Source organism: Acinetobacter sp. GW821-FHT01C12 (genome assembly GCF_059422625.1).
Map to the genome: position 1 here is coordinate 5,690 of NZ_JBWKXD010000012.1, position 57,671 is coordinate 63,360.

The 57,671-nt window shown below is 38.9% G+C and carries 54 protein-coding genes, 3 tRNA genes and 2 pseudogenes (1 of these 59 cut by a window edge); 30 read left to right on the plus strand and 29 right to left on the minus strand.

The genetic code is table 11. The features are described from left to right. From AC07WY_RS18760 to AC07WY_RS18780, 5 genes are all read right to left on the minus strand, one after another. Window positions 1-72 (minus strand) — tRNA-Lys (locus AC07WY_RS18760). Between the two features lie 92 nt (window positions 73-164). Next, a tRNA-Lys gene (locus AC07WY_RS18765) sits at window positions 165-240 on the minus strand. A 92-nt stretch (window positions 241-332) separates the two neighbouring features. Further along, a tRNA-Lys gene (locus tag AC07WY_RS18770) sits at window positions 333-408 on the minus strand. 195 nt (window positions 409-603) lie between these two features. Further along, window positions 604-2,445 carry a long-chain-acyl-CoA synthetase gene (locus tag AC07WY_RS18775; RefSeq protein ID WP_209828139.1) on the minus strand — a complete coding sequence of 614 codons (1,842 nt, stop codon included), beginning with the start codon at window positions 2,443-2,445 and terminating at the stop codon, window positions 604-606. Window positions 2,446-2,652: 207 nt separating this feature from the next. Further along, on the minus strand, window positions 2,653-6,066 hold the full coding sequence (locus tag AC07WY_RS18780) for an Rne/Rng family ribonuclease (RefSeq protein WP_494736910.1): 3,414 nt from the start codon (window positions 6,064-6,066) through the stop codon (window positions 2,653-2,655). Between the two features lie 769 nt (window positions 6,067-6,835). Between AC07WY_RS18780 and AC07WY_RS18785 the strand changes: the two genes are divergently transcribed. The 4 genes from AC07WY_RS18785 (at window position 6,836) to AC07WY_RS18800 (ending at window position 10,041) form a co-directional block, all read left to right on the plus strand. Next, window positions 6,836-7,774 (plus strand): RluA family pseudouridine synthase, encoded by a 939-nt coding sequence (locus AC07WY_RS18785; protein WP_494736911.1) that lies wholly within the window; start codon window positions 6,836-6,838, stop codon window positions 7,772-7,774. Between the two features lie 153 nt (window positions 7,775-7,927). Beyond that, a complete protein-coding gene (locus AC07WY_RS18790; protein WP_419335522.1) occupies window positions 7,928-8,596 on the plus strand; it encodes an HAD-IA family hydrolase in 669 nt (222 codons plus the stop codon). A gap of 80 nt (window positions 8,597-8,676) precedes the next feature. Further along, entirely contained in the window at window positions 8,677-9,378 is a 702-nt protein-coding gene (locus AC07WY_RS18795) for a helix-turn-helix transcriptional regulator (protein ID WP_004818745.1), read from the plus strand. 57 nt (window positions 9,379-9,435) lie between these two features. Next, complete coding sequence (locus AC07WY_RS18800; RefSeq protein WP_262084932.1) at window positions 9,436-10,041, plus strand: glutathione S-transferase family protein; 606 nt, start codon at window positions 9,436-9,438, stop codon at window positions 10,039-10,041. 138 nt (window positions 10,042-10,179) lie between these two features. Here AC07WY_RS18800 and AC07WY_RS18805 read toward each other — a convergent pair whose 3' ends face one another. From AC07WY_RS18805 to AC07WY_RS18815, 3 genes are all read right to left on the minus strand, one after another. Continuing rightward, window positions 10,180-10,851 carry a DUF1345 domain-containing protein gene (locus AC07WY_RS18805; RefSeq protein WP_494736912.1) on the minus strand — a complete coding sequence of 224 codons (672 nt, stop codon included), beginning with the start codon at window positions 10,849-10,851 and terminating at the stop codon, window positions 10,180-10,182. A 123-nt stretch (window positions 10,852-10,974) separates the two neighbouring features. Continuing rightward, window positions 10,975-11,883, minus strand: a complete 909-nt coding sequence (hcaR, locus tag AC07WY_RS18810; RefSeq protein ID WP_034611600.1) for a DNA-binding transcriptional regulator HcaR — start codon at window positions 11,881-11,883, stop codon at window positions 10,975-10,977. Window positions 11,884-12,429: 546 nt separating this feature from the next. After that, window positions 12,430-12,888 (minus strand): GNAT family N-acetyltransferase, encoded by a 459-nt coding sequence (locus AC07WY_RS18815; protein ID WP_262084934.1) that lies wholly within the window; start codon window positions 12,886-12,888, stop codon window positions 12,430-12,432. A 127-nt stretch (window positions 12,889-13,015) separates the two neighbouring features. On the opposite strand from AC07WY_RS18815, the gene AC07WY_RS18820 reads away from it, so the two are divergent. From AC07WY_RS18820 to AC07WY_RS18835, 4 genes are all read left to right on the plus strand, one after another. Further along, on the plus strand, window positions 13,016-13,954 hold the full coding sequence (locus AC07WY_RS18820; RefSeq protein ID WP_004818752.1) for a cation diffusion facilitator family transporter: 939 nt from the start codon (window positions 13,016-13,018) through the stop codon (window positions 13,952-13,954). A 2-nt stretch (window positions 13,955-13,956) separates the two neighbouring features. Next, complete coding sequence (locus tag AC07WY_RS18825; RefSeq protein WP_004718147.1) at window positions 13,957-15,087, plus strand: MBL fold metallo-hydrolase; 1,131 nt, start codon at window positions 13,957-13,959, stop codon at window positions 15,085-15,087. 56 nt (window positions 15,088-15,143) lie between these two features. Then, the gene (locus AC07WY_RS18830) at window positions 15,144-15,668 is read left to right on the plus strand and encodes a hypothetical protein (protein ID WP_494736913.1); all 525 of its coding nucleotides are present in this window, start codon (window positions 15,144-15,146) and stop codon (window positions 15,666-15,668) included. A 64-nt stretch (window positions 15,669-15,732) separates the two neighbouring features. After that, window positions 15,733-16,383: a hypothetical protein gene (locus tag AC07WY_RS18835; protein WP_494736914.1), complete on the plus strand. Its 651-nt coding sequence runs from the start codon at window positions 15,733-15,735 to the stop codon at window positions 16,381-16,383. 2 nt (window positions 16,384-16,385) lie between these two features. Here the strand turns inward: AC07WY_RS18835 and AC07WY_RS18840 are convergent, their stop codons facing one another. From AC07WY_RS18840 to AC07WY_RS18850, 3 genes are all read right to left on the minus strand, one after another. Continuing rightward, window positions 16,386-16,784, minus strand: a complete 399-nt coding sequence (locus AC07WY_RS18840) for a DoxX-like family protein (protein WP_494736915.1) — start codon at window positions 16,782-16,784, stop codon at window positions 16,386-16,388. Next, entirely contained in the window at window positions 16,771-17,217 is a 447-nt protein-coding gene (locus AC07WY_RS18845) for a thiol-disulfide oxidoreductase DCC family protein (RefSeq protein WP_494736916.1), read from the minus strand. The genes AC07WY_RS18840 and AC07WY_RS18845 overlap by 14 nt, the downstream gene beginning before the upstream one ends. 102 nt (window positions 17,218-17,319) lie before the next feature. Further along, a complete protein-coding gene (locus AC07WY_RS18850; RefSeq protein ID WP_239046537.1) occupies window positions 17,320-18,840 on the minus strand; it encodes a catalase in 1,521 nt (506 codons plus the stop codon). A 681-nt stretch (window positions 18,841-19,521) separates the two neighbouring features. Between AC07WY_RS18850 and AC07WY_RS18855 the strand changes: the two genes are divergently transcribed. The 4 genes and pseudogenes from AC07WY_RS18855 to AC07WY_RS18870 all read left to right on the plus strand — a co-directional run bounded on the left by AC07WY_RS18855 (window position 19,522) and on the right by AC07WY_RS18870 (window position 21,781). Further along, a complete protein-coding gene (locus AC07WY_RS18855) occupies window positions 19,522-19,953 on the plus strand; it encodes a PAAR domain-containing protein (RefSeq protein ID WP_262084942.1) in 432 nt (143 codons plus the stop codon). Between the two features lie 18 nt (window positions 19,954-19,971). Beyond that, a pseudogene (locus tag AC07WY_RS18860) lies at window positions 19,972-20,295 on the plus strand (PAAR domain-containing protein); the annotation flags it as partial. Window positions 20,296-20,373: 78 nt separating this feature from the next. Beyond that, window positions 20,374-21,171 (plus strand): lysozyme, encoded by a 798-nt coding sequence (locus AC07WY_RS18865; protein WP_410004173.1) that lies wholly within the window; start codon window positions 20,374-20,376, stop codon window positions 21,169-21,171. 28 nt (window positions 21,172-21,199) lie between these two features. Beyond that, window positions 21,200-21,781, plus strand: coding sequence for a hypothetical protein (locus tag AC07WY_RS18870; protein WP_494736917.1), 582 nt, complete (start codon window positions 21,200-21,202; stop codon window positions 21,779-21,781). Window positions 21,782-22,385: 604 nt separating this feature from the next. Here the strand turns inward: AC07WY_RS18870 and AC07WY_RS18875 are convergent. Next, window positions 22,386-23,000, minus strand: a complete 615-nt coding sequence (locus AC07WY_RS18875) for a TetR/AcrR family transcriptional regulator (protein WP_419335529.1) — start codon at window positions 22,998-23,000, stop codon at window positions 22,386-22,388. Between the two features lie 80 nt (window positions 23,001-23,080). On the opposite strand from AC07WY_RS18875, the gene AC07WY_RS18880 reads away from it, so the two are divergent. Next, the gene (locus AC07WY_RS18880; RefSeq protein ID WP_419335530.1) at window positions 23,081-24,739 is read left to right on the plus strand and encodes an acyl-CoA dehydrogenase family protein; all 1,659 of its coding nucleotides are present in this window, start codon (window positions 23,081-23,083) and stop codon (window positions 24,737-24,739) included. Between the two features lie 213 nt (window positions 24,740-24,952). On the opposite strand, the gene AC07WY_RS18885 is transcribed toward AC07WY_RS18880, so the two are convergent. Together AC07WY_RS18885 and AC07WY_RS18890 are read right to left on the minus strand one after the other, a co-directional pair. After that, complete coding sequence (locus AC07WY_RS18885) at window positions 24,953-25,147, minus strand: hypothetical protein (protein ID WP_004718119.1); 195 nt, start codon at window positions 25,145-25,147, stop codon at window positions 24,953-24,955. A gap of 431 nt (window positions 25,148-25,578) precedes the next feature. Continuing rightward, window positions 25,579-26,604 (minus strand): OmpA family protein, encoded by a 1,026-nt coding sequence (locus AC07WY_RS18890; RefSeq protein WP_494736918.1) that lies wholly within the window; start codon window positions 26,602-26,604, stop codon window positions 25,579-25,581. A 327-nt stretch (window positions 26,605-26,931) separates the two neighbouring features. Here AC07WY_RS18890 and AC07WY_RS18895 point away from each other — a divergent pair, with 327 nt between their 5' ends. Next, entirely contained in the window at window positions 26,932-27,120 is a 189-nt protein-coding gene (locus AC07WY_RS18895) for a DUF7230 family protein (RefSeq protein WP_004718115.1), read from the plus strand. 31 nt (window positions 27,121-27,151) lie between these two features. Here the strand turns inward: AC07WY_RS18895 and ptsP are convergent, their stop codons facing one another. Further along, window positions 27,152-29,446: a phosphoenolpyruvate--protein phosphotransferase gene (gene ptsP / locus AC07WY_RS18900; RefSeq protein ID WP_004718112.1), complete on the minus strand. Its 2,295-nt coding sequence runs from the start codon at window positions 29,444-29,446 to the stop codon at window positions 27,152-27,154. A 77-nt stretch (window positions 29,447-29,523) separates the two neighbouring features. Continuing rightward, window positions 29,524-30,027, minus strand: a complete 504-nt coding sequence (locus AC07WY_RS18905; protein WP_004718109.1) for an RNA pyrophosphohydrolase — start codon at window positions 30,025-30,027, stop codon at window positions 29,524-29,526. A gap of 184 nt (window positions 30,028-30,211) precedes the next feature. On the opposite strand from AC07WY_RS18905, the gene AC07WY_RS18910 reads away from it, so the two are divergent. Both AC07WY_RS18910 and AC07WY_RS18915 read left to right on the plus strand, forming a co-directional pair. Beyond that, a complete protein-coding gene (locus AC07WY_RS18910; protein WP_096732890.1) occupies window positions 30,212-30,862 on the plus strand; it encodes an HAD family hydrolase in 651 nt (216 codons plus the stop codon). Window positions 30,863-31,040: 178 nt separating this feature from the next. Then, window positions 31,041-31,283 (plus strand): DUF2789 domain-containing protein, encoded by a 243-nt coding sequence (locus tag AC07WY_RS18915; RefSeq protein WP_004718105.1) that lies wholly within the window; start codon window positions 31,041-31,043, stop codon window positions 31,281-31,283. A 118-nt stretch (window positions 31,284-31,401) separates the two neighbouring features. Here the strand turns inward: AC07WY_RS18915 and AC07WY_RS18920 are convergent, their stop codons facing one another. Continuing rightward, a complete protein-coding gene (locus AC07WY_RS18920) occupies window positions 31,402-32,259 on the minus strand; it encodes a LysR family transcriptional regulator (protein ID WP_004718104.1) in 858 nt (285 codons plus the stop codon). A 430-nt stretch (window positions 32,260-32,689) separates the two neighbouring features. Between AC07WY_RS18920 and AC07WY_RS18925 the strand changes: the two genes are divergently transcribed. Further along, on the plus strand, window positions 32,690-33,319 hold the full coding sequence (locus AC07WY_RS18925) for a UCP032817 domain-containing protein (protein ID WP_494736934.1): 630 nt from the start codon (window positions 32,690-32,692) through the stop codon (window positions 33,317-33,319). A 29-nt stretch (window positions 33,320-33,348) separates the two neighbouring features. Here the strand turns inward: AC07WY_RS18925 and AC07WY_RS18930 are convergent, their stop codons facing one another. Further along, the gene (locus AC07WY_RS18930) at window positions 33,349-33,597 is read right to left on the minus strand and encodes a DUF2061 domain-containing protein (protein ID WP_171066891.1); all 249 of its coding nucleotides are present in this window, start codon (window positions 33,595-33,597) and stop codon (window positions 33,349-33,351) included. 424 nt (window positions 33,598-34,021) lie between these two features. Here AC07WY_RS18930 and leuC point away from each other — a divergent pair, with 424 nt between their 5' ends. From leuC to leuB, 4 genes are all read left to right on the plus strand, one after another. After that, window positions 34,022-35,470, plus strand: coding sequence for a 3-isopropylmalate dehydratase large subunit (gene leuC, locus AC07WY_RS18935; RefSeq protein WP_004718099.1), 1,449 nt, complete (start codon window positions 34,022-34,024; stop codon window positions 35,468-35,470). Window positions 35,471-35,491: 21 nt separating this feature from the next. Continuing rightward, window positions 35,492-36,142 (plus strand): 3-isopropylmalate dehydratase small subunit, encoded by a 651-nt coding sequence (gene leuD / locus AC07WY_RS18940; protein WP_004718096.1) that lies wholly within the window; start codon window positions 35,492-35,494, stop codon window positions 36,140-36,142. A gap of 105 nt (window positions 36,143-36,247) precedes the next feature. Then, complete coding sequence (locus AC07WY_RS18945; RefSeq protein ID WP_262084951.1) at window positions 36,248-36,817, plus strand: hypothetical protein; 570 nt, start codon at window positions 36,248-36,250, stop codon at window positions 36,815-36,817. 42 nt (window positions 36,818-36,859) lie between these two features. Beyond that, window positions 36,860-37,939: a 3-isopropylmalate dehydrogenase gene (gene leuB, locus AC07WY_RS18950; protein ID WP_004718091.1), complete on the plus strand. Its 1,080-nt coding sequence runs from the start codon at window positions 36,860-36,862 to the stop codon at window positions 37,937-37,939. 144 nt (window positions 37,940-38,083) lie between these two features. Here the strand turns inward: leuB and AC07WY_RS18955 are convergent, their stop codons facing one another. Together AC07WY_RS18955 and infA are read right to left on the minus strand one after the other, a co-directional pair. Beyond that, window positions 38,084-38,485 (minus strand): hypothetical protein, encoded by a 402-nt coding sequence (locus tag AC07WY_RS18955; protein ID WP_262084952.1) that lies wholly within the window; start codon window positions 38,483-38,485, stop codon window positions 38,084-38,086. Window positions 38,486-38,845: 360 nt separating this feature from the next. Continuing rightward, window positions 38,846-39,067, minus strand: coding sequence for a translation initiation factor IF-1 (gene infA / locus AC07WY_RS18960; protein ID WP_004718087.1), 222 nt, complete (start codon window positions 39,065-39,067; stop codon window positions 38,846-38,848). A gap of 228 nt (window positions 39,068-39,295) precedes the next feature. Between infA and AC07WY_RS18965 the strand changes: the two genes are divergently transcribed. Beyond that, window positions 39,296-40,306, plus strand: a complete 1,011-nt coding sequence (locus AC07WY_RS18965) for an AraC family transcriptional regulator (protein ID WP_004818793.1) — start codon at window positions 39,296-39,298, stop codon at window positions 40,304-40,306. An 87-nt stretch (window positions 40,307-40,393) separates the two neighbouring features. On the opposite strand, the gene truA is transcribed toward AC07WY_RS18965, so the two are convergent. From truA to asd, 5 genes are all read right to left on the minus strand, one after another. Further along, entirely contained in the window at window positions 40,394-41,191 is a 798-nt protein-coding gene (gene truA, locus AC07WY_RS18970; protein WP_004718082.1) for a tRNA pseudouridine(38-40) synthase TruA, read from the minus strand. A gap of 8 nt (window positions 41,192-41,199) precedes the next feature. Then, a complete protein-coding gene (locus AC07WY_RS18975) occupies window positions 41,200-42,174 on the minus strand; it encodes an asparaginase domain-containing protein (protein ID WP_262084954.1) in 975 nt (324 codons plus the stop codon). A 48-nt stretch (window positions 42,175-42,222) separates the two neighbouring features. Further along, entirely contained in the window at window positions 42,223-43,521 is a 1,299-nt protein-coding gene (gene fimV, locus AC07WY_RS18980) for a T4P machinery localization factor FimV (RefSeq protein WP_262084956.1), read from the minus strand. A gap of 46 nt (window positions 43,522-43,567) precedes the next feature. Next, window positions 43,568-45,073, minus strand: coding sequence for a FimV/HubP-related protein (locus AC07WY_RS18985; protein WP_494736919.1), 1,506 nt, complete (start codon window positions 45,071-45,073; stop codon window positions 43,568-43,570). Window positions 45,074-45,235: 162 nt separating this feature from the next. Further along, window positions 45,236-46,354 carry an aspartate-semialdehyde dehydrogenase gene (gene asd, locus AC07WY_RS18990; protein WP_004718072.1) on the minus strand — a complete coding sequence of 373 codons (1,119 nt, stop codon included), beginning with the start codon at window positions 46,352-46,354 and terminating at the stop codon, window positions 45,236-45,238. Window positions 46,355-46,539: 185 nt separating this feature from the next. Here asd and AC07WY_RS18995 point away from each other — a divergent pair, with 185 nt between their 5' ends. Together AC07WY_RS18995 and AC07WY_RS19000 are read left to right on the plus strand one after the other, a co-directional pair. Continuing rightward, complete coding sequence (locus AC07WY_RS18995; protein ID WP_419335541.1) at window positions 46,540-47,658, plus strand: endonuclease/exonuclease/phosphatase family protein; 1,119 nt, start codon at window positions 46,540-46,542, stop codon at window positions 47,656-47,658. A 331-nt stretch (window positions 47,659-47,989) separates the two neighbouring features. Beyond that, window positions 47,990-48,307, plus strand: coding sequence for a hypothetical protein (locus AC07WY_RS19000; RefSeq protein WP_209828099.1), 318 nt, complete (start codon window positions 47,990-47,992; stop codon window positions 48,305-48,307). Between the two features lie 38 nt (window positions 48,308-48,345). Here the strand turns inward: AC07WY_RS19000 and AC07WY_RS19005 are convergent, their stop codons facing one another. After that, window positions 48,346-48,909, minus strand: coding sequence for a PM1805 family lipoprotein (locus AC07WY_RS19005; protein ID WP_419335543.1), 564 nt, complete (start codon window positions 48,907-48,909; stop codon window positions 48,346-48,348). Window positions 48,910-49,095: 186 nt separating this feature from the next. Continuing rightward, window positions 49,096-50,031 (minus strand): LpxL/LpxP family acyltransferase, encoded by a 936-nt coding sequence (locus AC07WY_RS19010; protein WP_209828095.1) that lies wholly within the window; start codon window positions 50,029-50,031, stop codon window positions 49,096-49,098. A gap of 117 nt (window positions 50,032-50,148) precedes the next feature. Between AC07WY_RS19010 and AC07WY_RS19015 the strand changes: the two genes are divergently transcribed. After that, the gene (locus AC07WY_RS19015; RefSeq protein WP_262084961.1) at window positions 50,149-50,700 is read left to right on the plus strand and encodes an O-acetyl-ADP-ribose deacetylase; all 552 of its coding nucleotides are present in this window, start codon (window positions 50,149-50,151) and stop codon (window positions 50,698-50,700) included. 37 nt (window positions 50,701-50,737) lie between these two features. After that, the gene (locus AC07WY_RS19020) at window positions 50,738-51,715 is read left to right on the plus strand and encodes an acyltransferase family protein (RefSeq protein WP_494736920.1); all 978 of its coding nucleotides are present in this window, start codon (window positions 50,738-50,740) and stop codon (window positions 51,713-51,715) included. 126 nt (window positions 51,716-51,841) lie between these two features. On the opposite strand, the gene AC07WY_RS19025 is transcribed toward AC07WY_RS19020, so the two are convergent. Beyond that, complete coding sequence (locus AC07WY_RS19025; protein ID WP_224964682.1) at window positions 51,842-52,057, minus strand: hypothetical protein; 216 nt, start codon at window positions 52,055-52,057, stop codon at window positions 51,842-51,844. A 365-nt stretch (window positions 52,058-52,422) separates the two neighbouring features. On the opposite strand from AC07WY_RS19025, the gene AC07WY_RS19030 reads away from it, so the two are divergent. Then, window positions 52,423-52,872 (plus strand): GNAT family N-acetyltransferase, encoded by a 450-nt coding sequence (locus tag AC07WY_RS19030; protein WP_494736921.1) that lies wholly within the window; start codon window positions 52,423-52,425, stop codon window positions 52,870-52,872. 121 nt (window positions 52,873-52,993) lie between these two features. Here AC07WY_RS19030 and AC07WY_RS19035 read toward each other — a convergent pair whose 3' ends face one another. Further along, window positions 52,994-54,904, minus strand: a complete 1,911-nt coding sequence (locus AC07WY_RS19035) for an ATP-binding cassette domain-containing protein (protein ID WP_056516899.1) — start codon at window positions 54,902-54,904, stop codon at window positions 52,994-52,996. A gap of 35 nt (window positions 54,905-54,939) precedes the next feature. On the opposite strand from AC07WY_RS19035, the gene AC07WY_RS19040 reads away from it, so the two are divergent. The 3 genes and pseudogenes from AC07WY_RS19040 to AC07WY_RS19050 form a co-directional block, all read left to right on the plus strand. Continuing rightward, window positions 54,940-55,185, plus strand: coding sequence for a SlyX family protein (locus AC07WY_RS19040; RefSeq protein ID WP_004718047.1), 246 nt, complete (start codon window positions 54,940-54,942; stop codon window positions 55,183-55,185). Between the two features lie 123 nt (window positions 55,186-55,308). Continuing rightward, window positions 55,309-56,217 (plus strand): LysR family transcriptional regulator MumR, encoded by a 909-nt coding sequence (gene mumR / locus AC07WY_RS19045; protein ID WP_419335550.1) that lies wholly within the window; start codon window positions 55,309-55,311, stop codon window positions 56,215-56,217. A gap of 331 nt (window positions 56,218-56,548) precedes the next feature. Beyond that, window positions 56,549-57,671 (plus strand): annotated as a pseudogene (locus tag AC07WY_RS19050) (NRAMP family divalent metal transporter) (it continues 129 nt past the right edge of the window).

Sequence of the window (57,671 nt, forward strand, 5' to 3'; positions counted from 1 at the left end):
GGGTCGTCCGCGATTCGAACGCGGGACCAACGGATTAAAAGTCCGCTGCTCTACCAGCTGAGCTAACGACCCTGAGCAAGGATGTGTAAAGCGATGCTTTACTCGATATTTGTGAAAATTGAGAATTTTCTATCACTATCCATTTACAGGTCAAAACAATTAAGTGGTGGGTCGTCCGCGATTCGAACGCGGGACCAACGGATTAAAAGTCCGCTGCTCTACCAGCTGAGCTAACGACCCTGAGCAAGGATGTGTAAAGCGATGCTTTACTCGATATTTGTGAAAATTGAGAATTTTCTATCACTATCCATTTACAGGTCAAAACAATTAAGTGGTGGGTCGTCCGCGATTCGAACGCGGGACCAACGGATTAAAAGTCCGCTGCTCTACCAGCTGAGCTAACGACCCTGAACCTTCATCCAAGCTAGGCTTGAATGTGTAGTGCAAGAAAACTAAAAAGTTTTTAAACACCACTTTGTTTTGATGGAGCGTATTTTAGCAAGATATTGATAGAGCGCAAGTAAAAATTAAGAAAGTTTGCAACGTTCGGTTATAAATAACACAAAATGGACAAAAAAAGCCCTGAAATCAGGGCTTTTAGCTTTAGAAGCGGTATTTATAAGCTTCAATATTGGCAAAAACTTCCGCAGTGACATCACAATAGGCATTGGCACTTGGCAGTAAAACCAATAAACGATCAGAGGTTTTTTCAGGATTAAAGGCTTGTTCCTTTAATTTATTTTTCTGATATTTAAATGTACCCGTCGTTTCTACAATTTGTTGGATACGTAAAAATACCGGAACAGCATAGGCTGGCAAGTTCTTTTTAAACTCGGCTGCAAGCTGGCTTAGATCTTGTTCAGTCAGTTCTTCACCGTCATGTAAAGTAATGGCAGCCATACCTGCTCGACCATTGGTATTTGGAATTTCAACGCCGTAAACCACAGCTTCTGTGATTTTAGGGTATTCACTACAAATATTTTCAACTTCGGTGGTTGAAACATTTTCACCTTTCCAGCGGAAAGTATCACCAAGGCGATCGACAAATTGCGCGTGTCGGAAGCCAATATCACGAACCAAGTCACCAGTAATAAAGTAAGAATCGCCCTTTTTAAAGACATCTTTCATGATCACTGACTTGTTCTTTTCTGGGTCCGTATAGCCATCAAAAGGGGAGCGCTTGGTGATTTTACCAATCAATAAGCCCACTTCACCTTTTTTGACCTTTTGACATGCACCATGACTGTCACGGATTGCTTCATTTTTTTCTTTATCGAACTGGACGATGGCGTAAGGTGTAGGTGAGAAGCCAACAGTATTGTTAAAATTAAAAACATTACTGAAGCCTACATTTCCTTCACTAGAGGCGTAAAGTTCTAAAATTTCTTCGATACCAAAGCGTTCTTTAAACTTGCCCCAAATATTTGGGCGCATACCATTACCGATCATTTTGGTGACACGGTGCGTATGATCAAGTTCTGAGGCAGGTGCATCCATAAGGTAGCGGCAAAGTTCACCAACATATCCAATCGCTGACGCATTAAACTTTTTGACATCAGACCAGAATGCAGAGGTAGAGAATTTACGACGGATTGCCAAGGCTGAACCACCTGCAATAGCACCACACCAGCACACCACCATACCTGTTGCATGGTAAAGCGGTAAAGTGCAGTACATCACATCATCTTCACCTAAGTTTAAGACATGACCATATGTTCCATATGCCAAGGTCCAACGACTGTTGGTAAAGACCACAGCTTTAGGTAAACCGGTTGTGCCAGAGGTATAGATATAAAACAAGCCATCTTTCCCTTTGACACTTTGTGTGGTCGAAGGATTGAATTTTGGAAATTGTTGAATTTTTTCAGCAAGATTGATAAAGCCTTGAGGTGCTGTACCCGGGTCTTGCGTTGTATTTTGATCTGCAAACCAATGGATGCGGTCTTGAGCAATGTTTAAGTCTTGACGAATTTCATCTACCGCAGCACGGCATTCTTCACCGACGATCACCGCAACAGGATTGACCAAATTGATACTATGCGTCAGGACTTTACCTGTCTGTGAGGTATTGACTAAAGCTGTTGTTACGCCAATTTTTGCCAGTGCAATCACGGTCGCAATCAACTCAGGACGATTTTCGATCATCACGGTGATCGCATCGCCTTTTTTTATGCCAATAGAAAGATAAAAGTGTGCAATTTGATTGGCCCAGTTATTCAGTTCTTTATAACTATAGCGTTGATCTTCAAATAGTAACGCATCACCATAAGGATTGCGTTTTACAGCACGTTCAAAAGCAAGACCTAGCCCAGCAGGCGTATTGGGTGTTCTGATATAAGCTTGTTTAAGTCCAGTCAGGATATTGGGAAGCTTATTAATGAGCTGTGGTAAGCGCTCTGCGACATCAGTAAATCCGATGAGATCGGCCTGTGTTGTTTGACTCATATCAATCCTATTTATTTTTCGTAATCCAATACAATTTTTAGAGTGTCATTGACTCACATTACATTTGTCTTTTTAATCGTATAAGACTAGTGCAATCAACCTAATCTGACAAATGTCCTGATAATCTCTTCAAAATAGCAAAAAAACCTAGCCATCGAAATGACTAGGTTCTCTTTAATCGCTACATTTTAAGCAAATTTTTAAAAATTACTCATCCGCTGGCGGTGTCGCTTTTTTTGGCGGGCGGCCACGAGGGCGACGAGGGCGGGCAGGTTTTTCATCTGTTGCCACATTGTCTGCCTTTTGTGCATCTTCATCTACGCCAGCTTCAGCAGTCGTATCTAAAGCAAGCGATTGTTGTGGCTTTTTCGCCTTTTCAGTTGCAACAACTGCTTTCTCAGCTGACTTAGCAGGGGCTGCTTTAACCACTTGAACTTCCGCAGGTGCTGTTTCAACTGTCGTTTCTACAGGTGTTTCAGCTTGCACTTCTTCTGCTTGAGTAACCACAGGTGCTGCTTCAACTGGACTTGCTGGAGTCTCAATTTTCACTTCTTCTGGTTGTTGCTCAAGTTCAGCTTGATGCTCTTGCTTTGCTTGTACAGCCGCTTGTTTTGCTAAACGACGACGTTCACGAGGATCATTCGCTACACGGCGATCATTCTCAGGCTTCGGTGGCGTTAAGTCTAAAACATCAGCAGGTTGTGCTTCTGGCGCTGCTTTAGAGATAGCAACATCACGTGTTACAGGCTGCTTGCTTTGTACATCAGTCTTTTCTACCACAGTTAAGGTCGCTGAATATTCTTCAGTAAACTTAACCAAAGCACGATTGAATGTTGGAATTAATCCAAACTGTTCAATCAATACCGCACAGTCATCACCATAGACATGACGAATCAACGTTCCCACTGTGTACTGATTTAATGTCGGTACCTGAGATGGTGCAATTTTAGGTGTTGCCGCTTTTGCTTGAGCAGCGTCACGTTGTTGACGGCGTTTTTGGCGCGGGTCATTGCTGGCACGTTGCACAGGCTGTTCTGCTTGAACCTCTGTTGCTGCAGGTGCTTTTGCTTCAGTCGTTACAGCCTGACTTTCTACAGCCGGTGCAGTAGCTGGTTGAGCGTCTACAGTGCGAGGTGCTTTAGCAACAGTTTCAGCTTTTTCATTGCGATCATGACGCTTCGGCTTGTTGCTTGCTGGCGCAGCAACTTGTTGCGGGTTTAATGCCACAATTTCACTTTGAGCTTGATCAAGGTTAACCACTAAAGCTGTTTCAAGTGCTGCATGCTTCGGTGTGTCAATGAGTTCAACCTTAGGTTGTTTCTCTTGAGTTTGATTCTGCTCTACAGGCGCATTGTTGTTTGGCGCTTGTTGTTGCTCATCATTAAACACGCTGCTATCGCGATGACGATTTGGGCGGTTTGGACGTTGCTGATGGTTACGATCACGACGTGGAACAGCTTGTTCAGCATGGTTCGTGTCAGCATTTTGATCATGCTGTTGACGTGGCTGCTTTTGATGACGACGTTGTTCCTGACGCTGTTCTTGGCGTTGCTCTTGACGAGGCACCTGAACCACTTCTTCAATCACTTGATGTTGATCGGTGTTTTGTTCACGTGACTCTTTGTGCTTGTTGCGATTTTTATTTTTATTGTTGTTGTTACGCGGAGCTCGTTCTTCTTTCTCGCCCTGTTTTTCATATTCACGCGGTTCTTGTTTTTGAACAGGTGCATGTGAAAGATAAGCATTGGTTTCAGCAACAACTTGAGCTTCAATTGCAGCTGGCGCGCTATTGCTATTCACTTGGCCAAATTGACCACGGCTTACAGCACCACCGTTAATCATTTGTTCAATGGCTGCAGCTGCATTGTTTGCAGTACGTGATTGGTCAACAGTTGCTGCTTGTTTTTGTACAAACAGATTTTCTAACCAAGCACATGGGCTAGAAGCTGGTTGAGCAACTTGTGCTTGAACCGCTTGCTGAGCTTTTTGAGCTTGAGCAGGTTGTTGCTTTCTGTTTTGCTTATTGTTCTGTGCTTGAGCTGGTGCAGCATTGTGTTGCGTTTGCTCTTCTTCTAAATGCCACTCAGATGACTCATAGCCCAATTCTTTTTCGCTTGAACGGGTAGCTTCAGTACGTTCATAGCTAGTTGGCGCAAAACCTTCTGGGTTATATGAGATTTCGTAATGTGGTGTTTCTAAATGTGGATGTGGCAGTACAGTAACACGCACATTTGACGTTTGTTCTAAGTAAACCAAACTGTGGCGCTTTTCATTCAATAAGAATGCTGCAATTTCAACAGGCACTTCAACTTGAACTTCACCTTGACGTTCACGTAATGCAATCTCTTCAACTTTACGCATAATTGAAAGAGAAAGAGAACGTAGATCACGTACCATACCTGTGCCATGACAGCGAGGGCATACATAACCTGTAGCTTCTTCAAGAGATGGGCGTAAGCGTTGACGGCTCATTTCCATTAAACCAAAACGTGACAATTGACCGAACTGGATACGGGCACGATCACTTTGTGTCGCTTCACGAAGTTTAGCTTCAACCATACGTTGGTTGCGTTCTTTGGTCATATCAATAAAGTCGATCACCACCAAACCACCAATATCACGTAAACGTAATTGGCGAGCAATTTCTTCAGCTGCTTCTAAGTTAGTGCTGAGCGCAGTTTCTTCTACATCATGTCCGCGTGTTGATTTCGCCGAGTTGATGTCGATTGAAACCAGTGCTTCAGTTTGGTCGATTACAATTGAACCGCCTGATGGAAGTTTAACTTCACGTTCATAAGCTGTTTGAATTTGACTTTCAATACCAAAATGCGCGAATAACGGTTCATTTAACGTATAGGTTTTTAACTTATCCAATTGATTTGGCATTACCGCTTTAACAAAGTTATAGGCTTCGTTATAGGCTTGCTCTGAGTCAATTAAAATTTCTGCAACATCATCACGTAAATAGTCACGGATAGCACGCGTCACCACACCAGCTTCTTGATGAACAAGCATTGGTGATGGACCAGAGTTTGCTGTACCTTGGATTTGTGCCCATAGGTCTAACAAATGTTGAAGATCAAGTTGCAGTTCTTCTTGTGAGCGGCCAATCCCTGCTGTACGAACGATTACGCTCATACCACGTGGGGTATTTAATGACGCCAACATTTCTTTAAGTTCTTCACGTACTGAACCCGAAATTTGACGACTAATACCACCACCTTTTGGGTTGTTCGGCATCAAGACTAAATAGCGACCAGCAAGGGAAATATAGGTTGAAAGTGCTGCGCCTTTGTTGCCACGCTCTTCTTTTTCAACTTGAACCAAAAGTTCAGTGCCTTCAGTGATGAGTTCACGAATATTTGATGTTTGGCGAGGGTCTGCCTTGTAGTAAGTATTGGCAATTTCGCGCATCGACAAGAAACCTTGACGACCCGCACCATACTCTACAAATACAGCTTCTAAAGAAGGCTCTACGCGAGTGACATGGCCTTTATAGATATTGGCTTTCTTTTGTTCACGTGTACGGTTTTCTAAATCGAAATCGTAAAGACGGTGACCAGTGATGAGTGCAACGCGAACTTCTTCGGCATGTGTTGCATTAATCAACATACGTTTCATGGGTGTAACACCTAATAGTGATTCACACCAACAACTCGCTATCTTTTTTAAGTGAAGCGAACATCTAAAATATTGGATCAATGCTCAAATCACGGATACATCCAATATGATCTGAGTAATTTACCCACTTGTTTTGAGCAAGGTTGGGTTTGATGCCTGTATTGATGCTGCAATACTTCTTTAATCTTTGCACGATTAAAGTTTCGAGCTCTTCACTGGCACTTAAGTGGTGCATTGGATGACTGATTTGATTCGTCTTTCACTATCACATTGCTCGAAGAGCATCTCAACTTTTGTGAGAGCGTCTTGATACGGAATTATCATCGTACCTTTACAAATTGTGCAGTTCCAATGCCTCAAACACTTATGTCCTGAATAACACTCTACAGCGACTTGCCTGATGTGTATCAGTTTATGTTTAAAAACCAACGTCTGGGTTGGCGACATATATTTTTAAACAAACTGATTTCTGTACTTTAAGTACAATTAAACGCAACAGTTTGTCTTTTTGCCGATATAATAAAGCCTTCGGCGTCGGCATATTCTTTTGGGACCTTTCCGCATCTGTCGTGAATTTTATCGTTTGTGTCACGCTTTCATTTTTAAAAAAGGGTGGCACTAAATTTCACTTACGGTGGTATCCGTGCGCTGACTATAGCAAACCTTGAATCATCTGCCTATGGGCTATATGCTTATTTTGTATGAAAAGCATAGTCTAAATGATCAGTTTTTAATCAAATTTTAGTTTTTTATTGGATCACCTAACTGTATGAATTCTACGCAACAATGGCAAAATGTAACTTGGTTTGAAGTAGACGAGCATCAAGAAGGCCAGCGCATCGATAATTTCTTATTTACTCGCCTGAAAGGTGTGCCGAAAAGCCGTATTTATCGTTTAATTCGTGAAGGTCAAGTGCGCGTCAATAAAAAGCGTATAAAAGCAGAAACTAAGCTAGCGATTGGCGATCAAATCCGTGTTGCACCTATTCGCTTTGAGCAAAAAGACGAAACTGATGCACCTGTATCTGATAAGGTTGCACAAAGCTTACTCAGCCGTGTGGTGTATGAGGATGAAGGTTTATTGGTAGTCAATAAGCCGTCTGGAATTGCCGTACATGGTGGAAGCGGTGTGGCGTATGGCTTAATTGAAGGCTTACGTGCGGCAACAGGTAAAAAATATTTGGAATTGATTCATCGTATTGACCGCGATACTTCGGGTCTGGTGATGGTGAGTAAGAAACGCAGCACATTGAAGGCGCTACAAGACATGTTGCGTGAGCATAAAATTAAAAAAACCTATGCTGCGATTGTTAAAGGTCAAGTGAGTTTAGATCAACAGTTGATTAATCAACCTTTATTGCGCTATGAGCTGTCCAATGGTGAACGTCGTGTACGTGTCTCAGAAGAAGGTAAAGAATCTAAGACACAATGGAAAGTTGTCGAGCGCTTTATGCATGCGACACTGGTCTATGCTTCTCCACTGTCAGGCCGTACCCATCAAATTCGTGTGCATGGTTTAAGTATTGGTCATCCTTTAGTGGGCGACGATAAGTATGGTCATGAAACAGAGTATCGTGGACCAAAAGCTCGTCGATTGAGCCTACATGCAATGCGCCTTGAAATTCCTGGTTATCCTGTGATCGAAGCGCCTTTACCTGAAGATATGCAAAGCTTGGTTGCGCAGTTAAGAGCACAAAAGAAAGATTGATTCGATCTTGCTGCTCACTTTATCTTTTACACAAAGGGAACTTGTTTTATGAAAAGTTCCCTTTGTGTTTAAAAATGCGTTAGCTTGTCATGTAAAGGGCATAAGATCTAAACATTAGTCATGCGTAAACTGAGCAAATATTGGAAATAATTCATGCAAAAACCTGTAGAACTTATCATTTTTGATTGGGATGGCACTTTATTTGATTCAGTTGGGCAAATTGTGGCAAGTTTATTGGTTGCTGCAAAAACCTTTGACCAACCGTTAACAGCTGATGCTGCGAAAAGTATTATTGGTTTAGGGTTGCCTGAAGTTGCTCAAGTGTTATTTCCACAGGTCCCTGAGTTACACACTGAAATTTTGAAATGTTATGGCGATCATTATGTTGAGCATTCCAAAGATGATTTGTGGTTCGCTGGTGTCTCTGAAATGTTGCATGATTTAAAAAGTCAAAATATCAAATTGGCAGTTGCAACAGGGAAAAGCCGTCGTGGTTTAGATCGTGTTTTGGCTCAGACCCAGAGTCAGGATTTATTTGAGATCACCCGTGCAGCGAGCGAAACCAAATCCAAACCAGATCCATTGATGTTGGCTGAAATTTTAGATTACACTGGAATTTCGGCGGAGCAAGCCATTATGGTGGGCGATACATCTTATGACTTAGAAATGGCACAGAACATTGCCATGCCACGTGTTGGGGTGAGCTATGGGGTACATGCGATTGATGTATTACAGCGTTTTAATCCGCTGACGATCGCGAATAACGTTGATCATTTACATCAATTTTTAACTCAACAGCTTAAGGCCAGTGAAGTTGCTTAGATGCTGTTTTTACGCTGTTTGCAGATTGCCCTCAGCGTAAACTTAGATAAAACCAAAGAGATATAATAAGAAAATTGACCATGAGCCGTTCTATTCGATTACTCACTTTATTACAACTTTTACGTGAACAGCGTTATCCCATTACCGCGCAATGCTTAGCAGAACATTTGGAAATTAGTGTCCGAAGTGTTTATCGGGATATTGAAAGTTTACGTGACCAAGGTGTCAATATTGAGGGCAGTGCGGGCTTAGGATTTCAGCTGAAAGAAAACTTTTTACTGCCTCCGATGAGTTTGGATGAAACGGAAGTCGAAGCAGTGTTCTTGGCATTGCATTGGTTAAGGTCAGTGCCAGATCCAGCATTAAAAAATGCTGCACATTCAGTTTTGGCCAAACTCAATGCGGTATTGCCCAAGAATAAACAAGAACTGATTGATGAAACCATGCTTCGGTCTATCAACCATTGGCTTGTGGTTGATGAAAAAGTTGTCGAACAAGTACGTCTAGCAATTCGTTATCAGGTCAAGATTGAAGTGCATTATTTGGATGAAAAACAAAATATCTCTAGCCGTATGCTTTGGCCTTTTGTCTTAGGGTATTTCAATGACAAAATGTTGTTGGCTGCATGGTGTGAATTACGTGAGGATTTTCGAAATTTTCGTTTAGATCGGATTCAAAAATTAACTGTAACCGAAATCATTTACCCAGAGTTTAAGCGCCATCTTTTTCAGGCATGGTGGCAAAAAGAGTTGCAAAAAAAATCCATGCTGAAAAGCTCCTGACAAAAACTGACACAGCCGCCCTTTATATTCAATACACCACTATAAAGGAATGGAAAAATGGGCTTAAAACTATATAGCAACGCGCAGTCTAGAGGTCTTGTTATTGAATGGCTACTGATTGAACTGGGTGCTGAATTTGAAAAAATTGAGTTGGCTTATCACACTGAAATGAAGTCGGAATCTTATCTAAAGATTAACCCATTTGGCAAAGTACCCACCTTAGTCGATGGCGATGTGGTGATTTACGAAATGCCTGCAATTTGTGCCTATTTGGCAGATAAATTTTTTGATCAAGGACTTGCACCAGCACTGGATGATCCAAAACGTGGCTTGTATTTCCGTTGGTTATTCTTTGCTGCTGGACCGTGGGATGCAGCCACGACGGATCGCGCATTAAAGGTTGAGATTACCGACGAGCAAAAAATGCATATTGGCTATGGAAACTTTCAGGACACCTATACCGCTTTAATTCAGGGCTTGGAGCAGGCTCAACCTTATCTATGTGGTGAGCAATTTACGGTAGCCGATGTGTTTGTTGGTTCCATGCTATTTTGGCAATTGAAGATGGCAGAGCTTGAAAGCCATCCTGCAATTGAAAAATATCTTAATTCAATCAAAAGCCGAAAAAACTTAAGAAATAATCAAGCACTTTTTAGCGACTAAATCATCAAGACGATGCAAACTTAGCATGATCTCGTGCTGGGTTTGCATTGAGGTTTTTTAGTCACATTCAAGCGCAGAAAAATGATAAAAAACTTTGGAGATTGGCTTTTGGTGTTAATCCCTCTATTTTTACTTCAGTTAAATAAAACCTGCGGCAACATTAATACAGATCGCCAAAATCGTCGTGTTAAATCCATACGCCAAAAGGATATGGAGAATATTTAAAACGCGCATCGAACGAGATGTAATCGATACATCTGCTGTTTGTGCAGAAGTACCAATGACATAACTAAAATACAAAAACTCAGGGTAGGTTGGTTTAGGTGTTTTTGGAAAGTCCAATCCACCATCCTGATGATTCTCCACTGCCAAATAAAAGTCATGTGCATAGTGAATAGCAAAAATAGTATGCATAAATAACCATGCAAAAATGATGGTGAAAATTGCTAAGGCGATATGTCCTGCTTTAACTCCAGTCACATCGGGCAAATGTGCCAATTCAATAATAATGGCAATAAAACACATGATGAGTGAGAGCACAACCAACAGTAAAATGATCCATTTGCTGGCATCCTGTTGCTGAGCACGCTTTAAAATATGCGCTTGATTGGTTGCCCAGAGCATTTTTATGGTCAGGATTAAGTAGACCAGGATGGCAATATTCCAGCTGAATAACAAATTGGTTGGCCACTGCCAATCTGTGCTCAAAGACATCCCCATATACACAACTGCTGTAAGGAGAAAACTAATAAAGAAATATGGACGAGACAGAATACCTGATCGAAGTTGGTGAAATGCACGTCCTATCATGATGAACACCGCCTGAATTAAAAAATGATGGATATTTAAGCAAATAAAATGAGTATTAAATTCGATTGGTTTAAGTCGTCATATTAAAAATAAGTTTACGCTCTATGTCTTGTCGCGGCAGTCTTATTCTTGCTCTAAACGATTGATATCCAGATAAAATACCTTGGTTAATAGTTCAATGAATTTTTGTATTGCAACAGAGCCAGCACTTTTTCGATAACTTACATACAAGTCTAGATAGGGAAGCTCAATCTCTAAAGGTCGAATGACAGTGTTATTGTTGATTAATGGCGCAATATAACTTGGCAAAATTGTACAGCCTAAGCCCGCTCCAACTGAGTTAATATTCAATGAAATATTGTCAGCTTTTTGGACGATATTCAATTCAATATGATTGTGTTTGGCAAACTCTAAAATGGTGTTGTGCAAAGTCGTGGATTGTTCTTCAGCAGGAATAATAAAATCGATCCCATTGAGCGCTTTAACAGGGATACGTTCATACTTGGCTAAAGGATGATCTTTGGGTAAAACAAAAATTAACGGTTCACGGAGCACAAATTTACTTTCGATTTCATCATTATGAAAATTGTGCCTGCTAAAGCTGATATCCAGCTCACCCTTTTTTAATGCGCGCATTTGTTCAAGGTTATTTAAGCTCAATAACTCAATTTTTAGCTCAGGATTTTGTACCCTTAAATTCGGTAAGATATAAGGGAAAATCTTTATTTCAGCCACGGGTACAAACCCAATTCTTAACAATAGCTGTCTGGCTTTGGAGACCTGTCTTGCCATAGCAACAGCCTTATCGGCTTGTGCTAAAGTTAAGCGTGCTTGCTCCAGAAAAACAGCACCTTCTTCAGTAAGTTCAACTTTACGCTTGGTCCGATTTAACAGCCGAACACCGACATCTTCTTCAAGATCTTTGATCTGCTGGCTGAGTGAGGGTTGTGCTGTATAAAGTCTCAATGCTGCTTTGCTAAAGTTGAGTTCTTCAGCCACAGTAATGAAGTATCTCAGATGTCGTAATTCCATATAACGCGTCCAAAGAATAATCCAAAAAATGTCTTACTAAGATTTTCAAAGAGTATAATCTATAATCAACTGTCAGGTGAAGATGATTATAGTATTTAGAAAATAAATGAACTTTTCAAAATCATTGTTATTTTAATATAGAAAATTACATGGCGAATAATTGATAAAATATCTTAATTAAAACAAAAAATATTTCTCTAGGCCCTAGCCTAGGAGCCATCATCTGTACACAGTTTCATCAATTTATCTACGGCCCTTACTTGTCATAAGCGTACTTTCAGGAATGGAAAAATTGATATCGATGTTTTAATTGATGTATCTCGTCATCAATCTATAGAGAACCAGATTTATATGAATGAATACTTGAAAAGTGTTTGATTGCATTGGGTTAAGTTGTTGTAATCTGATCTGATAAACATGATCATGCTGAGGATTACTAAAACCGACTTGGAGATAGAGGGCAAGGTCGGTTTCGTCGTCATGGATAGTCAGCTTGATCAGAGTGTTTATGATGATGTTTTTTGATATCGTTCTATCTCAAAACACTTAGACGGAAGGCTTCTTTAGTTTCAAATGCAGAATTGGAAATGGGTTACCTTCAGCATCAAGTTCCGAACGGGCAATTTGTTGGAAGTTATGTTTCTTATAGAACTCCAAAGCACGAATATTTTGTTCGTTGACATCTACCTCATGTGCACCTAACTCAAGGGCTTTTTGAATGAGCATTGAACCAATACCTTGATCAAAAAAATTAGGATCAATAAATAACATTTCAATCTTTTGATAAGCCAGTCCCATAAACCCAACGATTTGACCTTCACGTTCCACATGAAACAATCGTACATGATCAAAATAATGATGCTGAATGATGAGCGTTTTAATTTGTAAGATATGTTGTTCGTTTAAAAAGTCATGCGTCGCACGTACAGAAGCTTCCCAAATTTTTAATAATTGTGGATGAGACTGCGACGGAGTATTTAGAATATTGGTTAAATTGGGTTCCATAAAAGATTCACTCAATTGTGAAAAGCAACAAAAAATAAAGAAAAATCACAGATAGTTTCGCTAATATGAAGCAGGACAGATATAAAAATCAAATTGATGTATTTGATGATAAAAAACAGGACAATAAATGTCAGATTCCAACAAAATTGTTGTATATGCAGCACTTTTGGGCAATTTAGCCATTGCTCTGGTTAAGTTTGTTGCCGCTTATATTACAAATAGTTCGGCAATGCTCAGTGAGGCGGTCCATTCTGTCGTAGACACTTTAAATGAAATCTTATTGTTGTATGGTTTAAAAAAATCACAACAGCCTGCAAATTATCATCACCCCTTTGGTTATGGGCGAGAGTTATATTTCTGGGCCTTTATTGTCGCATTGTTGGTTTTTGCTTTAGGTGCTGTGGTTTCGATTTATCAGGGTATTCAACATATTCGTCATCCAGAAGTTATACAATCCCCATTGGTCAACTATGTGGTACTCGGGTTTGCGCTGCTTTGTGAGGGCACTTCATGGTTTATTGCGTTGAAAACATTTAAAAAGACTAAAGGTCAAATGGGATATTTTGAAGCCTTTCGTCGCAGTAAAGATCCGACAACCTTTACAGTTTTATTTGAAGACTCAGCAGCTTTAATTGGCTTAATCATTGCATTGCTGGGAATATTTTGTGCTCAGCAGTTTAATTTACCCGTTTTAGATGGAGTGGCTTCGGTACTGATTGGTGTTGTCTTAGCCATCTCAGCCCTGCTTTTGGCAAGGGAAACCAAAGGGTTGTTGATGGGTGAAACAGCAGATCCAAAACTACGTCATAATGTATTGAAAATAGCTCAGGAAGATCCTGCCGTGTATTCAGCAAATGGCGTACTGACTGAACAAATGGGTGCACATCAGGTGATTGCTTCTTTAAGCTTAGAGTTTAAAGATAGTTTAACTTCAGATGATATCGAAGCCTGTGTGAACAGAATTGAAGCAAAGATTAAAAGTATTCATCCCGAAATCGTGGCATTATTCGTGAAGCCACAAACACAGCAAGTATGGCTTGAAAGAATGAAAGGGCGTTTAGAGTAATCATGTCGAAACAAGAGCCAATGGTCCGTCTTGAAGATACAACGGTACAAGACAACACAATGCAAAATAAGACTGTTCCATCTCAGCAAGTTCAACAATTGCATTATCGAATTGATACTGAAAATTGTCTGTCACATACATGGTATAAACCTGTATTTAGTGTGATTGGTTCAAATCAGCATAATGGTGAACGGTTCTTTAATGAAATACGTAAACCACAAGGGCGTAGCCGTTGGGATTTGATGAAATGGCTGGGTACCCGAAAATCATATACTTGGAATGTGGATACTCAAAAAGAATCATCAGAATTCTATGCGGCAAAACGTGTATTACCTCAGAATCGACCAGATGCTGATGAGCATGATTGGCAAATCTGGTTTGTGAGTCATGCGACTGTACTGGTTCAAATTGGTCCCTATAACTTCTTAACTGATCCTGTTTGGGCCGATTATGTTAGTCCGAAACATGGGCGTGGACCAAAACGGGTGATTCCTGCTGGAATTGCTTTAGAGCAATTGCCAGAGATTCATGCAGTTTTACTCAGTCATAATCACTATGACCATATGGATTTAGCCTCTTTAAGATGGCTACACAACAAATTTGCTATGCCAATCTATACAGGTTTGGGCAATGCCTGTTACTTGCCTAAAGAGTTCCATGTGATTGAGATGGACTGGTGGCAATCTGCATTATTTAAAAACTTAAAAATTATTTATACCCCTGCACAGCATGGTTCGGGTCGTGGTTTACGTGATCAGAATATCGCATTGTGGGGTGGTTTTTCTGTGGTATCGCAACATGGTCATTTCTTCTTTGCTGGCGATACGGGGTATTCACCGCATTTTAAAGAAATTCAAAAACGTTTAGGTTCACCGCGAATTGCGTTATTGCCAATCGGTGCGTATGAACCAAGAGCGTTAATGAAATATATGCACATGAATCCACAAGATGCTTTTCAGGCGCATTTAGATTTACAAGCCAAGCGTTCTTTGGCAATTCATTACCGTACCTTCCAATTGACGGATGAAGCGCGGGAACAGCCTGAGCAGGATTTACAAAAGGCCATGAAGAATTCATCAAAAATGGTTAATCCATTCTACTGTATCCGTGAAGGTCGTAAATTGGTGGTGTAGTGGGCCCTTATTGAGCCATAAAAATTGAGAGCGCTAAAAAATTGAACGCACTAAAAATGATAAAAATCTTATCCAGTACTTTGTTGTTTTGTTTGGTGATGACTTCAGTCGCTGCAAAATCTATAGACCTAACTCAAGCGGCTAAGGCGGATTGTGTTTCAGATGCGCCTTGTGCTGATGGAGATCAGATGACTATGGCAACAGCCGAAGATAGTCCAGCAGCAGATGATACGGAGAGTATTAAGCCTCTCAATGAAAAATATGATTTGGAAACGGGTGATGAATGGAAATTAATTCATCAAAATTCAAATACTCAATTTTTTGAAAGTATCACCACAATATCTGATGGTAATCAACTTATTCAAGCTTGGGTTAAAAGTGTGAACCCAAAAAAACAATACACGATTAATTATTATCAAGTATTGTGTAAGGATCGGACATTTACACGACTTGAGCAGTTTAAAAGTCAGGACGATAAAAACTATAAACTGGTTAAAAAGGTCGAGCATTATCGTCAAACACAACCTTTTAGTCAGGCTGGTGAAATACTTCCAGTTTTGCAAAAGCTGTGTCAGGATTAGGATGTATTTACCCAAACTAAAAAATAGTGTTGATTCCTGATTGAAAAATCAAGGGAGATGAATAATGAAAATAATCCAAACTTTATTGATGTTACTGGCATTATCCGGTACAGCTTTTGCTGAGACTCAAAATATACAAATTAATCAAAATAATTTTGAGTTGAAAACAGTGATGAATGAAGATGAAGCCGACTTTTTGCGTAAAGATATTGAATTATATCGAAATAATCAAAAGCTGCTCACGCATACAATTTATTCAACCACGGGTGACTGCAGTATTCTCCAGATTGAATTGGGTGATTATGAGGTCAAAGATAACAAGATTATTTTTTATAGTTATTGGGCTTCAGGTGATCGGCAGGGGCTCTGGACCTATCCTTATGGTGTGCGTAAACAAACCTATACTGTGGATGCAAAGGGTAAAGTGAAATTAGTCAGTGCTGTACTATATGTTGAAGATATTTTGGGTGATCCGCTTAGCACAAACCCAGATGAGGAATACCTTCAATTTTTGCATACCGCTCCAAAAACCAAGCAACAACAACGTGCACTGAATGAATATATTCAAACCATGCAAAGTGATTATAAAGGTCGATTTGTGCATGGACAGGAACGGGCGCGCTTAATTCAAGAAGTGAAAAGCAAACTCGCCAAGCAAATTGCCACTGAAACCAAAGGATGGAAAGAGCAGTTTGGTACAAATGTGCGAATGTAAGTTTATTCGGCTTTTTGCGCATTGAGAAGTTGAATTGCGACAATAGACAGTGCAGCCATTGCAGTATTCATGATGAAAGGATTAAAACCCTGCGCAAAATAGTGTGGATAAACAATCGCGACAACCAGTAAAAACAATAGCATCGCGATGATATTTAAAAAATGCAGAAGCTTTGACTGTCTAAAAATAAGAAATAATCCACCAAATATGATTTCTCCAAATCCTGAGAGTTCAATAAGGCTAGGAATGGGCAACAATTGAATCCCTGTAAATTGCCAAAATTGTTGCTCTTCGATGACTTTATATATGATTTTAGGGATGAGTCCCTGATAAAACCATAAGACAGCCAGTGAAATATGAATGGTCAATAGGGCATTCTGAAATGCTTTAGAATTTTGCATCAATGCTATGTTCCAAGAAATGTTTTTTATTTTCAGATGAAGGTAGTAAACACTGCGCAGTTGTACCAAATAAACGATAACGATTTAAAGCAACTCGGCGGTATAGAAAATCTCGGATAAATTTGGGTATCCCATAACCCATTTTTAAATATGAAAAGGGTCGTCCTAAACTTTCAATCACTTTTAAAAATGCAGTGGATTCACTATAGGCTTGCCCATTTTTAATCACCAACATGCTATCAAATTGCTCAGTGGGCATTTGATAATGTCTTAAGATATCTTGCCCTAATGGTGATTGCACCGAAGTTAATTTAAATTGTGCCTGTGTATCATATTTGATTAAAAACTTTGCCCAGCCGTTACATAACACACAGATTTCATCAAATAAAATGATGTCATGTTGTTGAATTATCGCTTCAATTTTCTGTTGCATGGCTTTACTCGCGATTGGGAGTTTCTTCAATATAGTGCATTTATACAAAATAAAAAACCGCCCGAAGGCGGTTTCTATTGAATGACTTTTATTGAGCTAGGCTTATTGAAAACCAGGATGACCTTTGCCAGGATCGCTATCGCGTGCAGCTTGTGCATCTGCAACAGTTAAGCCCAAGGCTTTTGCCACGCCTTCTCCATACGCTGGGTCACATGCATAACAGTTACGGATATGACGATACTTAATAAAATCAAGTGCATCACCCATCGCACCCGCCGTATTATCAAACAGTGCTTGTTTTTGCGTATCATTCATTAAATTGAATAAAGCGCGTGGTTGGCTGAAATAATCCGAATCATCTTGGCGGAAATCCCAATGATCTGCATCACCACTGATTTTTAATGGTGGTTCTTTAAACTGAGCTTGTTCCTGCCATTGGCTAAAACTATTCGGTTCATAGTGTGGTAAACCGCCATAGTTTGCATCGACACGACCTTGACCATCACGGTGATTAGAATGAACAGGGCAACGTGCAGCATTGACAGGAATTTGTTGATAATTCACACCCAAGCGGTAGCGTTGAGCATCGGCATAGTTAAATAATCGCGCTTGCAACATACGGTCAGGTGAAACACTGATACCTGGAACTAAGTTACTTGGTGCGAAAGCCGATTGCTCTACATCAAGGAAGAAGTTTTCAGGATTTTTATTTAGCTCAAACTCACCCACATCAATCAGTGGATAATCTGCATGAGGCCAAACTTTGGTCAGGTCAAATGGATGATAAGGGACTTTTTCTGCATCTGTTTCTGGCATGACTTGAATTTGGAGCTTCCATTTTGGGAAGTTACCATTTTCAATCGAATCAAATAAATCACGTTGATTACTTTCGCGATCTTTAGCAACAACCGCTTCCGCTTCAGCATCGGTTAAATTTTCAATGCCTTGTTGGGTGCGGAAATGAAATTTGACCCAAAAACGTTCATTGTTTGCATTGATAAAGCTGTACGTATGACTACCAAAACCATGCATATGGCGGAAGCTTTTTGGAATACCACGATCAGACATCACAATCGTGACCTGATGCAAAGCTTCAGGTAATAACGTCCAAAAATCCCAGTTGTTGGTTGCACTACGTAGATTGGTTTTAGGATCGCGTTTTACGGCTTTGTTTAAATCTGGGAATTTACGTGGATCACGCATGAAAAAGACAGGAGTGTTGTTTCCAACGAGATCCCAGTTACCTTCTTCGGTATAGAACTTAAGTGCAAAACCACGGATATCGCGTTCTGCATCTGCTGCACCACGTTCACCAGCTACAGTGGTGAAGCGTGCAAACATTTCTGTTTGTTTGCCAATCTGTGAGAAGATTTTAGCGCGTGTGTACTGGGTAATATCGTGAGTTACGGTAAATGTACCAAAAGCACCTGAACCTTTTGCATGCATTCTGCGCTCAGGAATCACCTCGCGTACAAAGTTGGCCAGTTTCTCGTTTAACCATAAATCTTGTGCCAGTAGAGGACCACGTGCGCCTGCCGTTAAACTATTTTGGTTGTCTACAACAGGTGCACCAAAAGCCGTTGTCAGGTGGGTTACAGGACATTTTTTTGAGTCTTGGCTCATTCTATTTCTCCATTTTTAATTAATCATGTATTCATTTTTGAATAGATGGAATAGATAAAGAATATTCGCTATTACATGACATTAACCGTAATTGAAAAACCAATATAGTGAACAATTGTTAAATCTAATTGATCTAAAAATAAATGATTTGTCATTTATTTTTAGAAACAACTTACCGGTCTTTATCTGCTTTAAAATACTGTTGTTTAAGGAAGAGCAATCAATGTTTTAAAGCGATAACTTTACTTTAGAGTGATTTTTTATATTTGTGAAATTGATAAAAATATTATTATTGATTTGTTTTGACGATTAATAGGGATCAGAACTTTGCGTGGTGTGAAGTTAAGTGATTTTATATAAAACCGCTTGAGCGCATTTTTACGACACTGAAAGCCTATATAGAAAGTTTTGAGTAGATAGATCTAGTTTTTTATTAAATTTCGTATAAACTGTATTGTTTTTATTTTCTACATTGTATGTTAAATTTTATTTAACTATTTTTACTAATATAAACATATGTATCTAAAAATTAAATGCCTCCCTCTCTAAGTTGCAAGGTTAGAGGCTTTTTACTAAAACAAGAATTTATTTGCCAAATATTCTCAATTTTATCATTCGAAATATGGTTCAACTATTTTCTTTTTTATAAAACAAACAACAAGATAAGTATGGAGTATAACCATGAATCATAAGCTTTTTTTATCTCAACTTTCTCAAGATGAAATATTGAATTTGTCTACTGAGGAAATTCAACAGCGTATATTGGCTGAACAAGAATTTATAAATAAACAACCTCATAAGAATTTTTTAGCAGCAACACATGGCTCCAAAACTAAAAATGGTGGGTTAGTTAAAGCAAGCATTAATCAACGAGTGAAAGCAGAAGGCCACCTTATTGCCGCAGTAGGGGATGAAGCCATTTATCAAGATGGTTCAAACTCTAAAATCATTTCAGGTGCTGGTGAGGAAGGGAAAATCGAAGGTTTTGAGGTAGCGCTTGTTGGAAGCCGTTTGGAAAATGGTGATGAAATTATCGAAAGTCTACAATCAAGTTTTGTATTCCGTTTATATGCGGATAGAGCAATTCCTGAAGACTTTTTGAATCGTGATTAATTTTTAAAGGGGGAAATCATGGCTAAAGGTTTTGCGATAGATCACTCTATGACTGATCATGGTGGAATTATTAGGGCAACTCAAATGAACGCTTCTCAAATGGGGAGCTTGTTTTTAGTTGCAGGTGATGGGCATTTTTGTCCTAAATGTAAGTGTTGGTCGAAAATTATTAAAAGTCACGATCATATTATTTTTGACGGTAAAGCGGTTGCTTATGTTGGTGATCAACTCACTTGTGGGGCAAAAATTTTACCAAAGCAGGATCATGTTGTGGGGGATAGTCAGGGTTCTAGTTTACGTTCCCTTGCCTCTAATTTTCAGCCTACTAACTCTCAACAAAATTTAACTAATAACTTAGTAGCTGGTAGTTATAACATGATCTTTCTTCTTAAAGATGGTCAAAATAAACCTCTAACTAAAATGCCTTACACATATGAAGTTGATGGTATATCTAAAATAGGGACGACTGATGATAAGGGATGCACAGATCCCATACAAACTAATGGTGAAAAAGTTATTAAGGTCTATATTGGCAATAATTTAAACAATTCAAATGATCACGGTAACGTATTAATTGCAACGGCCAAGAGCAACTTAACATCGAATGCAATAACTGAAGGAAAAACAAATAGATTAAAAAAGCCTTGGAAGATATCAGACACATTACGACAAGCTATGATTAAAGCTGAAGGGGCTATACCAAGAGAATATCCCTCTCCTGAAGGTGGGAATAATACAATTGGAATTGGGCATAAAATTAAAGACTCAGAAATAAAAAGTGGTCGATTTAAAGCTGGTGGTGAATATCCACAACCACTATCAATAGAACAGATGCTTAAACTGAAAGATGAAGATGTTGGCCTAAATGGTGGCAACACTCTCAACCAGATAGTCAATGTTCCTCTGCATCAATATGAAATGGATGCGATTATTGACCTTTGTTTTAATGGAGGAAAAGGTGCATTGTCTGGCACAGCATCAACTTTATACGATGAAAATGGTAATAAACAGCCTGCTGGCACAAATAAGGTTGCATTAGTTGATTTACTAAATAGTGGAAAATATAGTGAAGTACCTAAATATTTAAGAAACCATTTCAATACATCAAACAGGATGTGGTCTCGAGGAGTTCAAAATCGTAGAAATATGGACGCTAGAATGTTTGTAAATGCACAGAATGGCTACATCATGCTCAATGATGCACCAAAAAAGAAATAATTCAGACCTACTTTTTGCGGAAATTTATATGCGTAAAATTAAATTAATTTTTCTATGTATAACATGCTATCTTACGGCACTTCATGTTTATGCAAAAGAATTACAATACATTAGTGATGGAAGAATCTATTATTATTGCAATGATAAAACATCAAATTTCTATTTTTCTGCTGAACAACAAGGATCATTTTTAAAAGATTTTAAAGAATATAATATTGATGTGGATTCATTATTGATTAGTAAAGAAGATTCCGAGGGAAACATTACACGATTAGGAAGCAAAAAATCTATACACCAATGTGGGGCTATAAAATTAGTTGTTGAAAGTGGCTTCTATAATGCCAATACTCAGGGAATGTTAGGCTTACTAGATTATCCTCTTATGTCTATTTCTATAAATGGCAAAAGAGTATTTGATAAAAATCCTTTAAATTTATGCGCCTCCAGTGGTTCACGCGCGATATGCCCAACTGATTTTTCTGTGCAATCTATAGAGATAATCAAAGTTTCTCGTGATTTATATCAAGTAACATTAACAAAAGCCTTACCTGTGAATAATGGTGATAGTTTTAAGTTAAAAAAAGAAATTATAAAGTTAAAAGCCAAATAAGATCTTCACTAAATTATATTCCAAAACCCATGCCTTAATCTTGCTTAAGTGGGTTTTATATATGCAAAATAACAGTTTATCCAACTGGTTTATTTAAATAATTTCCACTGAAAAATAGCCCAACCAATAAGATCTATGTAAGTAACATTATCACAATAAATGCAATATAAAGCATTGATAAAAATAAAATATTACGATTCCATGCCATTCCTAAATTACGGTAATGTAGATCTGCATTTTCCTCAGTATTTGAACTAAGGTATGCGAGAGAAAGCCCGATTAAACTAATACAGGTACAGAGAAAAGCAGCACTTACAAACAAAAGTTCATATAGCGGTCTTTCACAAATATTAGTAAATTTACAAGACTGGCTTGCTATATAAATAGAATAAAAAATGCTTGCCGCAATAATGAAAATATTGAGTATTGCGCAATAGTAAGATGAACGACTAAGTTTTGATGATTCTCTATTGATTTGTTCTGGCTCTTTCATTTTTTTAAGAAGTTTAGATGAGGCTTAGCTATTTTATTACATTTTTAAAGAAAGCGTTCTTTCATAGGCAAGATATTATTTAAAAACCAACATACTAGGCGTTATGTAAAATTAAACTAGCTTGATGAGCAGTTGAACCATATCCACCTCCAAAACTTTCCAATCCTTAAACTCAGGTTCGATCAACAATGTCTGCGAGACAAAACCATAGCAAATTCGTTGTACATTTAGACTCATCTGTTTGAGTTGTTCATCATCCTGAATAAAAGGTTTCAGCATGTTTTGCCACATTTCTACCATCATGGCATAACTTTTTTGATATGTTTCAATACTGGAAACCTGTCGTTCTAATAAGAAAGACTGGGCCCATAAAAATTGTTGTGCTTGAATTTGCTCAAGTTGAAAATGAATGATTTGCTGTAAATAGCTTTGAAAATCTGATTTTGTGGATAAGTCATACACGCTTTGTGCATAACTTTTTAAGACTTCTGCATTGCTTTTTACATGTTGGTGAATAGTTAAAGCAATCAAATCTTCCTTTTTAGAAAAATACTCATAGAACGTCCCTAAACCCACACCAGCAAGATCGGTAATTTCACGAATGGTAATTTTATTGGCAGGATGTTCATGTAAAAGCCGAACAAAACTTTCCATCAACGCTTCTTGTGTGATACGTGCCCTTGATTGGCGGGGTTTACGACGCACATTGATTGCAGGTAAAGCCATAAAAATAATCCGAACATCCTTGAAGGTATTTTCTTCTATACTGAATGCAATTGGTTAAAACAACAAGACAGGAATTCAGGATGAACACAGCAGAGAATTGGCAAACACATGAAATCAGCAATCAGTTTGACGAACTGCAAAATTATAATTTATTGACTACAGATCAAGTCTTACAAGAAATTTTGCAACGTTATGGCAGTCAGGATCAGCAACGCCTAACTGAACTCTCACAGATTGCGGGTTCTACTGAATATTATGAATATGCCGATTTGGCCAATCGACATACTCCTGAATTACATAGTTTTGATGCTCGTGGTCGCCGTAAAGATTTTCTAGAATTTCATCCTGCATGGCATAAATGGATGCGGCTAAATCGACAATTTGACACACACGCACATCCATTTAATCATCCACAATCAAGTTCAAAATGGGTCGATTGGGCGGCTCGATTTTTCCTGAGTGGACAAGTTGAGTGTGGCAATCTATGCCCTAATTCTATGACGTTAGGTAGTATTCCCTTAATTCAAAATGAACCAGAATTGTGGGCAAAAGTCGGTGAAAAGCTCTTATCGACGGAATACGATGAACGTGACATTCCGATTTCTCAGAAAAAATCAATTTGGTTAGGTATGGGGATGACGGAAAAGCAGGGCGGGTCAGATGTGCGCGCCAATGAAACACGGGCTGTTCCTGTAGCTGAGTCAGGACGTGGGCAAGCATATTTACTGACAGGACATAAATGGTTCTTTTCCGCACCAATGTGTGATGCACATTTAGTCGTGGCAAAAACTGAACAAGATGGATTGGCCTGCTTTTTTGTACCACGTTGGCTAGAAGATGGGACAAAAAATCCGGTTCAAGTACAACGACTCAAAGATAAAGTAGGTAATCGCAGTAATTCAAGCTCAGAAGTTGAATTTAAAAATGCTTGGGGCATTATGATAGGTGAAGCTGGGCGCGGGATTCCCACGATTATTGAAATGGCAAACTATACACGTTTGACCTGTTCAGTCGGTTCAAGTGCGATGTTACGTCAGGCTTTGGTGCAATGTATAGCCTATACCCGTCAGCGTAAGGCCTTTGGTAAACATTTGGCGGAACAACCGTTGATGCAAGCAGTATTGGCGGATTTAGCCTTGGAAACAGAAGCAGCCATGCAATTGAGTTTTCATCTTGCGCATTGCTATGAGAGTGATGATGAATTATCTCTGGCATGGAGACGAATCATGACACCAGCAGCAAAGTTCTGGGTGTGTAAGCGTGCTGTAGAGTTGACGGGTGAGATGATGGAAGTCTTCGGTGGCAATGGATATGTCGATACAGGAATCATGGCTCGTATTTTTAAAGAAGCCCCTGTAAATACTATTTGGGAAGGTTCTGGTAATGTGATGTGTTTGGATGTATTACGTGCAATCCAACGTGACCGTGAATCAATTGAAGTCTTATTTAAATCATTTGCACAAGTTGCAGCTCAAGATTCAATTTTACAAGATGAATTACAAGCTTTATTTAAATTATTTAGTGGCTTACAAGCAGATGAATTGCAATTTATGGCACGTAGCTTAGTCAGTCGTTTGGTCATCTTGGCACAAGCTATCTTACTGAAACAACATGCACCAGATTTTGTTGCGGATGCTTTTATTGCAACACGTTATAGTGCGTTTTATGGACGCGTGGTCGGAATGTTAGATGCACAAACTGTGGATGTAAAACGTTTGTTAGATAGAGCTTTAGCTTAACCCCTTCGAAAACGCAAAAAGCGGCATTATGTAAATAATGCCGCTTTTTTTAAGCCACTTTTATCAAAGTTCAAGCTTGGGATGTGTAATCGAAATTACTTTTGTTTTTTAAGCTTTTTTTTGAGCTTTTTCAATTTACCTTCGTGTTTGGAGATTTTTTCCAAACGTGCTTTGATTTTCTGTTTTAAAGATTTAACTTGCTTAGACATCATGTTACTCCTTAGTTTGAGTATCCGTTGGCTGATGTTTTTTGATAAAACTACGGATAAATTTTCTTAACTCACGTGCTGCACTGGTATCCATCGTTTCACAGAGTTGTAAAAACTGGTCACGCTCAGCACTGTTAATGCGAATTAAGAGTTGCCCATCTTTTTTATTCACCTTTGTCTTTTTGGGTAATTCAGCCATGACGTATTTATCCCCAAAGGTGATAATCAAAAAAAATGTATATACAATATATATGCATTTTTTGATTTCGGCAAATTTATATTGTTGAAAATATTTAATATTTTTGTTTTTTATTGAAAGCTGCTGTAATTGAGCTTTTATTTCTGTAAATAAGTTGTTGTTATCGCAGTTTTTATCTTTTGATAAAAATTTGTTTGTGAGCGGAAGAATCAACAGTAGATTACAAGCGAATGCTTTTATTAAAACACCTTATAGTGTGTTTTATGGACGAGTGGCTGGAATGTTAGATGTGCAAGCTGTAGATGTAAAACGATTGCTAGATAGAGTTTTACTGAGTACATCGTGTATGTAGTGAGTGAGCTATTTTTAAAAGAAAACCCATTTATTTATAATAGGTTTTCTTTGTTCATTGAACTCAGCATTTCACAGAATTAATTAGATTTAATCAGCTCAACTCTACGATTTAAAGCTTTACCGTCTTCAGTTGAATTATCCGCAATAGGGTGTGTATCTCCCAAGCCTTTGGCTGTTAAACGGCTTTGTTGAATCCCAGTATTATTGGTTAAAGCCTTAACAACAGCATTTGCACGTTGTTCTGAAAGCGTTTGATTATGTTTGGTATCACCTGAATTATCTGTATGACCATTAATACTCAATTTGAGTTCAGGGTTGTTTTTTAGCAGTTGAATGACTTGTTCAATTTGGGGTTGAGAGTCAGGCAAAATATTCGCTTGATCCGTGGCAAAGTTAACCTCAATATTGACTTTATTGTCCTTATCCAAAGCTGTTTTGAGTTGGTTTGAACTTAATGCTTTTGCAGTAATTTCAACAGGTTTAGTTTCTGCGACAAGTAGGCCAGCATGTCCATTCCCTGTCTGTGTCAATTGAAACCAAATATTTTTATTCGCTTGGCGTATCACAAAGGTCTGTGTCGGGTTATTAAAAACATCTCCCAATCCTGCAACATAATCGACTTGGAATTTTTGTGGGATCTTTTCTAATTCTTGTTGAGGAATTTTACTCTGGGTAATTTGTTTGCCACCCAATTGCTGGATTACATTTTCCAAATTACGTTGCAATTCTAAAAAACTTCCTTCTTTATAATTTTCATTTTGTTGAATGGCTGCACTATATAATTGACCTTCAACATTTTCGATATGTTGACCTGTCCAAAATGGTATTTTCTCAAAATTTACGCTTGTTGCTTCGTGAAACTGATAGCCATTTGGCAAAGAAATATATGGAAACTGACTGAGTGTAATATTTGAAATTGGAATCTTGGAGAGATCAAAAGTGTTCTCTGTAGATTCAGTTTTCACAGTTTCAGATGGCACAGAACTCGCACTTGATTCAGTTGTTATGACTTCCGCTTTCTCAGGTTTACTACATGCGATTAAACCAAGTGTAGGGATAACCAACAATAGTAGAAAACTCGATAATTTCTTTTGATTGAACACATGATCCTCCAGTTCTAACTCATTACCCTATATTTTATTGAGTATATTTATATTCAAATTTCTTTTAATACTATAGATAACAATACTCATGAATTACATGAAGTTTTCAATCTGATTTGTAAAATTTTAATTAAATTAAAGATGACCTTCTGATGATTAAAATCAATTTGAGATAAATCTGCAAATTTGCCTTGATGTAATAGGTAAAAAGAGTGCACTAGGAAATTGTCACAAACTTGATCAATACAAATACTTGTATTCTACACAAAAAAGCGTAATATCAGATTCCCACTGATCAAGTGGTATACAACAAAATAGGTAAAGAAAATGGCAAAGAAAAAAGCAATGCCAGAGGTTGTGATTCACAACTTTGTGGCTAAACACATGCATGAAGTCAACAAAAGCCAAGTGTTTGTAGATCGTAAAAAGAATGCAAAACGTGGTTATGATAAACACAAAAAAGGTCGATATTCTGATGATTATCGGCCTTTTTTGTGGACTGCAATTTTTGCTTAAATAATTATAAAAATCTAATAAAAATAAACAATTAAATATTGACTAGACGATTCGATTTCACCATATCAGCCAGACCATGATGCTTAAAGTAATACTCCATCCAGCTCTTGACCATGAGTGGGTTATTCATCGCAATCACTTCTTCTAATAGCTTTTGTGCATCTGTCATTGATACATGACAAATCGCTTTACGCACACGCAGAATATTACTTGAACTCATCGACAAGGTATTGAATCCCATTGCCATAAGTAAGATAGCTGAGAGTGGGTCGCCTGCCATTTCTCCACAAATACTGATCGGTTTTTCATACTTATGACATTCTTGAACCAAACGCGTTAAAGCACGAAGTACAGAAGGGTGGAAATGTGAATAAACACTGGATACACGTGGATTATTACGATCAACTGCCAATAAATATTGAATCAAGTCATTTGAACCGACTGAGAAGAAATCGACCAATTCAGCAAATTCACCAATTTGTAAAAGTACACTCGGTACTTCAACCATAATCCCGATTTTCGGTTTGGCGAAGTTAACTTGCTCTTCTTCTTGAACCGCAATCCAGTCACGTTCCAGTAAGTAAAGTGCTTCTTCTACTTCACTGACACTGGTGACCATTGGCAATAAAATATGTAGATTGTTTAAGCCGATACTGGCTTTTAACATTGCTCGGATTTGTGAGGAAAAGATTTCAGGGTGATCGAGAGTAAAACGAATGCCACGCCACCCCAACGCTGAGTTTTCTTCTTCAATTTGGAAATATGGCAGGTCTTTATCCGCACCAATATCAAGTGTACGCATCACCACAGGTTTGTTGGCAAAGTGACTAAGCTGTTGACGATAAATCGCACGTTGTTCTTCTTCGCCTGGGAAGCGTTCACGCAGCATAAATGGAATTTCAGAACGATAAAGCCCTACACCTTTTGCACCACGTTGAACCCCACGTACCACATCAATCATCAGACCAGTATTTACATACAGCTTTACAGCAACGCCATCAGGTGTAATGGCATCTTTGGTTTCATATTGCTTTAAATCTTTGGCAATTTGTTCTTCTTCTTTTTGGATCTCTTTATAACGTGTACGTAAACGACGTGGTGGATTGACAAAAACCCGACCTTGATAAGCATCGACAATCATTTCAACGTCATCAAGGGTATTTACCGGCAGCTCAGTAACACCCACCACAGTTGGAATACCGAGTGCACGGGCGACAATTACCATGTGGGAGTTGGCAGCCCCTTCAGAGGTTACAATCGCGGCGATTTTATCTACAGGAAGCTCAACCAAAGCAGCTGTACTGATCTCATCTCCAATTAAAATACTTTCAGAGGTGATCTCTTTATGGCTGGTATCGCCTTCTTGTAATGCTGCGAGGATCCGGCGTCCCAAGTCTTTTAAATCAGATACACGTTCACGTAAATAGTCATCTTCCATTTGTGCAAAAAGTGCAACATGGCGTTCAATCACATTTTTAACTGCACCTTGCGCCCAGCTTCCATCTCGAATAATTTCTTTAATTTCAGCAGGTAGGGCATTTTCATCCAACATACGTAAGAACACGCTAAATAAAGCACGCTCCTCCGCCATGAGCGAATCTTGCATTTTGTCATCAAGCGATTGAATTTCATTGCGTACAGAAGCAATGGCTTGATCTAAAAGCTTAAGTTCTTCACTAATATCATCCGCATCACGGTCTGGAACTGAAGCTAAATCTGCCGGAGGGTAAAGGATGATGGCACGGCCAAGTGCAATACCGCCTGCACCAGATGAACCTTGGAAGGTCTTGTAGTTAGATGAATTGCTGGGTTTACGGAAAACATCAATATTGCCCACTGCATGTGCATGAGCAATTACCCCAGAGAGTTGCGCACATAAGGTCACCAGAAATGATTCTGCTGCCTCGCTAAAATCTTGAGGTTCGGTGTTCTGAACCACCATCACGCCCATCACTTTGCGGCGATACATGACTGGAACACCAAGGAACGAGTTATAGATCTCTTCCCCTGTCTCGGGGAAGTAGGCAAACCGTTCATGTTTAAACGCATTGTCTAGGTTGACAATCTCTTCACGTTGCCCCACTAAACCAACTAAACCCTCGCCAAGTTGTAAGGAAACTGTCCCCACAGATTCTTGGTTTAAGCCTTTAGTTGCCATGAGTACATAACGTTGGTTACGTTCATCTAAAAGGTAAATAGAGCAAACATCAACATGCATGGCTTCGGAAACTTGATTGACCATGATTTCCAAAGAATCATGCAAACTGACTGACGCATTGATCTCTTGTACAATACGTCTTAATGTGTCCAGTTGCATGTTCGACATGGATGTATGCTCCTAATTTAAGCTATGTTTTAAAGCGACTTCATCAGTATTATTTATAACAGTACTACCTTGAAAAATCATTCATATTTTGAAGAAATTTCAGCTGTATATTGCGGCATTCGCATACATAACTCCATCATCGCTTTACGATAAACATCTCGTTTAAAATTCACCACTTGTCCAAGCGGATACCAGTAACTAACCCATTGCCATTGATCAAACTCCGGCGGGTCAGAGAGATTCAACTGAATATGTTTCGTTGAAGCTGTGAGTTTCAGTAAAAACCATTTTTGCTTTTGTCCAATACAAATCGGATCGGAATCCGAGCGAATGTATCGAAGCGGCAAACGATAATGCAACCAGTCATCTGTCTGGGCAATAATTTGGACATGTTCGGGTAGGAGCCCAACTTCTTCTCGTAGTTCTCTAAATAGAGCTTGCTCAGGAGTCTCTCCAAACTGGATACCTCCTTGAGGAAATTGCCAAGCATTGTGTCCAATGCGTTTTGCCCATAAAACTTGTCCAATATCGTTTGCCAAAATGATCCCGACGTTGGGTCGGAAACCTTCTGAGTCGATCATTTGGCTACCTAAAATTTGTTAATTTCATTTGACTTTATATATGGGGACATACACTCTTTTGTCCAACTCGATAAAGTCAAAGTAATAATGTTTTAAAATTGCTATGATCTTAACGAATTTCTATCGACTAGCGGTGATAGATTTACAATTTTTTTCTTAAATTTCAGTTTAAACGAGTATTTTCATGGAATTGGCGCTGTTTGACTTAGATCACACCTTATTAAATACAGATTCTGACCATTCTTGGGGAGAGTTCTTAGTCAATGAAGGCTTGGTCGATCCAGTCCGACATCGTGCGATGAATGATCAGTTTTATGAAGACTACAAAGCAGGCAAGCTTGATCCAATTGCTTATAATGAATTTGTCTTTGAGTTTCTTACTCAACACGATAATGATTATTTAACTGAATTACATCAGTTGTTTATGCAAAAAGTGATTCGTCCACAAATGCGTCCAGCTGGTTTTGCCGCGATTCAAAAACATAAAGATTTAGGCCATGCGTTGGTTGGTATTACGGCAACTTCAGATTTTATTACAGCACCTATTTTCCGTGAATTTGGTATCAGCGAAATTATTGCGACCAATGCTGAAATAAAAGATGGCAAGTACACAGGGAAAGTGACCAATATTCCATGTTACCAAAAAGGTAAATTGGCACGTTTGGATCAATGGCTCGATGGTCGTACTGTCACTGAATCATGGGCTTATTCAGATTCGATTAATGATCGTTTTTTATTGGAATATGCTGACCATGCGATTGCAGTAAATCCTGATGATCGTCTTGAGCATCTGGCAAAAGAACAGGGTTGGGATATCCAGGATTGGTCGATTTGAGCTGGGCCGATTATTGTGATTTAAAGCAGTGTTGATCACTGCTTTTTTATGGCTTGATTGTTTTGTCAAGAATGAGAAGTTTTGTAAATATTTTTATAAATGAAGATTTTGTACTTCATTTATAGTGTAAAAATGCTATGTTGATTTGAGCACTTTTAAAACTGACGGAGATTATATAATGAGCCAGACACGTCCAAGAATGACCAATTTATTTGAACAACTCGGCTTGGATTCTAGCGAAGAAGCAATTCAAAGTTTTATTGAAAATCACCAGTTGGATGCAGATACTCTAATTACAGACGCATCTTATTGGAGTGAGGGACAACGTCAGTTTCTTGCTGAAAAAATTAAATCTGATGGTGAATGGGCATTAGTGGTTGATCAGTTAAATGAGTCTCTACATGAAGACTCAGTAAAGTAAAAAATTGTGCAATGAAGACTTTATAAGGGAATGAAGGGAAAGATAAGTACGACCATCCCTGTGTAATATGTAAATCCCTTATCTTGAGTAACAAGATAAGGGATTTTTATTGCAGAGATTATTTCATCATCTCAATCAATTCCTGCACAGCTCTAGACTGGGTCCGTCCAGGATGCCAAACCATCCCCAATTGGCGGTTCATTTCAAAACGAATATCAAGTTGTTGTAAGTCTTGATTTAACAAGGTTTTAGGTAGAACAGACCAGCCTAAACCAATGGAAACCAACATCCGAATAGATTCAAGCGGATTATTGCTCATGGTAATTTTTGGCTTTAAACCTTTCTTTTCAAATTCTGCCAAGGTGATTTGACTGGTATAAGTCTGTGCTGCTGGTAATAAGCTTGGGTATTCGATCAGATCTTCAAGCTTAAGGTTCTTTTTTTGTGCCAAAGGATGAAAAGGTGCAACCACGAATACCAAAGGATCATTCCAAATCGTGATATAACGCAAACGCTCATCACCTTGTGGCGGAAGGGTTAAAAATGCCAGTTCTAAATCCCCAGCAAGCACTTGTTCATGCGCTTGTTCAGAGTCCACAAAATGTACATCTAGTTTGACTTCAGGAAAGTGCTGTACATATTTTTTTAAATGCTGTGGTAAATGGTGCAGGCCAATATGGTGACTGGTGCCAATCTTGAGTTTTCCTCGAACTTCACCTTGCTCATGACTCAGGGTATGGTGAATATCTCCCAATTCATTTAACCAGTTTTTTACTTTAGGTAATAATGAATGCGCTGCATGTGTGGCTTGAACACCACGACCTGCAGACTCAAAAAGTTTGACGCCGAAATATTCTTCTAAGCTATGTATGCGCTTGGTGACAGCTGGCTGAGTAATAAACAGATGTTCTGCTGCCATAGAAATCGAACCAGTTTCCATAACTTTGACAAAGGCTTCAAAAGCAGCGAGATTCATAATATTTCCATCCATAAAGAATTTTTATGCGTAATTCATTATTTAGAAAATTTAAGAATTAATCAAAGTAATTTTCAAATTTTTTTATTTTTAGCAAAGTGATTGGTTCTATTCGTGCTTTGGAAAAATTTTAATACAACTTTTTACTGTACAATTTAAGCAAAGCTCATTTATATTCAGCGCATAAAAACAACAAAAGGAAAGCTATTTGAATCAACCAACAAACACCACCATTCACTATTTTCAACAACATACTAGAAATACCTTCTCTAAAACTTGGCTTCGATTTTTTACCACGATACTGATATTTTCTGCTCTAGGCTTAATCTTTGTATATTTTTTCAATATCTATTTCCCCAGCATTATCATCGCTATTCTCAGCATAATTTGGTTGAAGCTTCGGTTAAATCGCCTAAGAAAAATACAAGAGTTGGAGAATTTTAAATTTCCAAATCGTATTTGGCTTGCTTTTAAACAAAGACACCCAAACATTCGACAATCTTCTTATCCATTGATTGAAGAAGGTTTTAAAGACTATTTAGCAATTCATTTGTGGCGTAGGGGAGCTTATGCAATGCCTTCACACTCAGTGGATGCGCTATGGCATATATTGATTGAAGAATTTGATGACTTTTATCAGTCCATGAGCCAACGTTTTTTAGGCTATGAACTGATTCATAAACCGCATGATTTACAAGTAACAGAATCACAGCGAGCTGCTCAAAGACAGCAATTGCTCAATACTTGGCATGGGGCATGTGCTTTACATGGATTGAATCCACAAAACACGCAGGTCTTAGCTCGAATTTTTCAGGTTGATGCCCATGTTCGATGGGAGCGGGGTTTAATTTTTAGCTTACCGTTTATGATGACAATGTATAGCCAAATGATGAGTTCAACTTCAGATTTTCCACAGGCTTCTGCAACATCGTCATGTTCTTCTAGCTCATGTTCAGGATCAAGTTCATCCTGTGATTCGAGCCATTCACATAGTACAAGTTCTGATTCATCTTCCTCTTGTAGTAGTTGTAGCAGCTGTGGAGGAGGCGGTGGTGATTAGCAGCTCCAACCACAGAAAATACATATGATTTAGATTTTAATTTCAGTGCTTTGTGCTGCCTTTTGGTCTCGTTTATTCCAAGCCTTTTCATGGAAAAAGAATGCAAATGCTTGTACAGTCGGTTCAAGTAAACTTAATGTCACAGCCATCCAAAAATTACCAGTCACTGCATAAGCAACCAGCATTGCTACTGTGATATGCATGATGTAATAGCTTAAGGTTTTTTTGAAAACACGTTGATTGCTTTGTAGGAAATTTTGGATACTCGCCATGAGAATCACCACTTATTAATTCAATAGTTAAATAATAATCATTATCAATTGTAATGTAAAAAGGTTTTTTTGATTAATGTTGATTGGATAAAGCGATATTTTATTCTTTATACATTGCATCGTGATTGTTGATATAGGAAGTATTGAGTTCTTTTTAAATCATGGATTTGCTTAATTTATGGTTTAGGACATACATTTATTTGTCTAAGCTCTATTTTTTTATTGATGATTAAGCCAAGTGCTTTTAAAGTCATTGAAAATATATCATTGATTTAAATACTTTATAAAGGTGATTTTAGGAGCATTTATTTGGATAGAATTAATTCCAAAAAGTTTTTAAATTAATAAAAATGATAAATTAGATTTATGTAAAAACGTGGTTATAATTGAGTGAATGAAAGAATTACCCAGTCCAGTGGAGCATTTCGACATGGCAGGCGAAAACCAAAAAGCAAAAACAGAATCAGTAAAAACTTTGTATGACAAATTGTGGGATGACCATCTTGTAACACAACGTGATGATGGCTCAGCATTACTTTATATCGACCGTCATTTATTGCATGAAGTGACTTCTCCACAAGCATTCGAAGGCTTACAACTTGCTGGACGTAAACCTTGGCGTTTAAGTGCTAACGTTGCAACACCTGACCATAATGTTCCTACATCAACCAAAGAGCGTTCAGAAGGGATTGCTGGGATTGAAGATGATACTTCTCGTATCCAAGTTCAGACCTTAGACGATAACTGTAAAACCTTTAATGTAGTGCAGTTTGACATTAATGATGTCCGTCAAGGTATTGCACATGTCGTTGGACCAGAACAAGGTTTAACTTTACCGGGTATGACGGTGGTATGTGGTGACTCACATACAGCGACACATGGTGCATTCGGTTGTTTGGCACACGGGATTGGAACATCAGAAGTTGAACATGTATTGGCAACACAATGCTTAGTACAGAAGAAAATGAAAAACATGTTGGTGCGTGTTGACGGAACATTAGGTCAAGGTGTTACCCCAAAAGACGTGGTTTTGGCAATTATTGGTAAAATCGGAACGGCTGGCGGTACTGGGCATGCAATTGAATTTGGTGGTCAGGTATTCCGTGATATGTCGATTGAAGGGCGTATGACTGTGTGCAATATGGCAATCGAAGGCGGTGCGCGTGTTGGTATGGTTGCTGTCGATGACAAAACGATTGAATATGTTAAAGATCGTCCTTATGCACCAACAGGTCAACAGTGGGATGCGGCAGTCGCGTATTGGAATACTTTACATTCTGATGAAAATGCACATTTTGATACGATCGTGGTTTTAAATGGTGAAGAAATTGAACCACAAGTGTCTTGGGGGACTTCTCCTGAGATGGTGATTCCTGTATCTCAAGCCGTTCCAACTTTGGAACAGGCCAAAGATGATGTACAGCGTAATGACTGGACCCGTGCGTATCAATATATGGGTTTAAATGCAGGTCAGGCATTGGCTGATATTCAATTAGACCGCGTATTCATTGGTTCTTGCACCAACTCACGTATTGAAGATATTCGTGCTGCTGCAGAAGTGGCAAAAGGTAAAAAAGTAGCGTCTAGTATTAAACAGGCAATGGTTGTTCCAGGCTCTGGTTTAGTGAAACAACAAGCGGAAGCGGAAGGTTTAGATAAAATCTTGATCGAAGCTGGTTTTGAGTGGCGTGAGCCAGGTTGTTCAATGTGTTTGGCGATGAATGCTGATAAGTTACAACCCGGTGAACATTGTGCATCGACTTCAAATCGTAACTTTGAAGGCCGTCAGGGCAATGGTGGACGTACTCACCTTGTCAGTCCAGCAATGGCAGCTGCGGCAGCAATTGCAGGTCACTTTGTTGATGTACGTTCATTCTAATCAGGCTTAAGGAGCAAAGAGATGAAAGCTTATACCGTTGAACAGGGTATTGTTGCACCCTTAGACCGTGCCAATGTAGATACCGACTTAATCATTCCAAAACAGTTTTTAAAATCAATTAAACGCACCGGTTTTGGTGATAACTTATTTGATGAATTACGTTATTTAGATGAAGGTTATCCGGGGCAGGATAATTCTAAACGTCCGAAGAATCCTGATTTTATTTTGAATCAGCCACGTTACCAAGCGGCATCTGTGCTTATTTCTCGTGCCAATTTTGGTTGCGGTTCGAGTCGTGAACATGCGCCTTGGGCATTGGAAGAGTATGGTTTTCGTACTGTGATTGCACCAAGCTACGCAGACATCTTTTTCAATAACAGTTTTAAAAATGGCATGTTGCCAGTGATTTTGCCTGAATCTGTTGTGGATCAATTGTTTAAAGAATGTGCTGCTCAGGAAGGCTATCAATTAACTATTGATTTAGAAGCTCAAGAAGTCCGTACACCAAGTGGTGAAGCTTTTAAATTTGAGGTCGATCCATTTCGTAAACACTGTTTATTGAATGGCTTGGATGATATTGGTTTGACTTTACAGGCTGCGGATGAAATTCGTGCTTATGAAGAAAAAACCAAACAATCACGTCCTTGGGTATTTGCTGAAATTCAAGGTTAATTTTCAGCGAACATTTTACACATAGCGTGAATGCCCAACTCTTGCTAACATGCGAGTATAACAAAATGAATGTTGACTCAGTGAAGTGAGGGTTGGGGTTGAGCAATGACTAAGTTTTTGAGTTGCAGTGTTTTAATCGGTTTAACAAGCTTTATGCTTAGTGCGTGTCAATCCACTCAAATGGTTGATTTAATGCGTATCAAGCAAGCTGAAAATAAACATATCAGCCAAAATTCGGTTTCTGTCTATTGTTCAGGTGCAGAGCATTGTGAATTTGCGCGCTTAAATGATGTGATTATCATGGATGAACGTGCACAACGTGCCAATCGTAGCGCCATTCAAAAGGGTTATCTCAAATTAACGGGTGAGCCTTTAGATCAAAATGGTGTTTATTTAACGATTCCACCTCAGCAATATGAGATGGTGATTCGATTCTATCCAATCACTAAACAACATGCTGAAGTTTTCCATGTTATTCATGATTTTAAAGCAAATCAAAAATACACATTTAAGATGTATCGCTTAAGGTCACAGGGTTCAGGAAGTTTACTGAATGTTTCTTCACCGACACCGCTATGTGTCGATATGATTCAAGAAAAACGGACAATTCGCCGTTTTTGTCGCCCGCATAATGCGGTGACTGGCGTGAGCGAATTTGTTGAACAGAAGATTTAATCTCACATCAGTATAGATACTGAAAAATAAATGGAACTACAAATGTCTAAACAAATTTTGATTTTGGCAGGTGATGGTATCGGTCCTGAGATCGTTGCTGCTGCTGAAAAAGTACTGACACGTGTCAATGATAAATTTAATTTAGGTTTAACATGGGAACAAGGTTTGTTAGGGGGTGCAGCAATTGATGCACATGGCGAACCTTACCCAGCAGTGACAGCGGAACAAGCGAAAAAAGCAGATGCAATCTTACTGGGTGCTGTAGGCGGTCCAAAATGGGATAATATTGAACGTTCAATTCGTCCAGAACGTGGCTTATTGAAAATTCGTAGTGAATTAAATCTATTTGCTAACTTACGCCCTGCAATCCTTTATCCGCAATTGGCGGATGCATCTAGTCTTAAACCAGAGATAGTTTCGGGGTTAGATATCCTTATTGTTCGTGAACTGACGGGTGGCATCTACTTTGGTCAACCACGCGGTATTCGTGAACTCGAAAATGGTGAGAAGCAAGGTTATAACACCGACGTTTATTCAGAGTCTGAAATTAAACGTATCGCAAAAGTTGCTTTTGAAATGGCAAACTTACGCGGCGGTAAAGTTTGTTCAGTGGATAAAGCCAACGTGCTTGAAGTGACTGAGCTTTGGAAGCAGACAGTGACTGCACTTAAAGAACAACAATATCCAAATATTCAACTTTCACATATGTACGTCGATAATGCAGCAATGCAATTGGTTCGTGCGCCAAAACAGTTTGATGTGATTGTGACGGGGAACTTGTTTGGTGACATTCTTTCCGATGAAGCAGCAATGCTAACTGGCTCTATTGGTATGCTTCCATCTGCTTCTTTAGATGAGAATGGCAAAGGTATGTATGAACCTTGTCATGGTTCTGCTCCTGACATTGCTGGCCAAAACGTTGCTAATCCACTTGCAACCATTCTTTCTGTGGCAATGATGCTACGCTACACCTTCCGTGAAGAAGTGGCTGCAAAAGCCATTGAGGATGCTGTAGGGCAAGTTTTAGACCAAGGCTTGCGTACTGGCGATATTATGTCTGATGGTATGCGTAAAGTTGGTACGGCTGAAATGGGCGAGGCTGTCGTTGCAGCGATTGCATAAGCACTTGTTTTAGATACTTACTCATAAAAAACACAGCTTAAGCTGTGTTTTTTATTGTTAAATTTTGACTTCTGATAAGTTTTGATAAAAGTCTATCCATATTCTCGCCATTATACCGATGGGTATTAGATTCGCTTTAAACAGCTAACAGGCTCGACCTAAATACTCGATAGATTCAGCAACACCATCTTTTAATTGAAAAGTGACTTTACAATTAAAATTAATATCATAGCTTGGCGTGCCCATCGTATCATAACGAATCACTGGCATACCCATTGCATTAGGGCCTACAGTCGCATTGCCTCCTGCCATTGGGATATTGATTGGTCTAAGGATGGTATAGCTTAAGGTGCTATTACTGGTTTGGACTTTATCGCTTACCTGATATCCCATTGCCTTAAAATTTAAATTGCTTTGAATTTCAGCACTGGTTTTACCAATGAATTGCTGTAAATATTGATCTAAATTTGCAGGTCGGGTGTTTAAGCTTTTACATCCAACAAGTGCAATAGATGCCAATAAAAACATACATACATGTATTTTCATAAGCTTCACCTGATCCATAGTTAACTTAATTTAGAAATGATCTCTACTTAGTATAATAAATATACACGCATATGTATCTAGATCTTTTGCTGGGCAAACCAAGTGGTATAGATTTTACTAAAAAAGCATCAAACAGACTGGACTGGTGAAGCTGTGAAAAGATCAGTTGTATTAAAATTTAGAACAAATTAGTGCTATCAACTTTGAAGTAAATGGATTACAAATGATAAATAGGTATAGGAAACAGATTTTAATGTGTCAGATGTATAGTTGCCAGACGATAAAAGATCGTAAGCAGGAGGGTAAATCTTGTGGATAATGAAAAAGCCACCTAAAAGTGGCTTTTGCTTACACTAAAACTTAGCGTGCACGATATGTAATACGACCTTTTGTTAAGTCATATGGTGTCATTTCAACTTTTACATTATCGCCTGTTAAAATACGAATATAGTGTTTACGCATTTTACCAGAAATGTGAGCAATCACTTCGTGACCGTTTTCTAAACGCACACGGAACATAGTATTAGGAAGCGTTTCGGTGACAACGCCTTCGAACTCGATAAGTTCCTCTTTATTGGCCATAGCCTACCTGATGATCAAATTGGAAAGGCGCAAATTATAGGCAATTTTTTGCAGAAAGACAAGAATATTCGGCATTACAAGGCGGTAGATGACTTGAAAATAAGCGAACATATTGTTAAACAATTTCTACAAAAAAAAGCGGATAAATATTGTCAGTTTGGTCAATCGACTGTAATCTAAATTAAATGTTTTAAGTATAAATGAATAACATACAAGGAAGGGCACTGCGTGAGTCAGCTAACTGATGCTTCGGTTGTTTTACGATTAGGCTATCAAGCGATCCGTCGTGCAGGATTGCCGACAGAAGAAATATTATCAAAGGCTGGGGTAGCATTGGGTCAGGTTGACCAAAATGCTCGAACACCGTTGAATGCACAATTTGCATTTTGGGTCGCTGCGGAGGAAGTCAGTAATGATCCAGATATTGGTTTACACCTCGGAGAGCACTTGCCACTGTATCGTGGGCAAGTAATCGAACACCTGTTTATTTCAAGTGAAAACTTTGGCGAAGGCTTAAAGCGTGCCTTGGCTTATCAACGTTTAATTAGCGATGCATTTCATGCCAAACTGATCATTGATGACGATGGACGTTGTTATTTAACCAATGGCGAACAACCTTGGGGGGAGAACATCGTTAATCGTCATTTTTCAGAATGTGCTATTTCAGGGATTTTACGCTTCTTTAAATTTATCACTGAAGGACGTTTTGAACCGATTTACATCGATTTTAATTTTACCAATGGCGCTTCTGATGGTGAGTATTATCGTGTTTATGGTTGTCCTGTCAGTTTAGGTCAAAAAGAGACGCGTCTTTATTTTGATCCATCAATTTTAGAATATCCATTGTGGCAAGCGGAGCCTGAGTTATTGCAATTGCATGAACAACTTGCAATTGAAAAACTACAAGAGCTTGCACGTTATGATTTAGTGGGTGAAGTACGCCGCGCGATAGGCTCAACCTTGGAAAGTGGTGAAACAACCCTTGAAACTGTTGCTGCACAACTCAGCATTACCCCACGTCGTTTACGTACACAGCTTTCGGAAGCCAACACCAGCTTTCAGCAAATTCTTTCAGATTATCGTTGTCGCTTAGCCAAGAAATTATTGGCCAATACCACTGAAAGTGTTGAACGTATTGTTTATTTAACTGGATTCTCTGAGCCAAGTACTTTTTACCGCGCATTTAAACGCTGGACCAATGAAACGCCTGTGGAATATAGAAAGCGTAAACAGCGTTAATTCGTATGTTTGCGGGAAATGAACTGAACAGTTTTAATATAAAAAATCCTTCTATTGAGAAGGATTTTTTATATGTAGCCGCAAAAATTATTCAGGCATATTTAACCAATGTGGCCCTAACGGTGGTTGAGGCAATTCAAATTGTTCTGGGTAATCTGCATGAATAAAATAAAGTCCATCTGGTGGCGCGGTGATTCCTGCCGCTTTACGATCTTGTGCCGCAAAAATTTCATCAATATGATCCACTTCATATAGACCTTGGCCAATCTCAAGTAAGCAGCCCATGATATTACGTACCATGTGGTGTAAGAAGCCATCTGCCTGAATATCGAGAACTAGATAGTTGCCATGGCGAATTAAGCGGCAATGTTTGACATGACGTACAGGTTGATTGGACTGACATGCCGCAGCACGAAAGCTTTCAAAATTATGCGTACCTTGAAATTTTTGCGCCGCTTCAATCATCTTATCCACATCGAGTGGATAATAGGCATGTGTCACTTGTTTATGTAACAGGGCTGGGCGATTTGCCGATTGATAGACCACATAACGATAACGACGTGCCTTTGCCTTAAAGCGTGCATGGAAATCGTTATCCATTTCTTTAATCCATTGGATTGAAATGTCTTTGGGCAATTGACTATTTGAACCCATTAACCAGCCACGTATAGGGCGAATCGCATTGGTGTCGAAGTGGGCCACCATATTGGTCGCATGGACACCCGCGTCAGTACGACCTGCACCATGTAAAATAATGGGCTCGTCGGCAATTTTACTGAGCACCTTTTCCATGGTTTCCTGAATACTACGTACGCCAGGCTGTTGAGTTTGCCAACCTTTATATCGCATGCCACAAAACTCAATACCAATTGCAAAACGTTGCATAAATACCTCTATTCAGGATGATCATACCAATGGTCATGCCATTGTTCCGAAGAGGGGTATTGTAAATAAATTTTAACAATTTTGGCATAAAGATCTGCTTGGCTCAGTGCATCACTGACTAAAATTTTTGAATCTTTGATCCATTGGCTAATCGCATAGCGTTGATCCATGCCACCTAGAGGCACTTGAGTCGATAAAATGATTTGGCAGCCATTTTCCTGCAAGCTTTTAATTTTTTGGATAATGCCCGCATTTATGGCTAAATTACCTACCCCATAAGCTTGAATAATCAGGAAATGCGGAGCATGTTTGGAGAAAATTTCCAGATTATGTTCAAACTGTAATATTTCAGTCGGCACCATCATCCAATTGATGATATTGAGCGATTTGGCTTTTTCAATATGTGAAAGTTGTACCTGAATGACGGAATGATCTACCGCTATTTGTTGTTCGGCTTTGAGTCCTTTAAACGCATCTAAAGCAGTGCTATGAGCTTTTAATGTGGTTCTTGCATGAATCACTTGATGGTAGAAAGCCAAATACACGCCTAAAGGAAGTCGAGTAACGGCATCCAGTGCGGTATTTAAATTATCCAGCGCATCGGTGAATTCTCGAGTATTGTCCCCTTGAATATTGAGCAGTGGATATTGGCTTCCAGTAAGGACGACATGACAGGACTCAGCTAAAAAGCGTGATAAGGTCGCCGCAGCATAACTGAGCGTATCTGTACCATGAATAATGACAAAGTGCTGGAAATTTTGGAGTTGTAGGCTTTGTATTTGTTGAATCAGCATAAGCCAGTCAATTGCCGTGCATGCACTACTGTCTTTAATACTGGGCGCCTTAAAGCACTCAATTTTAAACTGAGGTGCTAAGACTTTTTTGAGTTGGGGAATAAACTCAGCATCAGGCATCGGCGCTAAAGGCTCGCCAATACAGCCAAAAGTTCCACCCATGTAAATTAAAGCAATTTTTTTGTTCATAATAAAAAAGCAGCCATTCATGACTGCTTTATCTTAAGACGAATAGATTTAAGAAGCTATTTGATTGAGTAAATTTTGTGATTGTTGGCGTTGTTCAGCGGTATACGCTACTTCATTTTGTGAGAGTAGCTCACGAACGGAAGCGTATGCACCCAAATTTAGATATTGTTGAGCAAGGTCTAAATTTAATTGAACTTCATTCACTTGAGCCAGCTCAGGGAATGAATGGAGTAATGGGTCGTTTACATCTATGGCCAGACTGGTTTCAGCTTCACTAGGCGTTTCAAGGTTAAGTGTTGCTGTGCTATGCACTTGCTCAACTGTTTCAGGTTTTGGATCTAAATCAAAACTAAAAGTAGGCTGTGTTTCTGGTTCAGTAGGTGTGAGTTTAAATTCAAAATCACGTACTGGTGTATTTTCTTCAGTAGCTACTGGCGTAATCGGTTCAGCAAAATCAAGTTTGAATTCTGGTGCGATTTCAACTTCTGCTGCTTTTTCAACTGGAGCTGCTGTAGGTTCATTTGCTGTAAACGTGAACTCTAACGGTTTGACAGTTTCAGTTTTAATTTCTGGGGCAGGAGGAACTACTTCAAAAGAAAGCTCAGGTGTTGCTGTTGGTGTTTTTTCAGGTGCAGGATCTAGATTAAATTCTAAAGGCTGAACAGGTTGTTGCGGTGTCTCAACTTTCTGTTCAACAAGCGTTGAATGATCGAATTCTAGCGCATCGACTTGTGCCAGATTTTGCGTTTCGGTTTTAGATACAGCGGGTTGTGAAATTGTTTCTGTATTTTCAATCAAGGCATCAAAGGCAGCTGTATTTTTGCTTTCTGGCACGACAGGGCTTGATGGCTCAAAAGCAATCGATTCAACTGGCTGATCAGCTTGATTGGCTTTTCGTCGTTCTTCGGCTTGAATGACGATTTCGTCTAAGCCCAATGAACGAATATGATTAATCAACTGATTCACTGCAAATTCATCTTTTTGTGCCAGATGCACATCTAAAAGATAAAGATAAAGTTCATGTTGAGCATTGTCTTGGTTTAAAACTTGATTGATTTTTGCTTCAGCAGAGAAATAGTTTTTCTCAGCAATCAGCTTTTCAATATTACTTTTTAATTCAGGGCTTAATGGTTTTGTTGCTTGTTTAACAATAACTTCATCTTCAACAACAGTGGTCTGTTGTTTTTTTGAGGTACGCGCAGTGCGTGCAACATTTTTCTTTGACGTCTTTTTATTGTTACTTTTTTTGTTATTGGTACTGGCGCTCTCTTTATTGGCATCCTCTCGTTTTTTGAGCACGATCGCCACGACCAAGAGTAGAACAAATGGAATCACATACAACAACATTTTATTTCCCCTTCATTGAGCACAATGAATCAATATTTTGAATATCCTAACTATTTGGTTTTTTTGCATTCTGCTGTTGTAATTGCTGTTGCAATTGAGCGAGCTGAGCATTTAATAATTGAATTCGCTGATTCTTTTGTTGTAAACCTGCTGCAAGTTGGTTCACATTCTTCTGTAATTTAACCGTTTTTTCACGAGAAGTCATAACTTTTGTAGATAATTCAGTAGTGGTCTGATTCAACTGTGTATTTTGCTTTCCTTGACTCTGAGCAGCGGGTTGTTCATTGTCTGCGACTAAACTCATTTCTGCTTGATCTAAACGATATTTGGCAGAACCCGATTGCTTTTTGGCAATTTCAGGTGTAGCCGTTGCAACTTTATTTTTGCTTTGTGGTATTTGACGATAGCTGGCTGCAAGATTGAGTGCAGCACCACGACGAATACGGTTTACATCACCTTGAATAAACGCATTGGCATTATTTGCTTTAATTTGTCGCATCACTTCTGGAACGCTTTGATTGGTTTCTGCTGCAATACGAGATGCAATTTTCCACAGTGACTCATTGGCCTGAACAATATGCTTAGGTTGTTTATCTAATGCTTTATTGGCTTTTTCCTGTTTAAGCGCTTTTTGTGACTCCGCTTTCGATTTCGCTACGCGAGGCTCATTCGATTTTGCTTGCTTGGTCTCAGCTTTGGAATCTTTTGGCTTTTGTGATTCTGCTTTTTGCTCGTCTAATTTAGCGGGTGGGGTCTGAGCTTTTGTAGATTGCACAGGTGCTTTTTCGGTTGGTGGCTGAGGCACTTGTTGTACAGTTACCGCCATTGTTTGTGGGGTATTCTGAGCACTGCTTTGATGATTGCTTTGAAGAGAGTTCGGAGTATTGGTTGTAGCCGCAGGCGGTGTTTTTGTCGCAACTGTGGTTGGTTTTTGTTCTGTTTTGAGAGCTGGTGGTGCAATCACATTAATTGCTAAAGTACCAGCTGAATCCGTTGTCGTCGTTGCTTTGGTTGCCATAGCTGGTGGAGTTACGACTTCTGGCGTTGTCACGTGGTATTGCGTGCTGGTTGGTAAATTTAATGCAATATCTTTTTCGCTGACGATGATTTGAGGTGTCAGAGGCTTTTCTTTGACTAAAGCATTGCTCATTGGAGCAGGAACGTTACTACGCCCACGGGTCAATGGGGCTTTGACTTGCTGAATATGGGTCGCACTCCCTTCTTTGACTTTTAATAATATATTTAATTCAGACTCAACAATCGGACGAGAAGAGGTAATCACAATCACCCCAGTGCCATCTCCTGAACGACGAGTATAAAAATTTAAATGTCCAGGTGCTTGCGTGGAAATACCAATATTTTGAATATCATCTGCATCAGCTAATCCGACTTCTATTTTTTCATTTGGATTTGCATTACTAAACTTCATTTCAGCATAAAGCAGATCACCAGCCCCTGATTGAACTTGGATCGGGTCTATTGTAATCGCACTCACCGCTTGCGACGTCATGATGGCTAAAATGGCAATTTTTAATTTGTTATATACAGTCATCTCTATCCATTGCTCTGACAAAGTTCAAGGCATCCCCATAATACAATATTTAGCTGTAGTCTATATGTAAAATATTAACATTAGAGTTACATAAATATAGTTACATAAAAAAGCCGATCAAGATAGATCGGCTTTTTCATTGTTTATGAGTTTTTTGTGACTTTAAGCATTTTTATAGTCGATTAAGATACGTAACATACGACGTAAAGGCTCAGCAGCACCCCAAAGTAATTGGTCACCTACAGTGAATGCGCCTAAATACTCTTTACCCATATTTAATTTACGTAAACGACCTACTGGCACAGATAGAGTTCCTGTTACAGCGACTGGAGTAAGATCCGTCATTGATGCATCACGTGTATTTGGAACCACTTTTGCCCATTGGTTAGACTGACGAATCATGTCTTCAATCTCATCAAGCGGAACATCTTTTTTCAATTTCAATGTTAATGCTTGAGAGTGACAACGCATTGCACCAATACGTACACAGTGACCATCAATTGGAACAATCTGAGCATTCCCTAAGATCTTGTTGGTTTCAACTTGACCTTTCCACTCTTCTTTAGATTGACCGCTTTCAAGTTGCTTATCAATATAAGGGATCAACGAACCCGCTAAAGGCACACCGAAGTTTGCTTTCGGGAAACCTTCGCCACGTTGTAATTCGGCAATTCGGCTGTCGATGTCTAAAATCGCAGAACGTGGATCATCTAACAAATCTTGAGTATTGTTATATAAATACCCCATCCCTGTGATCAGCTCACGCATGTTTTGCGCGCCAGCACCCGAAGCGGCTTGATACGTCATCGCCGTCATCCATTCCACCAAATTGTGTTGGAACAGTGAACCCATGCCCATCAACATCAAAGAAACCGTACAGTTACCGCCAACAAATGTTTTAATACCATTGACCAAACCGTCTTTGATAACATTTAAGTTGACTGGGTCGAGTACGATGATTGCTTCATCATCCATACGTAATGTAGAAGCTGCATCGATCCAATAGCCTTTCCAACCTTCAGCTTTTAGCTGAGGAAAGACTTCTGATGTATAGTCGCCACCTTGACAGGTAATAATGACATCCATTTGCTTCAGACTGGTAATGTCCGTCGCTTCCATAAGTGCTGGAGCAGTTTTACCACCAAAAGCAGGCGATTCACCACCTGCGTTACTGGTAGAGAAATAGAATGGCTCAAAATGAGCAAAATCATTCTCTTCAACCATACGTTGCATAAGGACAGAACCAACCATCCCGCGCCAACCGACCAGACCTACTTTCATGTCACTTTGCCTCGGTGCGTTAAAAAATAAAAGGGGGTTTGAGTGTATCAAAAGAGTGTGTAACTGCAATAGCATACACAATGAAAACACAACTATATTGTGCAATATATCTTGTTTATGATACATGCAAAATTGATATTAATTTATGAATCATTCAAAAATTAAGAATATAAGAGTGACAAAATATGATCTGGATAGAAGTACTTGCGTTGATCGTGATTTGGCTAAGTTTCTGGTCACTGATTCCCCGTGATGAATGGTGGTTTAGAGGTGCTGATTTTCCACGCTTGCAGATATTATTTGTTGGTTTGATTGCCTTGGTCTTGATGTTGTTTTGGACAGCGCCGTGGGACTTGGCTCGTGAAGTGATTTTATTTTTATTGATAGCTGCCTTAGCTTTTCAATTAAAGATGGTTTTGCCTTATACCTTCATTTGGAAGAAACAAGTCAAACAGGTGAGCAAAGATCAGCTTAATCCTGATCAGCAAATTTCAGTGATTGTGTCGAATGTGCTGACACCGAATGATCAATATCACTTATTGCTTGAGCAAATTGAACAGCACCAGCCAGATATTGTTTTGACACTTGAAACTGATCAAACTTGGCAAAATGAATTGGCTCAAATTGAAAAAGATTATCCTTATCGTGTGGCTATACCTTTAGACAATCTCTATGGGATGCATTTGTATAGCAAACTCAAGTTGGTTGATACAGAGGTTAAATTTATTCTCAGTGATGAAATTCCGTCTATTCATACCACGGTGATTTTACTATCTGGGCAAGCGGTGCAACTGTATTGTTTACATCCCAAACCACCAAGCCCAACAGAAGCCAAAGACTCGACTTTACGTGATGCTGAATTGCTTATTGTGGGGGATCAGATCAAAGACTTGGATGAAAGTTGTATTGTTATGGGGGATTTAAACGATGTTGCTTGGTCACGCACAACACGTTTATTTCAGCGTATTAGTGGTTTGCTTGATCCACGTGTGGGGCGCAGATATATCAACACCTTCCATGCCGATTATAAATTTTTAAGATGGTCTTTGGATCATTTATTTCACAGTACAGATTTTGCTTTAGTACATATGCAACGACTGCCTCATGTGGGTTCAGATCATTTTCCGATTTATGTGGTATTACAAACAGGGCGTATTTTTGAGCAAACTCAAGAAGAGTTAGAGCAAACCGATGCAGATGAAAGGGAAGCGCAAGAGGCAATTCAGGAAGGGATTGAAAAAGCAGAGAAAGAGGAGAAGTTGGTGACTGATGAAATTGCGCAAAGTTATAAAGCTGGAACCTGATTGTCTGACAATAAAATTAAAAAATGGCTGATTTTTGTAAGCAATTACTTACATGGATTTAGGCCCTAAGCGGATAGCATGCAAAGCATATTCGTTTTAATCTTTACTTATCGACACAGGGAATGAGAACGGAAAATCTCACTAAGGAAGACGAAGTCGATGGAGCAATCATCAAGGATTTGATGTTGGAATGGATAACCAAGAAAATAAGAATAAGATGTGAAAGCACAACCTCATGAACCCGAGTTTTGCAGGATGCAGAACTCGGGTTATGCTTTATTTATGGTATATAATTTAGAATAGACAAGATTGAAAATAAAAAAGAGTGGCTATGTTTCTCGCAAAAGTTCAAGAGTTTGCTTCAAGTCTTAAACATTTTACTGGTTTAAGTAGTGATGCTTTATTTATCTATGCAGGTTTAATCATCTATTTTATTGTTGCTGCAATTCATAAAAGACAACTTAAATCAAATCTTGCGATTATCGCCACAGTGGTACTTGCCTTTGTAATAGAAATCTTTAATGCACGCGCAGATATTTTTGGTAGAGGTTATTGGCGTATTTGGGAAAGTATCCATAGCATAGTCAATATGATTTTTTGGCCTTATGTGATTTGGGCGATGGCACGTTTTCGGGTATGGAAAGGTTAGGTCTTTCTACTTAACCTGCTTATGATCCAGATTGTTTTTTATTTTCCATAATGTTGATTTAAGGCGTCCATTTCAGCAGAAATTTTTTGTTGAAGTGCCATTGAACGTTTACCAAGTTGCTTAAATTCATCACTAGGTGCATTTGCATTAAAATCTGAGGCTGTTGAAAGCGTATACATTTTTTGACTGGTGATTAAATTATCAATCATCTGTGTGCGTAGACTTTGTACTTCACTACTTTTTAAATTTAATGCCATGATTTGTTGTTGAGTTGTCGCTTGTATATCATTGGCTTTGAGTAAAATCTGCTGGCGTTTTTCAGGTTGGGGTGCAGCTGATTGAAGCTCTGCTCTTAATTGAAGTGCTTGAGTATTTGCTTGATTGACGATCTGATTAAGTTGAGCCAAGTCTGTTGTAATCTCTGTTGCATTGGCTGTACTCAGTTCAGTCGCTTTGCTTTTCCAATTGCCCCCAGTTGTTGCACTAGGCGTAGTTTCTGAGGTTTTGTTTTGGGCGATATCTACTTTTTGCTCTGAACATGCGGTAAACATCAAACTGAAACTGATCAAACATGAAAAAAGAACTTTATTGGTGATATTCATTGTTTTATTTTCCTTAAATTTGAATTTATTATTGATAAATCTTAATTCGCTTTGTTTGATCAAGAAAGTGGGCATGTGTAACTAGACGCAGTTCGCCATGAACGATGCTATTTAGACGCCAGATGACCAAAATAAAAAAGGAGATATTTTTATATCCCCTGATCGTTAAAACAAAAACACTTAAACTTAATAGATTCTTTCGTAGCCTTTTGGACGTGTTTTAAAGCGACGATGAAACCACATATATTGTGTCGGTGCGATCCGTAGTTGATTTTCAATGATTTTATTGACACGAATCGCATCATCCATTTCATCTTCACTGGGTAATGGATCAACAGCAGGTTCAATAAGTACATGATATTTTGGATCTTTGATATCACCATCACGATAAAAATACAGTGGGATTGCGACAGCTTTTGATATTTTCAATAAACGTCGATGCGCCGTTACCGTTGCAGCGGGCGTACCAAAAAAGGGAGCCATCACCCCTTGTTTTAATCCAAAATCCTGATCTGGACTATACCAAATCGCATCACCTTCTTTCAGATGGCGAATCAATCCACGCATATCATCATGATCAATCTGCGCTTTATAAATCGTTGCACGACAACGATAAATCAGCATATCGAGTAAAGGATTATTCTGTGGGCGATACACCACATCGGGTTCAAAAAATTGTGCGCATAAATAACCACCAGCATCAAGCATGGTGCTATGGGTGCCGAGTAACAGTATGCCTTGACCATTTTGTTTGGCCTGTTGAATATGCTCTAGACCTTGGATGCTGACACGGTTTTTAAACCATTGTGGTGAATACCATGCATTTAAAGTTTCAAAGACCCCAATCATTTGATCAACAAAGACTTGTCTTGAGTTGTCGATGACTTGCTCAGGTGACCATTCTGGAAAGCAGACTTCTAAATTACGTGTTGTTGTTTCACGACGTGATTTTAGTCGATCAAAGGCAATATTGCCCAACAATGTCGCTAAGCGATACTGAATTGCCCAAGGCAAGATCGCGAGCATCATCAAAAATACAATTGCAATCCAGATTCCCCAATATTTCGGATGTAAAAATGCCCAATAAAATTTTCCAGGCTCGTATTGATGCTTTTTACTCATAGCAGTTTTGTAAATTTTGGGGAAGTTAAAACTGAAAGGAGTGTAGCATGAAGCGGTTTAAAGAAGAAAATTCAAGATGTCATTCACTCTCATTGAGGATACGCAAGGAAGCATGACGTGAAAATAATTCGGTTAATTCAAGGTGATATTACAGTTCAAAAGGTGGATGCAATTGTAAATGCTGCCAATACCTCGTTACTTGGCGGTGGTGGTGTGGATGGTGCAATTCATCGAAAAGGTGGTTCTGCTATTTTGGAGGATTGTCAAAAGATCCGAGCTCGACAGGGTGGTTGTGCAGTTGGTGAAGCAGTGATTACCACAGCGGGGTTGTTGCCCTGTAATTATGTGATTCATACCGTGGGCCCCACTTGGCAAGATGGACAGCATGCTGAAAATGAACTTCTTGAGAAAGCCTATCTCAATAGTTTAAGACTCGCTGAGCAACATCAGCTAAAAACACTGGCATTTCCGAATATTTCAACAGGGATTTATCGTTTTCCTAAATCAGAGGCAGCATTTATCGCCATAAACAGCGTGACTGAATTTTTAAGCCAGAGGAACAACTTAGAGGAAGTCAGTTTCGTGTGTTTTGATTTGGAAAATTTTAAAATCTATCGCCAGCATCTTGCTGAGATTGATCAAAAGCAAGTGCATGTTTTAGGTATATAATCGCAGTTATTCACTGACTATTTTAGACAACCTTGCGATGAGAGATACCTACTTAGACAGTTGTAAGGCAACACTGATATTTCTTGTGGTTCTCGGGCATTTTCTAGAACGCATGATCGGTTGGAAAGATCCGATTGATCATGTCTTATTAGGTACGATTTATTTTGTACATATGCCTGCTTTTATCTTTATTTCGGGCATGTTGTTTAAAGACAGTAAATGGTTTAAGAATATTTTATTTTTTGTCGCGCTCTATTTACCCTTTCAAATTCTATTTCCTGCATTTGATGCCATCTGGTCAGGTAAATTTCAGCTCAATTGGAATGTGTTTGAACGACCTTATTGGATCTTATGGTATCTATTGGGCATGATGGTATGGACAACGCTTAGCCATTTTTTGATAAAAACAAAATTTGCACTGCTGATTGCACTGATTCTTGCTTTATGTGTCGGCTTAAGCCCATGGAACAATTACCAATACTCAATCGGAAGAATTTTTAGCTTCTTTCCATTTTTTATTGTGGGTGCACTTTATGGCAAAACTATTGTCGAGAAAATTCAGCAATTTAAATTCACTCAAATTTTAGCTGGATTCATCGTGATGGGTATTGCAAGCTTGGTGTATTTCACCCAAATCAATCCATTTTGGTTATATGGCAGTTTAAGTTATCAGCAACTTAAGGTAAGTATGTGGGATGGTACTTGGATCAGAATAGGCTGTCTTTTGGTGTCGAGTTTGGGCATTTTCGCGATGTTTGCATGGACAAAATTATTAAATATTGGCTGTGTGCAACTTGGAAAAAACACCTTGGCGGTGTATTTGCTACATGGTTTTGTGGTGATGTTGATTGCACGTTATTGGCAACTGGATTTTAATATTTTTGTGGAAATTGGGATTTGTATTGGTTTATCTGTATTGATCTGCTGGATGTTACAACAGCAATTTTTTGATATTTTATTAAGAAAATTATCTTTATGGTTAATCAAACCTGTTGAAAAATTCGGTTTAAAGTAGCGAATGGATTTGAAGTGATCCAGAGCATTCGCTGAAAATTTAAAAGCTACACTGTTGGTGTAGCTTTTAAGCATGAGGATCATAATTTTATAAAGCGACAGTTTTAAAACAACGTTTTAAAGTGGATTATTTGGTTGCTGCTTTACCCTCTACTTTTTTTGCTGTTGCTGATTTTTGTGCAGCGGCATGGTGTTTTTGGCTATGACCAGCTTTATGTTGTTTTTGCATTTGATGGGTTTTAACCGCTTGAGTCGAATGCTGTGCTGGAGTTGCTGCCATTGCAGAACCTGCGAAAATTGCTGTGGTGAATGCTGCAACAAGTAATGATGTAACTTTTTTCATGATCATATTCTCACTAAATAATTCGAGATCTGAACTAGATTCGATAATCATATCTTGGTGGATTTGTATGGAAACATCATGAAGTGCTTGTAGCGAAATTCGGTATAAATGAAATGATCATTGGTAAGATGAGTGGGGAATGGTAAGTGCTTTGATTTTTTAAGTTTTATTTAATTTTAATCAGTAAAGTTTTGCCGTCATTTTAACTTGAACTAAGCCATTTAAATAAGTGCGTTTATTTTTAAAAATGAAGGAGTTTGTTATATATCATTTCAAGTATTATTTAGATAACGAAATTCTGATTACAAACTTAAGTTTAGCATTTTGATCTTTTACTGCTACTCCACTATTGGAATGCCCCTCACATGAATAAGACAATCAGAAGAGCAACCATAAAGGACTTAATTGCAATTACCCAATTGATTGCGCCTTTTATTGATGAGTTTGCAATCAATGACAGTGGGCGACAACTGTTTTGCGTAAGTATGATTGAAAAAATGCTTGAGAATCCTGAAATTCACTATTTTGTTTATAGCGATCATCAGGAGATGATCGGTGTTATTGCGTATAAGAATCCTGCCCATTTGGTTCATTTCTTTATATCGAAAGAGAAGCAAGCTCAGGGAATTGGCCGAACAATGTGGAACTTTATTTTGCAGGAGGTGAAAAAGTCTGGTGTTTCAGTATTTACGGTAAATTCAAGCTGTAATGCACAACCTGTTTATGAACGATTTGGCTTTGTGGTGAAAGATGAAACCATTGAAAATCATGGGTTACGTTATGTTCCAATGTCTTTAAATCTGGTTAATACATAAAGCTGAAAATATGTGTTGTATATCTATAAGATAATTGATCAATGTTGTTGGTTTCAATGTCGGCAGGCTCAATAAAAACTCCGCATATTTGCGGAGTTTTTATTTAAAGATTTTAGAAGAATTAACCTTTGGTCATTTCTTCTAATGCATCCCAACGCTCCATTTTTTCAAGCAGCAGTTCATCAATCTCACCAAGTCGTTGCGACGCTTTGGTGGCTGCATCTGCATCAGTCACAAACCAAGAACCATCTGCAAGTTTTGCAGTCAGTTCAGCTTGTTCTTTTTCCAAAGCTTCAATTTCTGCGGGTAATTGTTCTAAAGCGCGTTGATCTTTATAACTCAACTTCACTTTTTTAACGGCTGGTTCAGCAGGCGTCGCAGCAGCTTCCGCTTTCGCAATGGCTTTTTTTACATCACTTTTCTGATCGACAACACGTTGATCTGGGCGTTGTTCTAGATAGTCTTGATAGCCACCAATGTATTCATCGATATTGCCTTTACCATCAAATACCCAAGTTGATGTCACAACATTGTCCATAAATGCACGGTCATGTGAGATCAATAATAAAGTCCCTTTATAATCACTCAACATCTCTTCGAGTAATTCTAAAGTCACCATGTCTAAGTCATTGGTTGGCTCATCCATCACAATAAGGTTAGACGGTTTAAGCAATAACTTCGCCAAAAGGATACGGTTACGCTCACCACCTGAAAGTGCTTTTACTGGAGTACGCGCGCGTTCAGGCGAGAATAAAAAGTCTTGTAAATAGCTGTAGATATGACGGCGACCACCATTAACATCGACAAAGTCTGAGCCTTCAGACACATTGGCCATTACTGATTTTTCAAGATCTAGCGCATTACGTAATTGGTCAAAATAAGCCACTTCAAGCTGTGTACCTGTTTTTACCGAACCGCCATGTTCAAGTTCACCTAAAATGGCTTTAATCAAGGTGGTTTTACCTACACCATTATCACCGACTAAACCAATACGGTCGCCACGCAGTACTAACGCAGAGAAATCTTTAATAATTGGTGCATTATCACCAAAAGCCACACTTAAGTGTTCAATATCAAAGACCAATTTACCTGAACGATTTGCCTCTTGAGTCGCCATGCTCACTTTACCTTGTTGTGAGCGACGTGCTTTAGATTGTTCACGTAAATCTTTTAATGCACGTACACGACCTTCGTTACGGGTACGACGTGCTTTGATCCCTTGACGAATCCAAGTTTCCTCTTCAGCCAAGCGTTTATCAAACAGTGCATTCTGCTTTTCTTCAGCTTCCATTTGCTGTGCTTTTAGGTCGAGGTAGCGTGAGTAGTTACCTTCATAACTACGTAAAACACCACGATCTAACTCCACAATACGTGTCGCAATACTGTCAACAAAAGCACGGTCATGGGAAATAAATAATAGGGTGAGATTGTTTTGATCGAGTAAGAATTTCTCTAACCATTCAATACTTTCTACGTCCAAATGGTTGGTTGGTTCGTCAAGTAATAAAACGTCAGGTTGCGTCAACAATGCACGTGCTAAAAGTACACGGCGTTTACGCCCGCCTGATAAATCAGCTAAATCCGCTTCAGGATCTAAGCCCATTTTGCTCAAGATAGAATTTACTTTGGTTTCTAAGGCCCAACCATCGAGCAAATCCAGCTTATGTTGTAGGTTGCCCATACGATCACAAGCTTCCATATCACCTAATACACAAGCATCGCTGGCTTCGTGGTATTCTTTTAGGACAAGCGCGGCTTCTCCTGCACCTTCGGCAACAATATCTGCAACTTTGCCCGAATCCATCGGTACATCCTGAGCAAGCATAGAAATCGTAATACCATTTTGTAATGCAATTTCACCTTGATCAGGCAATAAACTTCCCTCAATCAGTTTGAGTAAAGTAGACTTACCTTCACCGTTACGACCAATCAGACAGACTCGTTCGCCTCGTTCTAAATTGAAGTTTGCGCCATCGAGCAGGGCAGGTCCACCAAACGCAAGTTGGACATCCCTTATAGTAATATAGGCCATACGGTTTCCTAAACATCCCACACTGAGGACTAAAAATGACTAAACATAAAAATATTGATGATCAGGCGTCATTTTCCGCACCCATAGAAGATTTGCAAGTCCGAATTGCATTTTTAGATGATTTAGTCGAACAATTAAATGATCAAGTGGCGCAACAAAGCTTGGAAATCGCTGATTTAAAAAAACAAATGCAGTTAATTTACCAACGTATAGAATCTGCTGATTTGTCAGAAGGTATTGCAGCATTTGACCCAATGACCAATCGTCCTCCACATTATTGATGCAACGGATGTGAAATATGAGTGGCTGAGGTGTGCTGAATCAGGTGTAAATTCACACATAGCAGTGATATTGGCAAAGGATTTGCATAACGCAAGCGCTAAATTTGTGGGTTAAAATGGATTATGAACTTAAAAAACCTCGAAGCATTTTATTGGGTGGTGACTTTAAACAGTTTTAATAAAGCCGCAACAAAGCTTCAAACGACACAGCCTGCAATTTCTCAAAAAATTACTGCGATTGAAAATGATCTCGGTTTTAAAGTGCTTGATCGCAGTTCTCGTCAAATCAAAGCCACGCATAAGGGCACGACCTTATTTAAATATGCTGAAAAGTTTATGCGACTGGAAACAGACTTGGTGGCTGAACTCACAGAAAGTCAGTATTTAACAGGAACGATTCGTTTGGGGGTTTCCGAAACGATTGTCCATACTTGGCTAGTGGAGTATATGGAGCAAGTCCAGCAAGAGTTTCCCAAAGTTTCCATCGAAATCGTGGTGAATTTAACTCCAGATTTACAAGAAGGTGTACGCATCGGTGATTTGGATATGGCGTTTTTACTGGGGCCAACTTTGCCTTTTGAATGTATAGAACGTTCATTGTGTGATTTTGAATTAAGTTTTCTGGCATCACCTTCATTTAAAGGTGGAATCGGGCAGATGTCATTGCGGACATTGATGTCGCATACCATTTTAACCTATCCAAGAATTACCTATCCTTATAAAGAGCTCAAAGCCAAAATGAAAGAACAGAAGATCGATGAACCGCTATCCATCACAAGTTATTCATTGGTCACATTATTACGTTTAGCTGAACAAGGTTTAGGGATTGCAGTGGTACCTAAACTAACGGCAATCAAAGAAATTTTAGATGGGCGATTGGAAATTTTGGATACGCCAATCCAATTAAAGACATTCCACTTTACCGCAATCTATACACAAGGCAATAACACCGCATTAAAAGAAAAGTTGACGGATTTAGCGGTTTTAACTTCGGAAAATGCCATGAAAAAGCTGAATAATAAAATTAGATAATGAACAATAAAACGGCATTTTATGCAGCTTTGGTTTTGATTTAAAAATTGCAAAAATATGAAATATTGATAATGAGAACTTATAGAAAGTGATAAATATTCATTATTAAATGATTTTAAAAATAATAAAAATATATAAATTCAATATCTTATGTTTAATGAATTTTGGATAAAGTCTTATTGTGACTGACCTTCGCCTATGCTTTTATTTGAAATACAGATTTGGTTCAGCATAACCAGAAAATCTTAAAAGTTTAAAGGATTAAAGAATCTCGTATTTTAGAAAAATAGATGTTCTTTGTTTCACTTGAAATAGCGTTGATTAAGCTCAAATGGATGAGGAACGCCTACATGTCTTTATTGAAATCTTCTTTTTTGTCTGACCGTCAATGGGCAATTGTTGCATCTATCTTTATGATGGCAACGTCTGCGATGGGGCCAGGTTTTCTAACTCAAACCGCTGTATTTACAGTGAAATTAGGTGCTGCATTTGGTTTTGCAATCCTAGTTTCGATCATTATTGATTATGTTGTTCAGCAAAACATTTGGCGTGTGGTTACCTTAACGCAAATGCGCGCTTCTGATATTGCCAATAAAGCCTTACCGGGGAGCGGTTACTTACTCGCATTTCTGGTCATTTTAGGTGGATTTTTCTTTAGTATCGGTAACATTGCGGGTGCTGCACTGGGCTTAAATGCACTCTTTGGGTTGGATACCAAGGTCGGCGGCGTGCTGAGTGGTGCTTTGGCAATTCTGATTTTTGCTTCCAGAAAAGCCACACTGGCGATGGACAAGAGCATGATTATTTTGGGGTTACTCAAAATCGTTTTGATCGTGATCGTTGCATTTATTGTCATGCCACCTGTGGGGCAAGCTGTTCAACAAACTTTTGCACCTGATCAAATTGATTTCGCCATCATTACAACCATTGTTGGCGGTACAGTGGGCGGTTATATCTGCTACGCAGGCGCGCACCGTTTATTGGACAAAGGTGCTGTAGGACCAGAAAATATTGATGAAGTGGCCAGAGCCGCAACCAAAGGTATTGTGGTGGTCGGGATCATGCGTTATGTATTGTTCTTGGCATTCTTAGGGGTTGTGGTCAGTGGTGCAAATATTGATTTAGCAAGTCACGATGCCAACCCAGCTGCGCAAGCATTCCAATATGCTGCGGGTACATTTGGTTTTAAACTGTTTGGTTTGATTTTTTGGGCAGCGGGAATCAGTAGCACAATTGGTGCAGCCTATACCTCTGTTTCATTTATGTCCGCATTTAAACAGAACTTAACCACTAAACATACCAACTACCTCACCATTAGCTTTATTTCTTTAGCCCTGTTGCTTTACGTGATTCTAGGTGCAACACCTGCGGGCTTACTGATCTTTGTGGGTGGTTTTAATGGTTTGGTATTACCAATTGGTTTAACGATTTTTGTCTACGTTGCGGCATGTCGT

Excerpts from the sequence above, each read along its gene's own strand:
- AC07WY_RS18920 (WP_004718104.1), bottom strand. The coding sequence starts at position 32,259 with ATGAATCTCGCTGCTTTTGAAGCCTTTGTCAAAGTTATGGAAACTGGT.
- AC07WY_RS18995 (WP_419335541.1), top strand. The coding sequence starts at position 46,540 with ATGATCTGGATAGAAGTACTTGCGTTGATCGTGATTTGGCTAAGTTTC.
- AC07WY_RS18780 (WP_494736910.1), bottom strand. The coding sequence starts at position 6,066 with ATGAAACGTATGTTGATTAATGCAACACATGCCGAAGAAGTTCGCGTT.
- AC07WY_RS18820 (WP_004818752.1), top strand. The coding sequence starts at position 13,016 with ATGTCAGATTCCAACAAAATTGTTGTATATGCAGCACTTTTGGGCAAT.
- AC07WY_RS18855 (WP_262084942.1), top strand. The coding sequence starts at position 19,522 with ATGAATCATAAGCTTTTTTTATCTCAACTTTCTCAAGATGAAATATTG.
- AC07WY_RS18800 (WP_262084932.1), top strand. The coding sequence starts at position 9,436 with ATGGGCTTAAAACTATATAGCAACGCGCAGTCTAGAGGTCTTGTTATT.
- AC07WY_RS18865 (WP_410004173.1), top strand. The coding sequence starts at position 20,374 with ATGCCTTACACATATGAAGTTGATGGTATATCTAAAATAGGGACGACT.
- AC07WY_RS18840 (WP_494736915.1), bottom strand. The coding sequence starts at position 16,784 with ATGCAAAATTCTAAAGCATTTCAGAATGCCCTATTGACCATTCATATT.
- leuD (WP_004718096.1), top strand. The coding sequence starts at position 35,492 with ATGAAAGCTTATACCGTTGAACAGGGTATTGTTGCACCCTTAGACCGT.
- AC07WY_RS18905 (WP_004718109.1), bottom strand. The coding sequence starts at position 30,027 with ATGATCGACTCAGAAGGTTTCCGACCCAACGTCGGGATCATTTTGGCA.
- leuC (WP_004718099.1), top strand. The coding sequence starts at position 34,022 with ATGGCAGGCGAAAACCAAAAAGCAAAAACAGAATCAGTAAAAACTTTG.
- AC07WY_RS18795 (WP_004818745.1), top strand. The coding sequence starts at position 8,677 with ATGAGCCGTTCTATTCGATTACTCACTTTATTACAACTTTTACGTGAA.
- AC07WY_RS18850 (WP_239046537.1), bottom strand. The coding sequence starts at position 18,840 with ATGAGCCAAGACTCAAAAAAATGTCCTGTAACCCACCTGACAACGGCT.
- AC07WY_RS18785 (WP_494736911.1), top strand. The coding sequence starts at position 6,836 with ATGAATTCTACGCAACAATGGCAAAATGTAACTTGGTTTGAAGTAGAC.
- AC07WY_RS18845 (WP_494736916.1), bottom strand. The coding sequence starts at position 17,217 with ATGCAACAGAAAATTGAAGCGATAATTCAACAACATGACATCATTTTA.
- AC07WY_RS18895 (WP_004718115.1), top strand. The coding sequence starts at position 26,932 with ATGGCAAAGAAAAAAGCAATGCCAGAGGTTGTGATTCACAACTTTGTG.
- infA (WP_004718087.1), bottom strand. The coding sequence starts at position 39,067 with ATGGCCAATAAAGAGGAACTTATCGAGTTCGAAGGCGTTGTCACCGAA.
- AC07WY_RS18835 (WP_494736914.1), top strand. The coding sequence starts at position 15,733 with ATGAAAATAATCCAAACTTTATTGATGTTACTGGCATTATCCGGTACA.
- AC07WY_RS18870 (WP_494736917.1), top strand. The coding sequence starts at position 21,200 with ATGCGTAAAATTAAATTAATTTTTCTATGTATAACATGCTATCTTACG.
- ptsP (WP_004718112.1), bottom strand. The coding sequence starts at position 29,446 with ATGTCGAACATGCAACTGGACACATTAAGACGTATTGTACAAGAGATC.
- AC07WY_RS19030 (WP_494736921.1), top strand. The coding sequence starts at position 52,423 with ATGAATAAGACAATCAGAAGAGCAACCATAAAGGACTTAATTGCAATT.
- AC07WY_RS19040 (WP_004718047.1), top strand. The coding sequence starts at position 54,940 with ATGACTAAACATAAAAATATTGATGATCAGGCGTCATTTTCCGCACCC.
- hcaR (WP_034611600.1), bottom strand. The coding sequence starts at position 11,883 with ATGGAATTACGACATCTGAGATACTTCATTACTGTGGCTGAAGAACTC.
- truA (WP_004718082.1), bottom strand. The coding sequence starts at position 41,191 with ATGCAACGTTTTGCAATTGGTATTGAGTTTTGTGGCATGCGATATAAA.
- AC07WY_RS18875 (WP_419335529.1), bottom strand. The coding sequence starts at position 23,000 with ATGGCTTTACCTGCAATCAATGTGCGTCGTAAACCCCGCCAATCAAGG.
- AC07WY_RS19010 (WP_209828095.1), bottom strand. The coding sequence starts at position 50,031 with ATGAGTAAAAAGCATCAATACGAGCCTGGAAAATTTTATTGGGCATTT.
- AC07WY_RS18880 (WP_419335530.1), top strand. The coding sequence starts at position 23,081 with ATGAACACAGCAGAGAATTGGCAAACACATGAAATCAGCAATCAGTTT.
- AC07WY_RS19005 (WP_419335543.1), bottom strand. The coding sequence starts at position 48,909 with ATGAATATCACCAATAAAGTTCTTTTTTCATGTTTGATCAGTTTCAGT.
- AC07WY_RS18985 (WP_494736919.1), bottom strand. The coding sequence starts at position 45,073 with ATGACTGTATATAACAAATTAAAAATTGCCATTTTAGCCATCATGACG.
- AC07WY_RS18825 (WP_004718147.1), top strand. The coding sequence starts at position 13,957 with ATGTCGAAACAAGAGCCAATGGTCCGTCTTGAAGATACAACGGTACAA.
- AC07WY_RS18915 (WP_004718105.1), top strand. The coding sequence starts at position 31,041 with ATGAGCCAGACACGTCCAAGAATGACCAATTTATTTGAACAACTCGGC.
- mumR (WP_419335550.1), top strand. The coding sequence starts at position 55,309 with ATGAACTTAAAAAACCTCGAAGCATTTTATTGGGTGGTGACTTTAAAC.
- AC07WY_RS18830 (WP_494736913.1), top strand. The coding sequence starts at position 15,144 with ATGATAAAAATCTTATCCAGTACTTTGTTGTTTTGTTTGGTGATGACT.
- asd (WP_004718072.1), bottom strand. The coding sequence starts at position 46,354 with ATGAAAGTAGGTCTGGTCGGTTGGCGCGGGATGGTTGGTTCTGTCCTT.
- AC07WY_RS18775 (WP_209828139.1), bottom strand. The coding sequence starts at position 2,445 with ATGAGTCAAACAACACAGGCCGATCTCATCGGATTTACTGATGTCGCA.
- AC07WY_RS18805 (WP_494736912.1), bottom strand. The coding sequence starts at position 10,851 with ATGATAGGACGTGCATTTCACCAACTTCGATCAGGTATTCTGTCTCGT.
- AC07WY_RS18790 (WP_419335522.1), top strand. The coding sequence starts at position 7,928 with ATGCAAAAACCTGTAGAACTTATCATTTTTGATTGGGATGGCACTTTA.
- AC07WY_RS18885 (WP_004718119.1), bottom strand. The coding sequence starts at position 25,147 with ATGGCTGAATTACCCAAAAAGACAAAGGTGAATAAAAAAGATGGGCAA.
- AC07WY_RS19035 (WP_056516899.1), bottom strand. The coding sequence starts at position 54,904 with ATGGCCTATATTACTATAAGGGATGTCCAACTTGCGTTTGGTGGACCT.
- AC07WY_RS19020 (WP_494736920.1), top strand. The coding sequence starts at position 50,738 with ATGAGAGATACCTACTTAGACAGTTGTAAGGCAACACTGATATTTCTT.
- leuB (WP_004718091.1), top strand. The coding sequence starts at position 36,860 with ATGTCTAAACAAATTTTGATTTTGGCAGGTGATGGTATCGGTCCTGAG.
- AC07WY_RS18975 (WP_262084954.1), bottom strand. The coding sequence starts at position 42,174 with ATGAACAAAAAAATTGCTTTAATTTACATGGGTGGAACTTTTGGCTGT.
- AC07WY_RS18815 (WP_262084934.1), bottom strand. The coding sequence starts at position 12,888 with ATGGAACCCAATTTAACCAATATTCTAAATACTCCGTCGCAGTCTCAT.
- fimV (WP_262084956.1), bottom strand. The coding sequence starts at position 43,521 with ATGTTGTTGTATGTGATTCCATTTGTTCTACTCTTGGTCGTGGCGATC.
- AC07WY_RS19025 (WP_224964682.1), bottom strand. The coding sequence starts at position 52,057 with ATGAAAAAAGTTACATCATTACTTGTTGCAGCATTCACCACAGCAATT.
- AC07WY_RS18955 (WP_262084952.1), bottom strand. The coding sequence starts at position 38,485 with ATGAAAATACATGTATGTATGTTTTTATTGGCATCTATTGCACTTGTT.
- AC07WY_RS18910 (WP_096732890.1), top strand. The coding sequence starts at position 30,212 with ATGGAATTGGCGCTGTTTGACTTAGATCACACCTTATTAAATACAGAT.
- AC07WY_RS18945 (WP_262084951.1), top strand. The coding sequence starts at position 36,248 with ATGACTAAGTTTTTGAGTTGCAGTGTTTTAATCGGTTTAACAAGCTTT.
- AC07WY_RS19000 (WP_209828099.1), top strand. The coding sequence starts at position 47,990 with ATGTTTCTCGCAAAAGTTCAAGAGTTTGCTTCAAGTCTTAAACATTTT.